Raw genomic sequence first — 57,671 nt, 5'->3', positions numbered from 1 at the left:
GCCCGCCGGGCTCGTGGGCGCCGGTGAGGACGTCGGCGAGGGCGGCGCCGCCCTCCTGGCCGGGGAACCAGCTCAGCAGCACCGCGGCGACCTCGTCGCGCCAGGGCAGTTCCACCGGGGAGCCGGAGTTGACGATCACGACGGTGTTCGGGTTGGCGGCGGCGACGGCGTGCACCAGCTCGTCCTGGTGGCCGGGCAGGCGCAGGTCGCTCCGGTCGAAGCCCTCGGACTCGACGCGGTCGGTGGTGGCGACCACGACGACGGCGGTGTCGGCGGCGCGGGCCGCCTCGACGGCCTCGGCGATCAGCTCGCCGGCGGCGCGCACCGGCTCCCGGTGGGCGAGCGAGAACCCGACGACCCGCATCGGTGCGTCCTCGGGGACCTCGACGACGTGGGTGAGCGACACCCGGACCGGCTGCCCGGCGGTGAGGTCGACCCGGGCGCGCGGGACGGGGGCGCCGAAGAAGGTGATGAACGGGTCGTCCTTGCCGGCCTCCTGGACGCCGTCGAAGCGGGTCGTGCCGTCGACGGCGAGGGTGAACGCGCCGAGTCCCTTGATCCCGAAGGTGTGCGTGCCGGTGTCGCGCGGGGTGAAGGTGCCGGTGAGTTCGACGGTGTGCAGCGCCTCGTGCGTGACGCCCTCGGGCAGGTCGTCGCCCATCCACTGGATGTGGCCGCTCGGCGCGGAGCCGCTGCCGAGGACCGCACCGGTGGCGTCGCGGCAGACCGCGCGCAGGTCGAAGCCCTGGTCGGCGACGGGGAGTTCGACGTTGGGGTCGGCGCCGACGGCATAGCTCAGGGTGCCCTCGGGCAGTGCGGCGCTCAGGCCGTCCAGGGGCGAGACCACCCGGGCGGGGAAGACGGTCGCGGAGCCGCCGCCGAGGATCCGGGCGTCGCGGGCGGCGGCGCCGATGAGGGCGACCCGGTGGCCCTCGGGAAGCGGCAGGGCGCCCTCGTTGCGGACCAGGACGAAGGAGCGGCGGGCGATCTCCCGCGCCAGTTCCCGCCCGTCCACGGGGGCGGGCAGCGAGGTGACGGCGGGCTCGGCGCCGCGGAGGGCGCCGACGCGGGCGGCGAGCCGGAGTACGTTGCGGACGGCCGCGTCGACGGTCGCCTCGTCCACCTCGCCGGCCCGGACGGCCGCCGCCAGGGGCGGGCCGTAGACGGTGCGCGGGCCGGGCATGGCGATGTCGAGGCCGCCCTGAACGGCTGCCCGGGTGGCGCGGGCGGCCATCCAGTCGGAGACGTTGACGCCGTCGAAGCCCCAGGCGCCGCGCAGGACCTCGTTCACGAGGTGGCGGTGCTCGGTCATCGTGGTGCCGTTGACCGCGTTGTAGGCGGTCATGACGCCCCAGGGCCGGGCGCCGGCGACGATGGTCTCGAAGGGGGCCAGGTACAGCTCGCGCAGGGCGCGTATCCCGACGCGGTTGTCGACGGTGAAGCGGTCGGTCTCGGCGTCGTTGGCGACGAAGTGCTTGACGGTGGTGCCGACCCCGCCGGACTGCACGCCGCGGACGTAGCCGGTGCCGATCGCGCCGGTGAGCAGGGGGTCCTCGCTGTAGGCCTCGAAGTGCCGGCCGCCGAGCGGCGAGCGGTGCAGGTTCACGGTGGGGGCGAGCAGCACGTGGACGCCCTTGCGGCGGGCCTCCTGGGCGAGCAGCACGCCGGCGCGGCGGGCGAGTTCGGGGTCCCAGGTCGCGGCGAGCGCGGTGGGCGAGGGCAGCGCGACGGAGGGGTCGTCGGCGCTCCAGTGGACGCCGCGGACACCGATCGGCCCGTCCGACATCACGAGGGCGTCCAGGCCGATCTCGGGGAGCGCGGGCAGGGTCCACATGGAACGTCCGGACAGCAGCCGGGCCTTGGCGTCCAGGTCGAGCCGGCCGAGCGCCGCCTCGACCACGGTCTCGCGGGCCGCGTCCGCGGCCCGCCGGTCCTGCGCCGTCTCCACCGGTGTCTCCGCCATGGCGGCACCTCCTCGTCGAAAGCGGTCTGCGGCCTCTCATCCTGCATCGGCCACCTGTGGACCGGTAGGTTTCGTCACCTTGCCGTGACAATCCGGGGGAGGTCATGCCGTACGGTGACGCCATGGCGGCCAGGACCAGGAGCGAGGAGCGGCGCGCGGAGATCGTGCGCGCGGCGCTGGAGGTGATCGCCGAGCGCGGCTACCGCGGGGCGAGCCTCGCCGCGGTCGCCGAGCGGGTCGGACTCACCCAGCAGGGCCTGCTGCACCACTTCCCGACCAAGGAGGCGCTGCTCGTCGCGGTCCTCGCGGAACGGGACCGGTGGGACGCCGTGCCGGACGGCGCGTGGCGGGCCGACCTGCTCCTCCAGCTCGTCGAGTACAACGCGATGCGGCCCGGCGTCATCCAGACCTTCGCCGCACTGCTCGGCGAGAGCGTCACGGAGGGGCATCCGGCGCGCGCGTTCTTCACCGGGCGCTACACGGCGGTGCGCGCGAGCATGGCCGCGGTGCTGCGCGCCGAGTACGGGGAGCGGCTGCCGGGCGGCCTCACGCCGGAGCGCGCCGCCCCGCTGCTCGTGGCGGTGATGGACGGGTTGCAGTACCAGTGGCTGCTGGATCCGGAGTCGGTGGACATGCCCGCCGCGTTCGGCGACTTCCTGCGGCTGCTGGGCGAGGACTGACGGCCGCGGCGGCGCCGTCGCCTTCAGCGACTCCCCCGGTTCCGCCGGCGGCGGACCCGGACCCCTCTGAGCCGTGCGCCCGCGGGCGGGCGGCCTCCCGGTCAGGGGGCGGCGGTCTCCGCGGTCCCGGCGGCCCCGCCCGCGGAGGCCGCGGTAGCGGCCCCGGCGTCGCCCGTGCCCTCGGCCTCGACGGCGGACTCGCCGGTCTCCTCGCCGAGCAGGTCCCGCGCCATCAGGGTGGCGCCCGCGACGGCGCCCGGCATGAGGAAGACCGCGACGAAGGGCACGACGAAGGCGAGGGCCAGCGGCGTCCCGAAGCCCCAGGCGAGCGTCTTGCGTCCGCGCAGCAGGGTGAGCCGGGCGCGCAGGTCGACCCCGCGGCGCTGGAGGGCGACGGCGGCGAGTTCCTCGGTGAGGAAGAAGCCGGTGACGAGGAACCCGAGCGCCGGGACGACGGTCTGGCCGACGAACGGGAGGAAGCCGAGCGCGAAGAGCAGCACGCCCCACAGCGCGGCCCGCACCACGATCCGCAGACTGTCCCGGGCGGAGATCCACAGCTCGCGCCACAGGGGCAGGCCCGACTCCGGGGCCGTGCCGTCCGGGGAGACGTCCCGGTCGACCCTCTCGGAGAGGCTGTCGTAGAAGGGCTGGCCTATCAGCAGGGTGACGGCGGTGAAGGTGACGACCGCCAGCAGCAGGGCGAGGGCGAACAGGACGGCCGTCAGCAAGCCGCGGAAGAGACCGGACCAGGGACTCGTCCAGTCGTCGGCGAACGGCGTCGACCAGGTGACGAGGCCCTCGCCGTACCGGGCGAGCGCGACCAGCGCCACCGCGTACAGGACGAGGGTGATGAGTCCGGGCAGCAGGCCGAAGCCGTACTGCCTGCCGTGCCGCACCACCCACCGCTGGCCCCGCACCAGATGACCGAAACCCACCCCGAGATCGCGCATGGGGGGAACTGTATCGGGGTGGCGTGCCGCGCGGCACGGGGTGGGCGACGCCTTCCGGAGCCTCCTCGCACGCCCGGACCCCGGGTGCGCGAGGAGGCCGCTCCCGGGGTCCGGGTGCGGCCTCCCGCCGTGCGCGGCGAACGCCTCAGAGAAGCGTCACGCTGATGTTGCCGCGCGTCGCCTTGGAGTACGGGCAGACCTGGTGGGCCTTCTCCAGGAGCGCGCGGGCGGTGCCGGCGTCGACGTTCGGGATCGTGGCGGAGATCTCCACGATGATCCCGAAGCCGTCGTCGTTCCTGCCTATGCCGACCTTCGCGGTGACGGTCGAGCCGGAGACGTCGGCGTTCTCCTGCCGGGCCACGACGCCGAGGGCGCCCTGGAAGCAGGCGCTGTAGCCGGCGGCGAACAGCTGCTCGGGGTTGGTGCCGTCGCCGCTGCCGCCCATCTCCTTCGGCGGGTTGACGACGACGTCGAGCCTGCCGTCGTCGGTGGCGACCCGGCCGTCGCGGCCGTTCTCGGCGGTCGCGACGGCGGTGTACAGGACCTCGGACTGCTGGATGGACATGCGGTGCGCTCCTCCTTGGCCGGTCGCGACTCGCGCCCACGATCGCGACGGTTTCGGAAAGAAGTTATCGCATACCGGAAGGCGAGCGACAGGCCCGCCCCGCGCCGCCGGGCGGATCAGAGCTTGACGATCATCTTTCCGGTGTTGTCGCCGCGCAGGACCCCGAAGAACGCCTCCAGGTTGTTCTCGATGCCCTCGAGAACCGTCTCGGTGTACTTCAGCTCACCGGACCGGATCCAGCCGCCGACCTCCCGGACGAACTCCGGCTGGAGGTCGTAGTGGTCGCCCACCAGGAAGCCCTGGATCCGGCCGCGGGTCTGGATCAGGCGGGCCAGGTTCTTCGGGCCGGGGGCGGCCTCGGTGTTGTTGTAGACCGAGATCATGCCGCAGATCGCGATGCGGCCGTCCCGGTTGAGCGAGCCGATGGCCGCCTCCAGGTGGTCACCGCCCACGTTGTCGAAGTAGACGTCGACGCCGTCCGGCGCCGCCTCGCGCAGCTGCTCGGAGACCGGGCCGTTCTTGTAGTTGAAGGCCGCGTCGAAGCCGTACTCCTCGACGAGCAGCTTGACCTTCTCGTCGGAGCCGGCCGAGCCGATGACACGCGAGGCCCCCTTCAGCTTCGCGATCTGGCCGACCTGGCTGCCGACCGCGCCCGCCGCGCCGGAGACGAAGACGGAGTCGCCCTCCTTGAAGGAGGCGACGCGCAGCAGCCCCGCGTAGGCGGTGAGGCCGGTCATGCCGAGGACACCGAGGTAGGTGGAGAGCGGAGCGGCCTCCGGGTCGACCTTGACGGCCTGCGCCGCGTCCACGACCGCGTACTCGCGCCAGCCGAGGAAGTGCAGCACGTGGTCGCCGACGGCGATACCCTCGGCGTTGGAGGCGACGACCTCGCCCACCGCGCCGCCCTGCATCGTCTCGCCCAGCTCGAAGGGCGCGGCGTAGGACTTGGCGGCGCTCATGCGGCCGCGCATGTACGGGTCGACGGAGACGTAGGCGTTGCGTACCAGGACCTGGCCCTCGCCCGGCTGCCGCACCTCGGCCTCGACCAGGGCGAAGTCCTCGGGCTTGGGCCAGCCGACCGGACGGCTGACGAGCTGCCATTCGCGGTTGACGGCGGGGAGCTGGGGGGTCTGGGACATGAGGTGCGCCTTTCACGGTGAGGGGCTCGCGGCTCTGGCGGTACTGCGGGAGCGAAGAACTACTTCACTACCTGAAACAACCATGCTCCTGAATATTTCATGATGTCAAGTAACCGGGTAGGCTCGACGGCATGGCCACCCAGAAGAGACCCCGGATCGACCCCCTGACCCTGGAGGTCGTCGAGCTGATCGGCACGGTCGTGGCCCGGTATCACGACGAGTACGAGGACGCCGCGGCCGAGCACGCCCTGACCGGCGCCCAGGCACGGCTGCTCGGCCTGCTCTCGCTGGAGCCGCTGCCGATGCGCCGGCTGGCGCAGAAGCTGCGGTGCGAGCCGTCCAACGTCACGGGGATCGTGGACCGGCTGGAGGCCCGCGGTCTGGTGGAGCGGCGCCCGGACCCGGCGGACCGCCGCGTGAAGCTGGCGGCGGCGACGGCCGAGGGGCGCACCGTGGCCGAGGGGCTGCGCGACTCCCTGCGATTCGCCCGCGAACCCCTGGCGGGGCTCTCGGACGCGGAGCGGCTGGCCCTGCGGGACCTGCTGGTGCGGATGCTGGCACCGGACGGCGCCGCGGACTGACCGGCGGGCGCGCCGGACGGGCGGGGCGGGAGCCGGTGAACCGTTCCGGTCAGGGCGTCGGCTAGCGCCCTGACCGGAAGAGTTCGCCGGACAGCTCGCGGTGTCCGGTGCGGTGCCGGGCGTCGCGAGCCGGTGAACCGTTCCGGTCAGGGCACTAGGTGCACCACCACAGGAAGCGGCTGCACGTCCGCGAGGGGGTCGGTGCGGGCGGGGGCGCCTGGGTCGCGGGAGCGGTGGTGGCGGGGGCCGTCGCCCGGGGGGCCGAGGGGGCCGGCGCGGCCGACGTGGGCCGGTCCGGGCGGGCGTCCGGGCTCGCCGACCCCGCGACGGCCGCGTCCGGCCCGTCCGTCGCCGACGCCTCGGGGGACGCGGACGCCGACGGTGTGCCGGACGGCGAGGCGGAGCCGGCGGAGACGGCGGTCCGCGAGGCTGCGCCGGACGGGTCACCCGCCGGCCGGGCGGTGGCGTTCGCCGCCCCGGACGCCGAGCCGTCCGGCGACGCGGCCGTGGCCGGTTCGGGCGCCGACCCGGGTGCGTCGACGCCCAGTTCGGCGAGGCTCAGGCCGCCGGCCGCGAGGACGAAGCACGCCGCGACGAACAGGGTGCGCCGGCGACGGCGCCGGTGCGCGGCGGCCTTGCGGTCCCGCCGGCTGTCACCGGCCCCGGCGTCCGGTCCGTCCGCGTCTCCCGCCTCCGCCGGCCGCCGCCGACCACCCCGATCCCGCGCGCCGTCCGCGACGGCCCCTTCCGGGCGGGCCGTCGAGGCCGGAGCGGCGGCGGCCGGGGCGCCGGGCTCTCCCTGCCCCGCCGAACTGCCGTACGCGTCCGGGGAGTCGGGGGCCGAAAGGGCGTCACCGGCGTATCCGGAGCCCTCGCCGTACAGGGCAGTCCGGGTTCCGGCGGGGTCCTGCCGCGGCCGGCCGCCGGTCAGCGCGGGCTCCGCGGCGCGGAGCGCGTCGACCGGGGTGCCGCAGCCGGGGCAGGCGAGGGCGCCGTTGAGGTGCCGTCGGCACGCGTGGCAGTAGTCCATGACGCGGGAAGACTAGGTTCGCGCTCGGTCACGTTCCTAGGAGCGGCTGTGAAAGTTCTGTGCGGAACCGGGAGTTCCGGCACGGCGGTACGCGACACCCCTGGTCATTTACCGCCATCCACACCCCGGCCACGCCGCCTCGCGGCCGCCGATGCGGACGCCGGCCGCCCCGCGCGCGGAGTCCCGCGGGCGTTCTGTGCGCGAACCATTGACACCCCCCGGGCCGCATCTCTACTGTCACGCCAACATTTCGAACGTGTGACGAAATCTCGAACATGGCGAGCACAGGGGGCAATTGGCGTGCGCATCACGGGCATCACCACCCACGTGGTCGGGACACCCTGGCGGAACCTGACCTACGTCCGGGTGCACACCGACGAGGGCGTCACCGGAGTCGGCGAGACCCGGATGCTGGGCCACACCGACGCGCTGATCGGCTATCTGCGCGAGGCCGAGGCCAACCACATCCTCGGCTCGGACCCCTTCGCCGTCGAGGACCTGGTCCGCCGCATGAAGTACGGCGACTACGGCCGGGCCGGGGAGATCGTGATGTCCGGCATCGCGGTCGTCGAGATGGCCTGCTGGGACATCAAGGGCAAGGCGCTCGGGGTGCCGGTCTGGCAGCTCCTCGGCGGCAGCGTCACGGACCGGGTCAAGGCGTACGCCAACGGCTGGTACACCACCGAGCGGACGCCGGACGCCTACCACAAGGCCGCGCAGGAGGTCGTCGCGCGCGGCTACCGGGCCCTGAAGATCGACCCGTTCGGCACCGGACACTTCGAACTGGACCACGCCGCCACGCTCTACTCCGTGTCGCTCATCGAGGCGGTGCGCGACGCGATCGGGCCGGAGACCGAACTCATGCTGGAGATGCACGGCCGGTTCTCGCCGTCGACCGCGGTCCGGCTGGCCCGCGAGCTGGCGCCGTACCGGCCCGCGTGGCTGGAGGAGCCGGTGCCGCCGGAGAACCTGAAGGCGCTGGAGAAGGTGGCCGCCAAGGTCGACATCCCCGTCGCCACCGGCGAACGCGTCCACGACCGGATCGAGTTCCGCGAACTCTTCGAGAGCCAGGCCGCCGACATCGTCCAGCCCGACGTCGGCCACATCGGCGGCATCTGGGAGACCCGCAAGCTCGCCGCGACCGCCGAGGCCCACTACGTCCTGGTCGCGCCGCACAACGTCGGCGGCCCGGTGCTGACCGCCGCCTCCCTCCAGGTCGGCTTCAGCACACCGAACTTCAAGGTCTTGGAGCACTTCAACGACTTCGCGGACGCGGAGATCAAGAAGGTGGTGAAGGGGGCCCCGCAGGTGGTGGACGGCTACTTCGAGCTGTCGCACGAGCCCGGTCTCGGGGTCGAGCTGGACGTCGACGCGGCGGCCGAGTTCCCCCAGCAGCAGGCACGGTTCGACCTCTGGGCGGACGGCTGGGAGCAGCGCAGGCCGAAGGGGAGCCGGTGAGCGCCGCGGTCGTCGTCGACGCGCCCGGCCGGCACCGGCTGGTCCCGCACGAGCCGCTGCCGCCGGCGGCGGGCGAGGCGCGGGTGCGGGTGCACGCGGCCGGCATCTGCGGCAGCGACCGCGAGGTCTTCCAGGGCAACCGGCCCGAGGGATACGTGCGGTACCCCCTCACCCCGGGCCACGAGTGGTCGGGGACCGTGGAGGAGGTCGGGCCGGGCGTCCCGGCGGACCTGACCGGCCGCAAGGTGGTCGGCGAGGGCTTCCGCAACTGCCAGGTCTGCGACCGCTGCCACGCCGGGGAGACGACCCTGTGCACCGCCGGGTACGAGGAGACCGGCTTCACGGTGCCCGGCGCGATGGCGGCCACGCTGACGCTGCCGGCCCGCCTGCTGCACGTCCTGCCGGACACCGCGGACCTGACCGCCGCGGCCCTGCTGGAGCCGGCCGCCTGCGTCGCGGCGGCCGCCCTGCGGGCGAGGGCGCTCCCCGGGGAGCGGGTGGCCGTGGTCGGCACCGGGACGCTCGGGATGCTCGCCGTGCAGTTCCTCGCGGCGGCCTCTCCGGCCGAGCTGCTCGTGGTGGGCACCCGCCCCGACCGGGCCGCCCTGTCGGAGAAGTTCGGCGCCACCGCCTTCCGCACGGCGGACGGGGAACTCCCCGGCGGCTTCGACGTCGTCGTGGAGTGCGCCGGGTCGGCGTCCGCCGCGCGCACCGCCGCCTCCCTGCTGCGGCGCGGCGGGCGCCTGGTCCTCACGGGCATCCCGGCGCCGGGGGCCGAAGGGCTCGACCCGACCGACCTCGTCGTCCGGCAGCTGGAGGTGCACACCGTGTTCGGGGCGCCGCCGCAGGCGTGGGCGCACGCGGTGCGGGTGTTCGGCACCGGGCTGCTGGACCCCGCGCCACTGGTGACGCACGAGCTGCCGCTGACCGCTTTCGCGACGGCCGTCGAGCTGGTGGGCTCCGGTGATCCCGGGGTCGGCAAGGTCCTGCTGAAACCGTGAGCGCCCGATCCGTACGCCGGTGCGGGGCCTCCTGACCGCCACGCGCCGGCGTACTCCCTCCGGGTCCGCGCACACCCGACGAAGCGAACCGTGTCCGAGATATCGAACATGAAGGACGGCCTGTGACCCCCGACGCCCCTCCCACGGCACCCCGGCGCCCCGGCGAACGGGCGCTCGCCGCGCTCGGCCTGGGCGCGCCCGCCCCCTCCCCCGCCGACGCCTCGCCGCACACCTTCCCCGGAGGCGGCCGATGGCGTACCGAGGTGCCCTCCGTCGAGGGCCCCGAGGCGCTCGCGGCGGTCCTGAAGGAGTCCTCCCGGCTCGACGTGCCGATCCACCGGATCAGCCAGGGCAGCGGCGTCTGGATGCTGACGGACGCCGAGATCACCGAGATGGTCGAGTCGACCGCCGAACGGGCCATCGAGCTGTGCCTGTTCACCGGGCCGCGCGGCACCTGGGACACCGGCGCCTCGGTGCGCACCGACTCGGGCGGCGGCGGACTGCGCGCCCGCGGCCACGACGCGGTCGCCGGCTGCGTCGAGGACGCGGTGCGTGCCACGGAACTCGGGGTCGGCTGCCTGCTCGTCGCGGACGAGGGCGTGCTGTGGACGCTGCACCGGGCGCGGAGCGCGGGGATCATCCCGGCGGACACCACCCTCAAGGTCTCCGCGCTGATCGGCCCGGTGAACCCGGCCGCGTACGCGGTGTACGAGCGGCTCGGCGCCGACTCGGTCAACGTGCCGAGCGATCTGACGCTCGGTCATCTGACCGAGATCCGGCGGAACTCGGCCGCCCCCATGGACCTGTACATCGAGGCCCCCGACGACCTCGGCGGGTACGTCCGGATGTACGAGGTCGCCGAGATCATCCGGCGCGGCGCGCCGCTCTACCTGAAGTTCGGCCTGTCCAGGGCCCCGGGGATCTACCCGTACGGCACCCATCTGCGGGACCTGACGCTCGCCACCGCCCGGGAGCGGGTGCGGCGCGGCCGGCTCGCCCTCGACCTGCTCGCCCGGCACGGCGCGGACGGCGGCATGGCCCCGCTCGGCTCCCGCTCGCCCGGCCCGCTGCACCGCTTCCCCACCGACGTCCGCCCGCCGCGGACCGCACCTCCCGCCACCCCGCCCGCTCTCCACGACGAGAAGAACAAGGACTGATGCACCGTGCGCAATCGCAGAGCCGCCCTCGCCACCACCGCCTCCCTCGCCCTCACCCTGTCCGCGTGCGGGCAGGACGGTGAGGGCGGCAGCGACGACAAGGGGGGCGGCCCCAAGGGAGCCACCATCGGCATCTCGATGCCGACCAAGTCCTCGGAGCGCTGGATCGGCGACGGCGACAACGTCGTCAAGGACCTCCGCGCGAAGGGATACAAGACCAAGCTGGCCTTCGGCCAGGACGACCCGGACCAGCAGGTCTCGCAGATCGAGAACATGATCACGCAGGGCGTGAAGGCCCTGATCATCGCCGCCATCGACAACAAGTCGATGAACAACGTGCTCCAGCAGGCCGCCGACGCCGAGATCCCGGTGATCTCCTACGACCGGCTGATCCTCGGCACCGGCAACGTCGACTACTACGCGTCGTTCGACAACACCAAGGTCGGCGAACTCCAGGGCGGTTACATCGTCGACAAGCTCGGGCTGAAGGACGGCGGCAAGAAGGGCCCGTTCAACATCGAGCTGTTCGCCGGCTCCAACGACGACAACAACACGAAGTACTTCTTCCAGGGCGCGATGAACGTCCTCCAGCCCTACATCGACAGCAAGCGGCTCGTCGTGCGGTCCGGCCAGACCGGGCTCACCCAGGTCACCACCCTGCGCTGGGACGGCGGCACCGCGCAGAAGCGCATGGACGACATCCTCACCTCCTCGTACAAGCGGGCGCGGGTGGACGCCGTGCTCTCGCCCTACGACGGCATCTCGATCGGCATCCTCTCCTCGCTGAAGTCGGACGACTACGGCTCCAAGGACAAGCCGCTGCCCGTCGTCACCGGGCAGGACGCCGAACTCGCCTCCGTGAAGTCGATCATCGCGGGCGAGCAGACGCAGACCGTCTACAAGGACACCCGGCAGCTCGCCGAGGTCGCCTCGAACATGGTCGACGCGGCGCTGCACGGCAAGAAGCCCGAGATCAACGACGACAAGACCTACGACAACGGCAGCAAGGTCGTCCCCGCCTACCTGCTCCAGCCGGTCAGCGTCGACAAGTCCAACTACGAGAAGGAACTCGTCGACACCGGCTACTACAAGGCCTCCGACCTCAAGTGACCGCCGCTCCCCACTGAATGGAAGGCACGACCATGGCGGGACCCGTCCTGGAGATGCGCTCGATCGTCAAGACCTTTCCCGGCGTCAAGGCGCTGTCGGACGTCAGCCTGGCCGTCAGGCGAGGCGAGGTCCACGCCATCTGCGGCGAGAACGGCGCCGGCAAGTCCACCCTGATGAAGGTGCTCTCCGGCGTCCATCCGCACGGCAGTTACGAAGGGGAGATCCTCTTCGACGCGGAGGTCTGCGCGTTCCGGGACATCAGGGCCAGCGAGCGGCACGGCATCGTGATCATCCACCAGGAGCTGGCCCTGGTGCCCTATCTGTCCATCGCGGAGAACATCTTCCTCGGCAACGAGCACGCCGCGCGCGGGCTCGTCGACTGGACCCGGACGCTGCGGCACGCCACCGAACTGATGCGGCGGGTGGGCCTCGACGAGAACCCGCGGACCCGCGTCGCCGACATCGGCGTGGGCAAGCAGCAGCTCGTCGAGATCGCCAAGGCGCTGTCGAAGTCGGTGCGCCTGCTGATCCTCGACGAGCCGACCGCGGCCCTGAACGACGAGGACAGCGGCAAACTCCTCGACCTCATCCTTGAGCTGAAGGACCAGGGCATCACCTCGATCATCATCTCCCACAAGCTGGGCGAGATCCGCCGGGTGGCGGACTCGGTGACGATCCTGCGCGACGGGCGGTCTATCGAGACCCTCGACGTCAGGGCCCCGGAGACGACCGAGGACCGGATCATCAGCGGGATGGTGGGCCGCGACCTCGAACACCGCTTCCCCGAGCGCACCCCGCACCGGCCCGAGGAGGGGGCCGCTCCGGCCCTGGAGATCCGCAACTGGACCGTGCACCATCCCATCGACCAGCAGCGCAAGGTGGTCGACGACGTGTCGCTCTCCGTGCGGCGCGGGGAGATCGTCGGCATCGCCGGCCTGATGGGCGCCGGCCGCACCGAACTGGCGATGAGCGTGTTCGGGCGGACCTACGGCCGGTACGCGGGCGGCACGGTCCTCAAGGACGGCACCGAGATCCGGACGAAGACGGTCCCGGAGGCGGTCCGGCACGGGATCGCGTACGTCACCGAGGACCGCAAGCACTACGGGCTCAACCTCATCGACACCATCAACCGGAACATCTCGCTGAGCGCGCTCGGGAAGGTGGCCCGGCACGGTGTGGTCGACGAGCACGAGGAACGCCGGGTGGCCGAGGGCTTCCGCACCTCGATGAACATCAAGGCGCCGACGGTCTTCGAGCCGGTGGGCAGGCTGTCGGGCGGCAACCAGCAGAAGGTCGTCCTCAGCAAGTGGATCTTCGCCGGCCCGGACGTGCTGCTGCTGGACGAGCCGACGCGCGGGATCGACGTCGGCGCCAAGTTCGAGATCTACACGGTCATCGACGGGCTGGCCGCCGAGGGCAGGGCCGTCGTCTTCATCTCCTCCGAGCTGCCGGAGCTGCTCGGCATGTGCGACCGCGTCTACACGATGGCCGCGGGTCGGCTGACCGGCGAGTTCTCCCGGGCCGAGGCCTCGCAGGAAGCGCTGATGCGTCAGATGACGAAGGACAAAGAGGTGACGCGATGAGCACGGACACGACCGCCACGACGCCCGCCCCGGCACCGCCCGGCAGCGGCGGGCCGGCCGACGGGGCCGGCCTGCTCCGGCTGGTGCTCGACGGCATGCGCCGCAACATGCGGCAGTACGGCATGCTCTTCGCCCTGGGCCTGATCGTGGTGCTGTTCGCCGTGTGGACCGACGGCGACCTGCTGCTGCCGCGCAACGTCTCCAACCTGGTGCTGCAGAACAGCTACATCCTGATCCTCGCGATCGGCATGATGCTGGTCATCATCGCCGGCCACATCGACCTGTCCGTCGGCTCGCTGACGGCCTTCGTGGGCGCGGTGGCCGCCGTGCTGATGGTCGACCACGACATCGCCTGGCCGGTGGCTCTGGTCCTGTGCCTGGTGCTGGGCGCGATCGCGGGCGCCGCCCAGGGCTTCTTCATCGCCCATCTCGGCATACCGTCGTTCATCGTGACCCTCGCGGGCATGCTCACCTTCCGCGGTCTCACCGAGATCTTCCTCAAGGGCCAGACGATCGGCCCCTTCCCGGAGGGCCTGCAGAAGGTCGCCAACGGCTTCCTGCCCGAGGTCGGCCCCGACACGAACTACCACAACCTGACCCTGCTGCTCGGGCTCGCCCTGATCGCGTTCGTGGTGCTCCGGGAGGTCCGGGACCGCAGGCGGCAGCGGGAGTTCGCGCTCGACGTGCTGCCCGCCAACCTCTTCCTGCTCAAACTGGTCGCGCTGATCGCCGCGGTGCTCACCGTGACGATGCTGCTCGCCAGCTACAAGGGCGCCCCGGTGGTCCTGCTGATCCTCGGCGTCCTGGTCGCCGGGTTCGGCTACCTGATGCGCAACGCGGTCGTCGGCCGGCACATCTACGCGATCGGCGGCAACCTCCCGGCGGCCAAGCTGTCCGGCGTGAAGGACAGGAAGGTGACCTTCCTGGTCTTCCTCAACATGGGGATGCTCGCCGCGCTCGCCGGCCTGGTCTTCGCGGCCCGCTTCAACGCGGCCTCGCCGAAGGCGGGCCTGAACTTCGAACTGGAGGCCATCGCCGCGTCGTTCATCGGCGGCGCGTCGATGAGCGGCGGCGTGGGCACGGTCCTCGGCGCGATCATCGGCGGTCTCGTCCTCGGCGTGCTGAACAACGGCATGAACCTCGTCGGCATCGGCACCGACTGGCAGCAGGTCATCAAGGGCCTGGTCCTGCTGGCGGCGGTCGGCTTCGACGTGTGGAACAAGCGCCGGGTCGGTTCGTAGGCCGGACGGGCCCGCTCCCGGCCGGAGCCGCCCGCACGGGAGCGGGCACGACGCACCGGACCGGCGCCGTCGCCCCCGGCAGGCGCCGGACTTCACGCCTGCTTCACCGGTTCCACACCTTCCTCCACCGATTGAACAGCGCCCCCTCCGCATCCGTATGGAAGGGCGGCCCGTGCTCCCCCGCACGGGCCACCCCATGTCCGGGGGCCCGCCCTCCCCAGCGGGCCCGCCCCCTACGGAGGTTCCATGGCAGGCAATGTCACCTCGCTCTTTCGCGGCACCGCGGCGCACAGCCCGTCGATGGCCGCACTGACGCGGGAGGGCGACGGAGCCGGCCCCCTGGACTTCTGCATCCCCTGCAACCCCTACTTCCCCACCCCGGCGATGTTCGACGACCTCGCGGGCCGGCTGCGCGAGATCATCACGTACTACCCGAGCAGCGCCGACACCATCACCGCCGAGCTGTGCTCGCTGCTCCAACTCCCGCCGCAGTGCGTGGCGATGGGCAACGGCTCCACCGAACTCATCACCTGGATCGACCACCTGCTGGTGCGCGAGTCCCTCGCGATCCCCGTCCCCACGTTCGGCCGCTGGACCGACCAGCCCATGGAGACCGGCAAGCGGGTCGACATGTTCCCGCTCCAGGAGTCCACCGGCTTCGCGCTCGACCTCGGCGCGTACGCGAAGTTCATCCGCGCCCGCGGCACCCGAGTCGCGGTGCTGTGCAACCCCAACAACCCCGACGGCGGCTTCCTGCCCCGGCAGTCCGTCGTACAGTTCCTGGACGCGATGGCCGACCTGGACCTGATCGTCGTGGACGAGTCGTTCCTGGAGTTCGCCGACGCCGAGTCGGAGCCGAGCGTGGTCGAGGACGCGGTGATGCGGCCCAACGTCATCGTGCTGCGCAGCCTCGGCAAGAACTTCGGGCTGCACGGCATCCGGTTCGGCTACCTCGTCGCGAACCCCGCGCTGGCCGCCAAGGTCCGCTCGATGCTGCCCAAATGGAACCTCAACTCCTTCGCGGAGAGCGTGGTGTTCATGCTCAGGGACCACGGCGCCGAATACCGGGAGAGCCTGCACATGGTCCGCCGGGACCGGCTCGACATGGCCCGCGAACTGGCCGCGCTGCCCGGCCTGACGGTCTACCCCTCGCAGGGGAACTTCCTCTTCGTGCGCCTGCCCGTGGGCGCCGAGGGGACCATGGTCCGGGACCGGCTGCTGACCGAGCACCGCATCCTGGTCCGCGAGTGCGGCAACAAGATCGGCTCCTCCAGCCGCTTCCTGAGACTCGTGGTGCGCCCCCAGGCCGATGTACGCCGCCTGGTGTCGGGCCTGGAGCAGGTGCTCTACGGGTCCAGGAGGGGAGCCGCCGTACCCGAGCCGGCCGCGGGGACCGGCTACAGCTCGGGTACGGCGGCCGTCGACCGGCTCGTCGGCGCCACCAACGGCGCCGGCACACCCGGCCTGGCCGCCCAGGCGGCCGACCGGCCCGGCTCCGCCCCGCAGCCCGGAGCGGTGCCGGCCCCCCCGCCCGTACCCGTCCTGCCGCCGGCGCCGCCCGTCCGGCCCGCCGCCGCCGTGGTCTTCCCCGACCAGGAGCAGCCCGGGGTGGCTCCGGGCCGCCCCTTCCAGCAGCCCTTCGCGGCCACCGCGCCGGCGGAACCCGCGGGCATGCCGCAGCCCGGCGCGTGGCCGCCCGCGGCGCCGGGGGCGATGCCCGCGCAGGCCCCGCCGGCGCCGATGCCCGCCCCGGCCGGGCCGGCCGGACTGCGGCCCGCCGCCGCGGCGGTCGGCGGCGGACCCGGCTCGGCGAACGCCGCCTCGCTCGGCGCGCAGGGCGGCCTGACGGCGGCCCAGGTCCGCGGCAGGACCGAGCCCGAGCCGCCCCCTCCACCCCGCTCGGCCGACGGCTGGGGAGCCGTCGGCGCGATGCTCTACAACCAGGCGGGCTGACCGCCGGCGCACGGCACGGCGGCCGCGCCGAGGCGCGGGAGCGGGCCCCGGCTCCGGTGCGGATCACGGGTGTCCGCGTCCCGCCGTCCCCGCGCCGCCCCCGGCTCCGGAGATCTCGGAACGGGAACACAATCCGTCCCGCCCTGGGCACGCACCGCGTCCGTGCCTACCATCGCTCTTCGTCTACGCGCGTCGAGAGTGGCTGGAACAGAGGTGGTGGCGGTGCGTCGCAGTACCCGGATCATGGTGGCGATGGCGGCCGCCCTCGGCCTGTCGGCGGGCGCCGCCGGCTGCGGCGGCGGGCAGGACGCCGCCGACGCGGGGACCACCACGCTGAAGATCGTCGCCACCAACTACGGCGACAGCGTCCACAAGAACTCGCAGGGCTACTGGGACCGGGTCGGCCTGGCCTTCCAGGCCGCCCACCCCGGGGTCCGGGTGGTGACGACGGTCTACCCGGCCGACACCGTCGACGCGAAGGTGGCCGCGCTGGTCAAGCGCGGCGAGGCGCCGGACATCGTGCAGGGCGGCAACTTCGCCCAGTACGCGGCGGCCGGCGAGCTCTACTCGGCCGACGAGGTGCTCTCGATCCCCGTCCAGGCCGGATTCGTGCGCAGCCTCGCGGACGCCGGAAAGGTGAACGGGACGCCGTACGGGATGCCGTTCACCGCGAGTACCCGGCTGCTCTACTACAACAAGGACCTGTTCCGCCGCGCGGGCCTGGACGCCCCCGCCACCTGGCAGGAACTCGCCGCGGACGCCCGCGCGTTGAAGGCACAGGGCGTGAAGTACCCGATCGCGCTGCCGTTCGGGCCGGAGGAGGCCGAGGCGGAGACGCTGGGCTGGCTGCTGGCGGGCGCGGGCGGCTACACGGACAACGGCGGGAAGTACGACCTCGTCTCCGAGGCCAACGTCTCGGCGCTCGGCTGGCTCAGGACGAACCTCGTCGAGGCGGGGCTCACCGGCCCGGTCGCGCCCGGCCGGCTGAACCGCAGCGCGGCGCTCAAGGCGTTCGTGGACGGGGAGGCGGGCATGGTCAACGCCCCGCTCTCGCTGATGCGGCAGATCGCCGACTCCTCGCAGAACGTGCCCTACGGCACCGTCGCGCTGCCCGGCAGCAGCGGCCGGACCACACCGACCATGGGCACGGCGGACTGGGTGGTCGCCTTCAAGAAGGGCGGGCACCGCACGGAGACGGGGGCCTTCCTGGACTTCCTCTACGGCGACAAGTACGTCCGCGAGCAGGCCGCCGAGTACCAGCTGCTCCCGGTCACGGTGTCGGTCAGCGCGGGCATGCGCGCCGACGACGCCTACCGCCCGCTGTGGCACGGCCTGGACGCCCTGGACGGCATGAGCCTCTACCCGCTCGCGGAGACGAACTGGTCGCGGGTGGCGGCCGAGATCCGCTCCAGGATCGGTGCGGCGGTCGCCCCCGGCGGCGATCCGGAGGCCGTCCTGACGGAGATCGCGAAGACGGCCCGCTGAGCGGGCCCGCCGGCGGGCGCGGCGGGGACGGGCGGGACCGGGGGGCGCGCGGCGGGGCCGGACGGCCGGGGTGGTGTTCCGCCCTCCCCCATACCGGGTAATCCCCCCACGCCGGGCACCTCATATGACCATGAAACGACCTGTCCGTGTGGACAATGGCCGCACCCTCCCCCGGGGCCCGGGCCCGCCCCCGGCCGGGGGATGCCCGCCGCCGTCCCCGGAGGACCCGCATGGTGTTGAGCAGACGTACCTTCAGCGCACTCGCCGGCACCGCCGCACTCGGCCTCTCCCTGAGCGGCAGCGGGCAGGACGAGGCGAGCGCGGCGGGAAGGACGGCGCTCGCCCCCACCGGTCCGGCGCCCGCCCCGCCCGCCGCCGACGGCCGCCGCCACACGGTCGGCTTCGACCGCTACTCGATGCTCGTCGACGGCCGCCGCCTGGTGATCTGGTCCGGGGAGGTCCACCCCTTCCGGCTGCCGAGCCCGTCCCTGTGGCGGGACGTCCTGCAGAAACTGCGCGCCCACGGCTACAACACCGTCAGCATCTACGTGGCGTGGAACTACCACTCCCCCGCGCCCGGCGTGCACGACTTCACCGGGGTCCGCGACCTGGACCTGTTCCTGCGCACCGCCGCCGAGACCGGCCTGTACGTCATCGTGCGCCCGGGCCCGTACATCAACGCCGAGGTCGACGCGGGCGGCTTCCCCGGCTGGCTCACCGCCACCCCGGGCACCGCCCGCACCGCCGACCCGACCTACCTGGGCCACGTGGACCGGTGGCTGACGGCCGTCGACCGCATCGTCGCCCGGCACCAGTACACCGACGGCGGCGGCACGGTCGTCCTCTACCAGCTGGAGAACGAGTACGACGACCACGTCACGGAGGCCACCGGCCGCGCCTACATGGCGCACCTCTACCGCACGGTCCGCGCCGACGGCATCGACGTGCCGCTGTTCCACAACGACAAGGGCCGCAACGGCCACTGGGCGCCGGGCACCTTCGACACGGGCGGCGAGCGGGGCCGCTACCTGTACGGCTTCGACGGCTACCCCTCCCCGTTCAAGACGCCGCCGGACTGGGGCCACTTCGGCGCCGGCGGCACCAAGGGCGGCGCGACCGCGAGCCCGGACACCCCCGGGTTCATCCCCGAGTTCGGCGGCGGCTGGTTCGACCCGTGGGGCGGGGCCGAGTTCGACGGCCTGGGCTACGCCGAGTCCCGCCGCACCCGGGACGCCGCCTACGAGCGCCGGTTCTACCTCACCAACCTCGCCAACGGCATCACCGTGCACAACGTCTACATGACCTTCGGTGGCACGTCCTGGGGCTGGCTGCCCGCGCCGATCGTCTACACCTCCTACGACTACGGCGCCGCCATCGACGAGGCGCGCCGGCCCACCGAGAAGCTCACCCCCATGCACCAGATCGGCCACCTCCTGCACTCGGTACCCGAGTTGGCCAAGCTCGACCCGGTCGGCCGGGTCCCGTCGGCCACCCTGGGCACCGGCCCCGGCGTCACGGCCTACCACCTGGCCAACCCCGACACCGGGGCGCACGTCCACGTGCTGCGCAACGACACGTCCGCCGAGGCCGTGGCCTCCGTGCCGCTCGCCGGGACGAGCGTCCCGGTGCCGGTGCCCGGACTCGACGCCCGGCTGGTCGTCTCCGGGATCTTGCTGGGGCGCCGGACGCTGCGCTGCTCCAGCGCCCAGCCGATGCTCACGATGACCGCAGGTCGCCAGGACGTCGCCGTGTTCACCGGCCGGCGAGGAGAGGCGACGCGCACCTGCCTGGAGGCGGCCCGCGAGCCGTCGGTGACCGTGCTGGAGGGCGCCGCCCGGCACACCTTCGGCGACGGGGCGCTGTGGATCGACGCCGAGCTGGACGGCGTCACCCGGGTCCTGGTCGAGGGCGGCGGCGTGGCGGCGCCGCTGCTGCTGCTGTTCGCCGACGACGCGAGCTCGCGCCGGCTGTGGCGGTACGACACCCCGTCCGGCCCGGTGCTGGTGCACGGCCCGGCGCTGCTGCGCACCGCGGCGATCAGCGGCGGCACCGTCACGCTCACCGGGGACACCGTGGACGCCGCGGACCTGGAGGTGTGGGGGCCGCGCGGTACGAACGCGCTGCGGTGGAACCGGCGGGCGGTGCCGGCGAGGGCGACTCCCTCCGGGAGCCTGCGCGCCGCGCAGCGGCTCCCCGGGGTGGCACCAGTGCGGCTGCCCGCCCTGACCGCCTGGCGCAGCGCCGCGGAGAACCCCGAGTCCGCGCCCGGTCACGACGACTCCGCCTGGCGGCGCGCCGACCGGACCGCCTCCCACGCCACCACCCCGGTGCCCGCCGGGCAGCCCGTGCTGTTCGCCGACGACTACGGATTCCACTACGGAGACGTCTGGTACCGGGGGCACTTTGCGGACGCCGGGGCCGCCGAGTCCGTCGCGCTCTCCTATGTCGCGGGCACCCAGGGCCTGTTGATGGCCTGGCTGGACGGCGAACCGCTGGGCACGCACCGGATGCCGGTGCCGGACGGCAAGACGGTGCGCAAGGGCACCTGGTCGGCCACCGCGACGTTCCCCTGCCGACCGCGGCCCGGCCGCGCCCACGTGCTGTCGGTGCTGGTCCGCCGGATGCAGCACGACGAGGACGGCAGGGCGAACGACACGCACAAGGCGGCCCGCGGGCTGACGGCGGCGCGGTTCGCCGGGGCGGCGCCCTCGATCGACTGGCGCATCCAGGGCGAGGCGGCCCCCGACCCGGTCCGCGGACCGCTCAACAACGGCGGCCTGTACGGCGAGCGGCAGGGCTGGCACCTGCCCGGGTTCGCCGACGGCGGCTGGCGGGAGACGGCCCTCCCGCACGCCGGGAAGCGGCAGGGGGTCACCTGGTACCGCACCGGGTTCAAGCTCGCCGTGGACAGCGGGGTGGACGCGTCGATCGGCCTGCGCCTCACCGACGATCCCTCCCGCGCCTACCGCGCCCAGATCTTCCTGAACGGCTGGAACATGGGCCAGTACATCAACGACGTGGGCCCGCAGCACACGTTCGTGCTGCCCAACGGAGTGCTGCGCACCCGGGGGTCCAACACGCTCGCCCTCGCGGTGCTGTCCGACGGGACCACCCCGGCGGGCCCGGGCCGGGTGGAGCTGACCCTGCTCGGCAGCGCCGCCGGCGGGGTGCCGGTGGCCCCGGTCGACTCCCCCGGCGCCGCGCGGTAGACCCCGCCGGACCGTCCGGGCTATCCGGCGAAGGGGGGCTGCGGCAGGCCCTGTCCGGCCCCCGGGACGACGAGCAGGGAACCGGCCGCCGGGTGCGGGTGCGGCAGACCGGTGCGGGCGGTGGTGACGTAGAGGTCGGTGAGGCCCGCGCCGCCGAACGCGCAGGCGGTGGGGCGGCGGACCGGCAGGGCGAGGACCCGGTCGAGTCCGCCGTCCGGCGTGTAGCGGTGGACCGCCCCGCCGTCCCAGAGGGCCACCCACACACCGCCCTCGGCGTCGACCGTCAGCCCGTCGGGGTAGCCGTCCTCGACGGTCGCGAACGTCCGGCGGTTCACCGGGAGCCCGCCGTCGTCCACGTCGAAGACGTCGACGCGGCGGGTCGGCGAGTCCACGTAGTAGACGCGGCGGCCGTCCGGGCTCCAGCCGGTGCCGTTGCTGACCGTCACGTCGTCGAGGAGCGTGCGGACCGTGCCGTCGGGCGCGATCCGGGTGAGCGTTCCGCCGCCCGGGGCCTCGTCGTAGCGCATCGTGCCGCACCAGAGCGAACCGTCGGGCGCGACGGCCGCGTCGTTGGCGCGGCGGCCCGGTACGGGGTCGTGGTGCAGCCAGCGGAACGCGGCGGCGTCCGGCCCGCCCGCGCCGGGTGCGGCGTCGGCCGCGCCCGGCGGGTAGAGGCCCACGCCGTCCCGGAGGTTGACGACCAGGCCGCCGCCGGACCGGGGTTTGGCCGCGCCCACGTGCTGCTCGGTGGCGAGCACCGTACGGCGGCCGGTGCCGGGGTGGTAGGTGTGGACCCGGGAGCCGAGGATGTCGACCCAGAGGAGGTGTCCGGCCGCCGCGTCCCAGGTCGGGCCCTCGCCGAGCGCGGCGGAGGCGCGGACCGCGATCTCCACCGACGTCATCGCGCGTCCCGGTGCCCGAGCCGCTCGGAGAGTTCCGCCGCCCCCTTCGCGGCGAGCCGCTCCAGCTCGCCGCGGCGCTCCTCGCTCCAGCGGATCATCGGCACGGAGATGGAGAGCGCGGCGACGACCTGGCCGGTGCGGTCGCGCACCGGAGCCGCGACGCAGCTGACGTCGGGGTTGGACTCCTGGTTCTCGACGGCGATCCCGTGCCGGCGGATCGAGGCGAGGGCCTCGCGCAGGGTCCCCGGGTCGGTGATGCTGTTGGGCGTCATGGCCACGAGGTCGGCGCCGTCCGGTATGCGCGCGGTCAGCTGCTGCTCGGGCAGGGAGGCGAGGAGCATCTTGCCGACGGAGGTGCAGTGCGCGGGAAGCCGCCGCCCGGCCGCGGAGACCATGCGGACGGCGTGGGTGGAGTCGACCTTCGCGATGTAGATGACGTCGGTGTCCTCCAGGATCGCCACGTGCACGGTCTCGTCGCAGGTCTCGGCGACCGAGCGAGCGACCTGCTGGCCCTCGGCGGCGAGGTCGAGCTGCTCGGCGTAGCGGCTGCCGAGCTGGTAGGGCCGCACACCGAGGCGGTAGCGTCCCGGCTGCCCGGGCACCTGGACGATGTAGGAGCGGGCGCAGAGCGTGGTGACCAGTTCGTGCACGGTGGTGCGCGGAAGCCGGAGCCGGCGCACGATGTCGGGGGCGGAGAGCGTGCCGTCCCCGTCGAGGAAGAGTTCCAGGATGTCCAGAGCCCGGGTCACGGCAGGCACGAGGCGTCCCACAACCGACCCCCTCCTTTTGTTCGAAATTTCAACAGCCGATCGGCATGGCGAACACAGGCTAGTCACACACGGCTTGGCCGGGCAATGGGTCCGTCGGGGCCCGCGGGGCGCGGGAGGCCGCGCTGTCGCCGGCGGGAGGGCGTCGGGCCGGCGAGTGCGCGACGATGGGCGGCATGCCGGCCCGACGCCCCGCCACCCCGTTCACACCCCTCGACTTCCAGTTGGTCCTGCTGCGGAGGATGGCCGACCACCAGCCCGGCCTGGTCGAGGACGCCCGCCGCACGCTGGGGGTGTCCGTCGCCGACATGCGCGAGGCCAACCGGCGCTGGCAGGCCATGCTGCACGCGCCGCGGCAGCGGTCCGCCGCCGCCCGCTACCGTTCGGTGCTCGGCGCGCCCGTGTCGGAGGAGGACCGCAGGATCGGCGACCTGGGCTGCCGGGCCCTGCGCTGGCCCGTCCCGCTCTGGCCGACGCTGCGCTTCGAGGTCGTGGCCGGCGGGAACGGCGCCGTCTGGCACGAGTGGCTGGTGCGGGCCCCGGACGCCGCCGGGGCGGCGCCGGGCACGCTGGAGGATCTGGCGCCGTGGTCGTGCACGGTCGAGGAGGTGGCCCGCGCCTTCGCCCCCGCCCGGCCCCTGGAGGGCACCGCCCCGACCCGCTGGGGGCTCGCGTTCACCGCTCCCGACGCGGCGGGGGTGCGCCGGGACTGCGCGGCGGAGTTCACCTGGGGGCTGCTGCAGCGGGTGGCGGTGCGCGGCGCCGCGCCGGCCGGATGACGGCGGCCGTGCGGGGCGGCGCCGCGGCTCACCGGGCCGGCCGCGCGGCGGCCTCCAGGATCGCGTCGACGACGGCGCCCAGCGACCCCGGGTGCAGGAAGAGGAAGAGGTTCGGCTCGACGAGTTCCAGCTCCATGACCACGGGCTGCCCGTCGTCGCCGTCCACGAGGTCCACGCGCGCGTAGAGCACCGCCTCCGCGCCGCCCGGCACGGCGGCCAGGGCCTTCTCGGCGACGGCCCGTTCGGCCGCGGTGGGCTCCCAGACCTCCAGCCCGGGGTGCGCGGTCTTCGCCGCGTCGAAGGGGGTGCCCCGCTCCAGGACGGCCCCCTTGCGGCTCGCGTGCAGCAGCCGTCCGCCGAAGAACTGCAGGGCCCGCTCGCCGTGCGCGTCGATGCGCGCCAGATACGGCTGGACCATCGCGGTCAGCCCCTCGGCGTGCATCCGGGCGAGCTGGCGCAGCGCCCTGTCGTGCTCCCGCGGCGCGTAGCGGGCGGCGTAGCGCGCGCCCGCCCCCGCCGTGGGCTTCACGACGAAGTCGTGTCCGCCGGGCAGCTCGGCGGGGTCCCCCGGGGCGAGGTAGCGGGTCGGCACGACCGGGACGCCCGCCGCGGCGAGGTCCCCGAGGTAGCGCTTGTCGGTGTTCCAGCGCACCACCGGCGCCGGGTTCAGCAGCCGTGTCAGCTTCGCGCAGCGTTCGGCCCACGCGACGAACTCGGCCGAGCGCCGGCTGTAGTCCCAGGTGGAGCGGATCAGCGCCAGGTCGAATCCGGCCCAGCCGGCGTCCGGGTCGTCCCAGTGGACGACGGCGGCGTCGGCCCCGGCGTCGCACAGGGCCCGCGCCAGTACCGCGAGGTCCTGGTCGACGGTGGGCTCCCCGCCCGGGTCGTACGTCACGAGCGCGACACGGGCCACGTCGGTTCCCTTCTCCTGCGGCGGCCGCCCACGGCCACGGACGTGCCCGGCCGGCACCTCACCTGGGGACGATCCCGCCGCAGGCTAGCAACCGCCGCCGTCCCGGGGCGAAGGGATATCGGCCGCCGGGGCCCCGCGCCGCCCGGCGGCCGAGACGGCCGCCGGGCGGCTCGAAGGACGGCGGGCGGCTCGAAGGACGGCGGGCGGGCGGGGGACGGCGGGCAGGCGCTGTGCGGGACGCCGGGCCGGGCTGCGGCCGGTGTCGCGCGGGCCGGTCAGTCGCGCGGGCCGTAGCCCATCGAGGCGCGGATGGCGCGGCCGACCGGGTCGGCGGGGGCCGGGTCCCCGGGCCCCGCGAGCCAGGAGCGGAACACGCTGGCCAGGTGCAGCCCGAACTCCTCGGCCCGCGCCTCGTCCGCCTGGCGCGATCCGTCGCGGGCCGCGACCGCCAGGGCGAACTCGCGCGAGGGCGCGGTCCGCGCGAAGGGGGCGGGCCCGCCGTGCCGGCCGGAGAGCGCGGCCCGCGCGACCGCGGAGCCGCCGTCCACGTGATGGTCCCGGTGGCCCTCCTTCATGTGCCACAACTCGTGTCCGAGGATGACCAGTTGCTGCACCGTCTCCGCTCGCTCCTCCACCACGACCAGGTCGAAGTCGCCGAACTCCATCCACAGACCGGTCACCTCGATCTCGTCGGGGAACCGTTCGAAGCGCAGCTGCACGGGGCGGCCGGCCCGGCGCCGGCTCATCTCCTCGCACAGGGCCCGCGCCAACTGCCGGACGTCGAGGGGGGCGTCGACGCGGTGCCGCAGCGCGCGGCCGAGGTCCACCGCGAGCGCCCGCGTCCGGGACCGGCGCGGACGCAGGGCCTCCAGCAGCTTCCCGAGGGAGGTGGCCGGTCCCGTCATCGCGGCGCCTCCCCGCCGCCCGCCCGGCCGTCGCGCACCGGCCCCGCCGCCGGGACGCCCGGACGGGGGGCGCCGCCCCGGTCCGGGCCCTGCCCGGCGGGCGGCGCTGCGCGGCGCCGGCGGGTGGGACGGGGGGACGGGGACTGACTCACCAAAGGGCTCCCGGCAGTTGACTCGTCAAATTGTCGCGCCCGGCCGACACTACGGGGCCCGCTCCGTCGGCGCCACGGTTGCCCGGCGATCCTCCGCCGGCAGCGGAAGATCGTCACGGCGCCCGCACCGGCCCTCCACCTCCCCCGCCGCCCTCCCGGCGGGCGGCGGCCCGCGCGGAGAGCGTCATCGTGTAGGAAGAGGCTTGTCCCTCCCGGTGACGTCTCACGGCAAGGAGTCCTCGTGTTCTCCCTCTTCCCGGCCCTGGTGAGCGGATCGGTCGCGGACCGCTCCGCGCTCCGCTTCGGCGACCGGTCCCTGACGTACGCGGAACTCGCCGCCGCGGCCGGGGCGCTGGCCCGGCGGCTGGACGGCGCCGGGCGGGTCGCGGTGTGGGCGACCCCGACCCTGGAGACGTCGGTCGCCGTCGTCGCCGCGCTGCTCGCCGGAGTGCCGGCGGTGCCCCTCAACCCGAAGTCGGGAGCGGCGGAACTCGGCCACATCCTGGCCGACAGCGCGCCGTCGCTGGTGCTCGCCGCCCCGGGGGACGTTCTGCCGGACGCGGTGGCGGCGCTGCGCCGGACCGACGTCGAGGTGACCGTCCCCGCGGCCGCCGCCCCGCCCCGCCCGCAGGCTCCGCCGGGCGGAACCACCGGGCCGGACGCCTTCGCCTCCGCCGGGCGGGTCACCGACCCCACCGCTCCCGCCCTCGTCGTCTACACCTCCGGGACCACCGGGCCGCCGAAGGGAGCCGTCGTCCCGCGCCGGGCCGTCGCCGCCACCCTGGACGCGCTCGCCGACGCCTGGCAGTGGACCGGCGACGACGTCCTCGTGCACGGGCTGCCGCTGTTCCACGTGCACGGGCTGATCCTGGGCGTCCTCGGCCCGCTGCGCCGGGGCGGGTCCCTGCGCCATCTCGGGCGGTTCACCACCGAGGGCGTCGCGCGGGAGCTGGACTCCGGCGCCACCATGCTGTTCGGGGTGCCGACGATGTACCACCGGCTCGCCGAGGCGCTGGACGCGAGCCCCGGGCTGGCGGCGGCGCTCGGCCGGGCCCGGCTTCTGGTGTCCGGTTCCGCCGCGCTGCCGCTGCACGACCACGAGCGGATCGCGGCGGCCACCGGACGCCGGGTCGTCGAGCGGTACGGGATGACGGAGACGCTGATGAACACCAGCATGCGGGCGGACGGGCCGGTCCGGCCCGGCACGGTGGGCGCGCCGCTGCCGGGTGTGGGCCTGCGGCTCGTCGAGGAGGACGGGAGGGCGATCGCCGGGTACGAGGCCGACGGCACCCCGACCGGCGCGTGCGACGGGGTGAGCGTGGGCGAGATCCAGGTGCGCGGGCCCAACCTGTTCACCGAGTACCTGCACCGGCCCGACGCGACGGCCGCCGCCTACACCGCCGACGGCTGGTTCCGGACCGGCGACATGGCCGTCCTCGATCCGGACGGCGCCGTCCGCATCGCCGGCCGCAAGGCCACCGACCTGATCAAGAGCGGCGGTTACAAGATCGGCGCGGGGGAGATCGAGAACGCGCTCCTCGGCCATCCCGGCGTGCGGGAGGCCGCCGTCGCCGCGGAGCCCGACGCCGATCTCGGCGAGCGGGTCGCCGCCTGGATCGTGCCGGCCGATCCGGACCGGCCGCCGTCCGCCGAGGAGCTGGCCGAGCACGTGGCCCGCGACCTCGCGCCGCACAAGCGGCCCCGCACCGTGCGGTTCGTCCCGGCGCTGCCGCGCAACGACATGGGCAAGATCCTGAAGCGGGAGCTGCCCCGTGACTGAGCGCTTCTCGGCCCGCGAGGCCATCGCCCAGGTGACCGACAGTTTCGCCGAACTGCCGCCGGACGAGGCCGGGTCGGGGCCGGACGGCCCGCTGGGCTGGGAGGGGTACGACGCGGCGCGGGCGCGGGCCGCCGAGCGCACCGGCGAGGAGGAGTCCGTCGTGTGCGGCACCGCGACCTTCGGGACGGCGAGCTTCGGCACGACGACCGACGGCCGGGAGCCGCTCGGCCCGGTCACCGCCGTCCTCGTCGCCTTCGAGTTCGGCTTCCTCGGCGGCTCGCTGGGCGAGCGGGCCGGCGCCCGGCTGGAGGCCGCCCATGTGCACGCCCGCGCCCACGGGCTGCCCGTCGTCACCCTCGTCGCCACCGGCGGCAGCCGGATGCAGGAGGGCATGGTCGCGCTGACCCAGCTCCAGCGCGTGGCCCGGCAGGCGGAACTGACCCGGCGGGCGGGGCTGGCGCAGCTCGCCGTGGTCCGCGATCCGACGACCGGCGGCGGCTGGGCCACCCTCGGCGCCGGCGCCGACGTCACCCTCGCGCTGCCCGGGGCCCAGGTCGCCTTCGCCGGCTCCCGGGTCCGGCCCGCCGACGCGGACCCGGCCGCGTACACCGCGGAGGCGCAGCTCGCCTCCGGGGCGGTCGACGCGCTGGTGCCGCGCGAGCTGCTGCGGGAGACGCTGGCGCGGTGGCTGGACCTGCTCGGCGGCGCGTCCGCCGGTCCGGCGCCCGTCCCGCGCGCTCTGGGCGCGGGCGGCCTGCCGGGCACCGGGTGGGAGGCGGTGGAAGCGGCCCGTGCCGCCGGCCGGCCCCGCGCGGACGCCTACCTGGACGCGTACTTCACCCTCCGGGCGACGATCGGCGGGGACCGCTGCGGCGGCACCGACGACGGCATGGTGTGCGGTTTCGGCCGGACCCGCGAGGGCCGGACCGTCGCGTTCGCCGCGCAGCGGGGCACGGCGACCCGGCCGGCCGGGTACCGCACCGCCGCCCGGCTGGTCCGGCTGGCGGGCCGGCTGGGCATCCCGGTGCTGACCCTGGTGGACACCCCGGGAGCGGCCAACGACGCCGACGCCGAGCGGCAGGGTGCCGGTACGGCGATCGCCGACCTGTTCGCGGCGATGGCGGCGGCCCGGACGCCGGTGACGACGCTGGTGATCGGCGAGGGCGGCTCGGGCGGCGCGCTGGCCCTGGCGGCACCGGACAACACGTGGGCCACGCCCGACAGTTACTTCTCCGTCATCGCTCCGGAGGCGGCGGCCGCGATCCTCAAGCGGCCCGCGGGAGAGGTCCGTGCGACGGCCGGCCAGCTGCGCGTCCGGCCGCAGGACCTGCTGGACCTGGGGGTGATCCGGGGCATCGCGGAGCCGTGGTGAGGCCGCCCGTCCCGCGCCCGCCGGTTCGCCCCGGCCGGGGAATCGGCGGGCGACCGCCGAGAGGCGGCCCCGCCTCCGTCGCGTCCCCGGTGCGCGGTGGGCGCTCCGTCCGGGGCGGCGCCCCGACGGACGCCGCGGGGCCGGACCGGCCGGGACCCGGGAGGGAGGGGCGGAGTGGCGCCGGGGAGCCGTGACGGTCCGTCACGGGCGGCGGGGCCCGGTGCCGGTCGCGCAAGACCACCCGTCCAGCGGCACCCCGCCCGGCCCCCCACGAAGGGCGGCCCGGCCGCGGTCCGCCGAGGATGCGAGGAGAGGACCGCCGCCCGGCGGAGCCCCACACGGTCTGCGCTCTCGGGAGGACCTGCCATGACCGCCAGTCTGGAGCAGTTGCGCCGCTGCCACTTCGCCGTCGACCTGGGCGCCGCGAGGACCCGGGTCTACGTGCGGGGCGCGGGTCTGGTCGTGGACCAGCCGAGCTGCGCGGCGATCAACACGAAGACCGGCGCGCTGATCGCGGTCGGCGAGTTCGCGGAGAAGATGACGGGTCGTACGCCCGACTACATCAGGGTGGTGCGGCCGGTGTCCGGCGGCACGGTCGTCGACATCGACATGGCCCAGCGGATGCTGCGCCACCTGATCGGCGACAAGGTCCGCCGCGCGCTGCGGCGCAAGCCCCGGCTGCGGGCCGCCGCCTGCACCCCGCACGACGCGGACCCGCTGGCGCAGCGCGCCGCGATCGAGACGCTGGTCGGGCTGGGCGCCCGGCGGGTGGAACTGGTGGACACGCTGATCGCCGCCGCGGTCGGCTGCGGGCTGCCCGTCGAGCGCCCCGAGGCCACCATGATCATGGTGTGCGGGGCGGCGGCCACCCAGCTCGCCGTGCTGTCGCTGGGCTCGATCGTGACGGCCGAGCGCATCCCGGTGGGCGGGGAGGCGGTGGACCACGCGATCGTCCAGCACCTGCGCCACCAGCACGAGCTGATGCTGCCGAGCCAGGCCGTGCGGCCCCTGCAGCTCGCCCTCTCCGGCAACGGGCTCACCCCGCACGGCCCGGCCCTGACCGAGATCCACGGGCGCGACGTCGCCACCGGCCTCGCCCGCTCCGTGCAGGTGGACACCGCCGCCGTGCGCAACGCGATCCAGACCCCGCTGACCGCCGTGCTCGACGGCATCGGCAAGGTGCTGCGCTCCTGCCCGCCCGACCTGGTGGCCGACCTCGGCGACCGCGGGATCATGATGGTCGGCGGCAGCGCGCTGCTCCCCGGCCTCGACCAGATGCTGCGGCAGGCGACCGGCATGCCCGTGCACATCGCGGAGCGGCCCGACATCTGCGCGGTGCAGGGGCTCGGCTCCATGCTGGAGGGCAGGATCGAGCCGCTGGTCCTGGACCCGCTGGCCGGCTGACCCCCGGTGCGGCCCGGCGGCGCCCGTCGACCCGGCCGGTGCGGCGCGGCCGGTGCGCGGTTGCGTCCGGCGGTCACCGTCGCGGCGAGCGGGCACCCGCCGAACTGACGTCTCCCCCGCGGGGCCGCTTCGGCGCGCGTCCGCGATACGTCCGGGCGGCCCCGCTCCCCTTGCACCGGGCCCCGCTCGCGACTAGATGTGAAAGCGCAGAAGCCCGGTTCCTGCAGAGATCCACTGATACTCTCCGCCCGATAGCACCCATCAAAGCGAAAGTCCTCACATGAACCTTCCGGTGACGCAGGCGACGCACCTCACCGCCTCTCCCAGGCCCACGCGCCGGCCGCACACCCCTCTCGCGGCGATCGACCCGTTCGGGACCGCCGCCGTGAGGTCCGCCGGACGAGTGACGGACATCCCGGGCCGCCGCCCGGCCAAGCCGATCACCTTCGACTCGGCTCTCTAGACCCACCCGCCGCTTCCCGTACGGGCGCACCCGGATCACGCCGCCAGGTGCGCCCGTCCGCGTGCCCCCGGACCTTCAACAGGCCCTGCGGGTCAAGGAGTTCACGGCACGCCGACCGCACCCTCGGCACTACCCTTCACCGGGTGAAGCTCCAGCAACTCGTCCTCAAGATCCACAGCCGGTGCGACCTGGCCTGCGATCACTGCTATGTGTACGAGCATGCCGACCAGAGCTGGAAAAAACGCCCCGTCTTCCTTTCCGAGGAAACGCTGCGGAAAGTCTCCCGCCGTTTCGCGGAATATGCCAGAGAACAGAAACTCCCCTCCGTTTCGGTGATCCTCCACGGCGGCGAACCCCTTCTCGTGGGACCCGTCCGCATGCGGGACATCTGCGCGGAACTCGTCGAGACCATCACCCCGGTCACCGCGCTCGATCTGAGAATTCACACGAACGGCGTGCGGCTGAACACGCGCTTTCTCGACGTGTTCCGGGAATTCGACGTCAAGGTGAGCGTCTCCCTCGACGGCGACCGCGCCGCGAACGACCGGCACCGGCGGGACCGGCGGGGCCGCAGCAGCCACGACCGGGTGCTGCGCGCGATCGAACTGCTGCGCTCCCCCGCCTACCGGCACCTCTACAGCGGCCTGCTGTGCACGGTCGACGTCGCCAACGACCCCGTGGCGGTGCACGACGCGCTGGCCGCGCTGCACCCGCCGCGCGTCGACTACCTGCTGCCGCACTCCACCTGGGACAACCCGCCGCCCCGGCCGGACGGCTCCCCCACCGCCTACGCGGACTGGCTGCTGAGGATCTTCGACCGCTGGGATGCGCAGGGCAGGACCCTCGGTGTGCGGACCTTCGAGTCGGTCCTCAGCACCCTGCGGGGCGGCCCCGCCCTGACCGAGGCGATGGGACTCGCGCCGAGCGATCTCGCGGTGGTGGAGACCGACGGCAGCTTCGAGCAGGCCGACTCCCTGAAGACGGCGTACCCCGGGGCCCCCGCCACCGGCTACGACGTCGACCGGCACACCTTCGCCGAGTTCGCCCGGCACCCCGGGGTGCGCGCCCGCCAGCTCGGGCTCGCGGGGGTCGGCCCGAGCTGCCGGCGCTGTCCGGTGGTCGAGTCGTGCGGCGGGGGCCTCTACGCGCACCGCTACAGCACCGGCCACGGCTTCGCGAACCCGAGCGTGTTCTGCTCCGACCTGAAGGCGTTCGTCGACGGGGTCGCCGAGCGGATCACCGACCACGGTCTGAGCCCCGCCGTCCACGACCGGCACGAACTCGGCTACGCGCAGGGCGAGCTGGTCCGCACCCTGCTCGGCGTCGTGGCCGCCCGGCACGCCGGCGAGCCCGGCTGGGACGCGGTGTGGCACGCCTTCCTGGCGCTCGACGGCGACCCGTCGACCGCGCCGCACGTCGACGCGATCCTCGCCCACCCCTACGTCCACACCGCCCTCAACCACTGCCTGCACGGCCGGTCCCGCGAACCGGCGCCGCTCGCCCGCGCGATCACCGCGGCGGCCGTCCGCGCCGGCGCCGATCTCGCGCTCCGCTGGCACGAGGGCGCCGGCGGCCTGCACCTGCCCACCCTCGGCACGCTCGACCTGCCGGCACCGGGCCCGGTCGACGTCACGGTCACCGCCGGCGAGCTGCACGTGCGCACCGGGCCGGGCGCCGGGCGCCGCCCCGGCGACGCGGACGGCGGCTGGCGTCCCCTGACCACCGTCCCGGTCGCCGGCGGCACCCGGCTGCTGCTGGACGACGCCGACCCGCTGCGCGACTGCTACCCCGTACCCGTCGCGCCGCCCCTGGGCCCCAGCGACCTCGCCGTGTTCGCCAAACGGCTGCACAGGGCGCACGAGCTGCTGGAGGAGCGTCCCGCCGCGGAGCGCGGCGGCGCCAACGAGCCGGCGCTCACCACCCTCACCCCGCTCGCCGCCGGCACCGGCGTCCGGCTCGGCGCGCACGGGCTCGGCGCGCTCGGCCTCGCCGTGGACTTCGAGCCCGAGGACCTGGTGCGGGAGCTGCCGCGCGTCGGCCGGCGGGCGCGGCTGCGGGCGCTGCGCGAGACGGCCGACCTGAACGTGCCGGGCAACCGGGCCGGGCGGCTCCTCGACGAGGCCAGCGACGAACTGGGCAACGCCGCCCGCTGGCCGCGGGGCGCGGACGAGCGGAACGCCGCCCTGGCCCGGGCGGCGCGCGCCCTGGACGAACTCGGGTCCAGGCCGCCCCGCGAACTCACCGCGACCGGCGAGGCGCTGGCCGCCGAGCTGCGGGCCGAGCTGGCGCCGGCGGCCGCCGCGCCCCGGGGGACGGACCGCCCGCGATGACCGGGCCCGGCGGGCTGGCGGGCCTGCTGGCGGAGCTGGGCGTCCCGCGCGGCGGCGTCCTCGTCGCGCACGCGTCCCTCTCGGGCAGCGGCCTGCGCGCCGCCCGGGTCCGGGACGCGCTGCTCGCCGCCCTCGGCCCCGACGGCACCCTCGTCGTGCCCGCCTTCTCGCCCGAGAACTCGCCGACCTCCCGAGCCTACAAGGACCTCACCGCGGGCATGTCCGCCGACCGGGAGGCGGCCTTCCGGGCGTCCATGGCGCCGTTCGACCCCGCGACGACGCCGTGCCCGACGATGGGCGCGCTCGCCGAGTGCGTGCGGACCACGCCCGGTGCCGTCCGCAGCACGCACCCGCACACCTCCTTCGCCGCGCTCGGGCCGCGCGCCGCCGCGCTGCTCGCCGACCACGACCCGCACTGCCACCTCGGCGAACGCTCCCCGCTCGGCGCGCTGTACGCGGCGGGCGCCCATGTGCTGCTGTTCCGGGTGGGGTTCGAGGCGTGCAGCGCCTTCCACCTCGCCGAGTACCGGCTCCGGCCGGCGCCGCCGCCACGCGGGTACTCCTGCGTGTCGGGCCGGCCGGGCCGCTGGGTGTCCTACGAGGACATCACCCTGTACGACGGCGACTTCAGGCTGATCGGGTCGCGGCTGCCGCGTGATCTCGCGGCGCGGCGGGAAATGGCGGGAAGAGCCGTGCGGCTCTTCGGAATGCGGGAGGCCGTCGACCGGGCCGGTGTCCTGATGTCCGGATATCGCCAGGGATTGACGTGAAAGAGGAGACCTCCCCGGGGTCCGGATCGGGAAGATGGTGGGTTCCGGCCCGGTGAACCTCCCGTAGGGGTCTCATCCACAGGCAGGGGGGGCGCGTGGACATACCGGAGCGGGCATCGGACAACCGGCCGTACTTCTTCCTGAGTTACGCCCACACACCGGCCTGGGGGCCCGGCGGCGGCGACCCGGACCACTGGGTGCAGGTCCTCTTCACCGACCTGTGCGACCACATCATGGCGCTGACCGACCTGCCCGCCGGCGTGCCGGCGGGATTCATGGACCGGGAGATGCGCTCGGGCGACGGCTGGCCGGAGAAGCTCAGCGAGAACCTCGCCACCTGCCGGGTCTTCGTCCCGCTGTTCTCACCGCGCTACTTCACCAGCGAGAGCTGCGGCCGGGAGTGGTTCGCCTTCAACGAACGCATCCTGCGGGCCCGCGCCACCGGCAGCGGCGCGGTCCAGGCGATCGTGCCGGCCCTGTGGACGCACATCGACTACGCCCAGCTCCCCGACTCCGTCCGGCACATCCACGTCGACCACGCCCAGTTCGGCGACCGCTACGCGGCGAACGGCATCTACGGCCTGATCAAGCTGAACCGGCTGCGCGACGAGTACGAGGAGACGGTCCTCGGGCTCGCCCAGCGGATCGTGCAGATCGCGCAGGACTCCCCGCTGCCGTCCAGCAGACCGCGGCCCTACGAGAGCACGCCGAGCGCGTTCAAGCCGCGCGGCGAGGGCCCCCGGCGCATCCATCTGACCGTCGCGGCCCCCACCCGGCACAGCATCCCCGAACACCGCGACACCCGCCCCTACGGCGAGGACGCCCAGGACTGGAACCCCTACCACTCGGAGTCGACCCGGCCGCTGCCCTCGCTGGCCGAGGAGCTGATCCGCTCGCTCGACTACCGGATCACCGTGTCGTCCTTCGACGACGACACCACCGACGAGGACCTCGGCCCCGACGACACGGAGAAGGCCGGGCCGGGCCATCCCGGCATCCTGCTCATCGACCGGTGGGCGCTCACCGACGAGGAACGGGTGCGCAGGCTCAAGGCGTTCGACACCCGCGCCCGGCCCTGGATCAGCGCGGTCGTCCCGTGGAACCGGACCGACATCCAGTGCCACGGCGAGGAGGGCCGCCGGCTCGCGGCCGAACTCGAACGGACCCTGCCGCTGATCCTCGACCGGGGCCGGCGCGCCGACTGCCGCTCGGCCGTCAACGGCGTTCCGACGCTGAAGGCGTTCACCGACGTCCTGCCCGTCGTGGTCGCGCACGCGACCCGGCAGTACCTCAAGCACGCCGAGGCGCATCCGCCCGCCGGTCCGGCCGTCCGCCGGCCCCGCCTGATGGGCCCCACCCATCCGCCGCGTCCCGACGGCGGACCCGACCACGGAGGAGAAGAAGCATGACGGCCGCGCAGGACGGACGGATCATCACCTTCTACTCGTACAAGGGAGGCACGGGCCGCACCATGGCCCTCGCCAACACGGCGTGGATCCTCGCCGCCAACGGCAGGCGCGTCCTCGCCGTCGACTGGGACCTGGAGGCCCCCGGCCTGCACCGCTTCTTCCACCCCTTCCTCGACCCCAACGCGCTCGCGGCCACCACCGGGGTCATCGACATCATCAACGAGTACGCGTGGGCCGCGACCACCGGAACCCAACGCTCGGGGGCCTGGCACCGCGACTACGCGCGCGTCGAGCAGCACGCCATCTCCCTGACGCCCGAACGCCTCGGCCTGCGCTTCCAGGAGGGCGGCTCGCTCGACTTCCTGTCCGCCGGACGCCAGGACCGCTCGTACTCCGCGAGCGTGTCCTCCTTCGAGTGGGACAACTTCTACGAGCGGCTCGGCGGCGGCCTCTTCCTCGACGCCCTGCGCGACGACATGCGCGCCTCCTACGACTACGTCCTCATCGACAGCCGCACCGGGCTGTCCGACAACGCCGACATCTGCACCATCCAGATGCCCGACGTGCTGGTCGACTGCTTCACGCTCAGCGACCAGTCCCTCGACGGAGCGGCGGCCGTCGCCCGCAGCGTCGAGGACGGCTACCGCAAGCGGCCCATCCGGGTGCTGCCGGTGCCGATGCGCATCGACGAGGGCGAGAAGGAGAAGGTGGACGCCGGCCGCGCGCTGGCCCGCCTGAAGTTCGAGGGGCTCCCCAAGGGGCTCGGCGGGGAGGAACTGGCCGGCGAGGAACTGACCGCCTACTGGGGCGCCGTCGAGATCCCCTACCGCCCCTACTACGCCTACGAGGAGACCCTCGCCACCGTCGGCGACGAGAGCGGCATCGCCAACTCGCTGCTGTCCGCGTTCGAACGGCTCACCGCGGTCATCACGGACGGCACGGTGACCGCCCTGCCGCCGGTGCCGGAGGCGGTACGGCTGCGCTGCCGGGACGCGTTCCTGCGCAGGCGGCCCCTGTCGACCGCGGCGGACGTGGTGATCGCGTACACGGCGGAGAACCGCGTTTGGGCGGACTGGATCGAGTCGCTCCTGAAGCGGTCGGGCTGCCGGGTCACCCCGCACGACATCGCCACCGGGCCGGTCGACCGGCCGGACCCGGCGACCCGCACCCTCGTGCTGCTGTCCAAGGCGTTCCGCAAGTCCCGGCACTCCGACCCCGTCTGGCGCGGCCTCACCGACGCCGAGGACGGGGCCCCGCACGACGCCGCGCACGGCGGCGTCCTGCCGGTCCGGGTGGACGAGGTGCACCTGCCGCAGTCCTACCTCGACCGCAATCCGGTCGACCTGCACCGCCTCGACGAGGCCCAGTGCACCGGCGCCCTGCTCGGCGCCCTGGAACTGCCGGGCCGGCCCGTCGAGGCGGGCGCGGCGGGCCCGCGCTTCCCGGGCAGCACCCCGGCGATCTGGAGCGCCCCGCAGCGCAACAACACCTTCACCGGACGGGACGTCATCCTCGACCGGGTCCGCGAGCAGCTCGGCGGCGGCATGTCGGTGGTGCTGCCGCAGCCGCAGGCCCTGTACGGGCTCGGCGGCGTCGGCAAGACCCAGGTCGCGCTGGAGTACGTGCACCGGTTCATGGCCGACTACGACCTGGTGTGGTGGATATCCGCCGAGGACCCCGGCAACGTCGTCTCCTCGCTCGCCGAACTGGCCGCCCGGATCGGCGCGCCCAGCGGCGAGGACATCAACCTGGCCAGCCAGGAAGCGGTGCAGATGCTGGCCCGCGGCGCGCCGACGAAGCGGTGGATCCTCGTCTTCGACAACGCCGACGACCCCGCCCGGCTCACCCGCTTCTTCCCGGCGGGCGGCGGCGGCCACATCCTCGTCACCTCCCGCAACCAGGCGTGGGCGCAGCAGGGCGCCTCGCTGCCCATCGACGTGTTCCTGCGCGAGGAGAGCGTCGAGCACCTGACCCGGCGCGCCTCCGGGCTGAGCGCGCAGGAGGCCGACCGGGTGGCGACCGCGGTGGGCGACCTGCCGCTGGCCGTGGAGCAGGCGGCGGCCTGGCTCGCCGAGACGGCCACCCCGATCGAGGAGTACCTGCGCCGGCTCGCCGAGCAGACCACCGAGGTACTGGACCTCAACCAGCCCGTCGACTACCCGCAGACGGTCGCCGCGACCTGGAACATCTCCATCGCCCGGCTGCGGGAGCGCTCGCCCGCCTCCGTGCGCCTGCTGCAACTGTGCGCGTTCCTCGCCGCCGAGCCGATCTCCTCGCACCTGCTGTACAGCAAGGAGATGATCGACGCCCTGCGGCCCTACGACCCGGCGCTCCAGGAGAGCCTGCTGCTCGGCCGGGTGATCCGCGAGATCGGCCGGTTCGCGCTCGCCAAGGTCGACCAGGTGAGCAACAGCATCCAGGTCCACCGGCTGGTGCAGGCGGTGATCCGCTCGCAGCTCACCGAGGAGGAGCAGCGCCAGGCCCGGCACGTGGTGCACACGGTCCTCGCGGGCTGCCGGCCGGACGGCGACGAGCCGATCGACGACCCGGAGACCTGGCCCCGCTTCACGGTCATCTGGCCCCACCTGGCGGCCTCCGACGCCCGCAACTGCACGGACGCCGCGACCCGCAGGCTGCTCATCGACCGCGTCCGCTACCTGTGGAAACGCGGTGAGTTCGCCGGTGCGCAGGCGCTCGCCGAGGACCTGCTCGCCCACTGGAAGCCCGTCCTCGGCGAGGACGACGTCCAGTTCCTGTACCTGCGCTGCCAGCTCGGCAACGTGCTGCGCTCCCAGGGCCGCTACGTGGAGGCCCGCGACATCAACACGGCGCTGCTGGAACGCCAGCAGCGGGTGCTGGGCCCCACCCACCCGCACACGTACGTCACCATGTCCGGCCTGGCCAGCGATCTCGCGGCGCTCGGCGTGTACGAGTCGGCGGTGGACTACGCGCGCGAGGCGCACGAGGGGTTCCGGCAGATATTCCACGAGTCGCACCGGCGGACCCTCTCCGCCGCCAACAACCTCGCGCTGGCGCTGCGCATGGTCGGCCGGTACGGCGAGGCCCGCGTCCTCGACCAGGAGACCTTCGACCGGCGCACCGAGGTCCTCGGCCCGGACCACCCGTACACGCTCGCCTCGGCCGCCCGGCTCGGCCGCGACCTGAGGGAGGTGGGCCGCTACGGCGAGTCGGTGTCCCTGCTCTCGCGCGCGTACGACGCCCACAAGCGGATTCTCGGCAAGGACTTCCCCGGCACCCTGAGCTGCGCCAAGTCCCTCGCGGTGTCGCTGCGGCGGGCGGGCGAGTTCGACGACGCCCGGCGCCTGACGACGGCGACGCGCGCGCTCTACCGCCAGCAGTACGAGGCGCCGACGCCGGACTCGCTGGCCTGCGACCTGAACATGGCCGCCGACCTGTTCGCCGCGGACGAGCGGGAGGCCGCCCGCGAGGTGGCCCGGGAGGCCCTGACGGAGTACATGAAGGTGCCGGGCGAGGCCCATCCGTACACCCAGGCCGCGCTGAACAACCTGGGGATATTCCACTGGGGCTGCGGTGACGCCGAGGAGGCGGAGCGGGTGTTCCGCAAGGTGCTGCGGCGGATGGGCGAGGTGCTCGGCGAGAAGCATCCGCACACGCTGTTCACCGGCGTCAACTACGCCAACGTCCTCGCCGACCAGGGCCGGTTCGCGGAGGCGCGGGAGCTGGAGGAGAAGGCCGTGGTGACGCTCCGCACGGTGCTGGGCCCGCACCACCCGGAGACCCTCGCGATCGTCGCGAACGCCGGTCTCACCCTGGCCGCGCTGGGCCGCCGGGACGAGGCCCGCCGGATGCGCGAGGAGGCCCTGGCGGAACTGCGGGCGCTCCTCGGCGAGGAGAACGGCATGACCCGCGTCGCCGCGGACGACCGCCGCATCTACCGCGACCTGGAGCCGCTGGCCGTATGAGGGCCGACCGGTGCGGGGGCGCCCGCACCGGCCGGGCCCGCCGCCGGTCCCCGCACCGCTCAGCGCGGGGCGGGGCTCTGGGCGCGCGGTCGGGCCGGCCCGCCGCGGGCGCCGTCCGCCGCGCCGGGGGCGGACGCGGTCCGGCCCCGCCGGCTCCCGGGCCACGCCGGAACGTCCGCCAGCAGCCAGGCCAGCACCTTCGGCAGGGCCCGCAGCGCGGCGAAGTGCGCCGCGGTGGGTTCCAGGACGGCGGTGGCCCGGGGAATCCGGGCGGCCATCCACGAGGAGTGCGAGGCCGGCGAGAACACGTCCTCGATTCCGTGCCACAGCAGCACCGGCACCCGGATCTCGGCCGGCTCGAAGCCCCAGTCGCCGGTGAGGGCCAGCGCGTCGTCGATCCAGCCGTACGGGGAGGTCCGCAGCGCCTCGCGGTAGTTGCGCAGCAGCATGGAGCGGATGGTGTTGTCGGAGACGATCTGCCGGTCGTCGGCGGTGAGTTCGGGGCGCAGGTCCTCCAGCAGGCGGACCGGGTCGCGGCGGATGGCCGCGGACCGCGGGATCAGCCGCGCCGTGAAGCGGTCGGGGTCGGTGAAGGCGGTCCGGAACTCGTCGACGTTCGAGGAGGCCATCCCGGCGAACCAGTCGAGCCCCTCGGCGCCGCGCGGCGCGAGCCCCACCAGCGCGGCGGCCCGGGTCACCCGCTGCGGCATCAGCGCGGCGCAGGCGAGGGCGTGCGGGGCGCCCCCGGAGCGGCCGGCGACGGCGAACCGCTCGACGCCGAGCGCGTCGGCGATCGAGGCGACGTCCTGCACGACGTCCGCCACGCGCCGCCCCGGGTACCGCTCGGACCCCCCGTAGCCGGGGCGGTCGTAGCTGATCAGCCGGGTGCCGCGCTGGTAGAGGACCATGGAGCGGGGCCGTGGTCCGACCCGGCTGCCGGGCATGCCGTGCAGCAGGAACACGGGCCGCCCCCGCGGGTCCCCCGAGATCTCGACGCGCAGCAGGCGCCCGTCCGCCGAACGCACGTGGTCGCGCACAGCGCTCCCCCTCCCTCGGTCCGCACGGACCGGGACAGACGCTGCCGGGTGACTGCCCGCCCGGATGTACGACGAAACGGGTCGGCGCACCGACCGGCGGTCGGTTCAGGCCATGTGCGCCGCGGCCGGCACGGCGGCGGCGCGGAGAGCGGCCGGCGGAGCCGGGCGGCGGTGCGAGGAGAGGACGGAGGAGGCTCGGGAGGACGGCGGGAAGGCGGCGCGCGATGCGGGAGACGCGCGGGGCGGGCCGGGCGGAGGGGGCGGACGGCCTGTCAGTAGGGCAGGACGCGCCCCGACGGGGTCCTGCGGTCGATCGGCATCTCCCGCGGCGCGGCGGGCCGGCGGCTGACGCGAATCCGGATCCGACGGTTCATGACCCCTCCTCATGACGACGATCCCCCGCGTCGTCGTCGACGCGCTTAGACGCATGGTGCCCACGCAGCACCGCTCCTACCCTCCGAGCAGCATGTTCCGTGCGGGACCCGCGCCCCGGGGCGGGGAGACGGCGGACCGGCCCGGGGCGCGGGGAGCTCCCGGGGCGGGGAGACGACGGACCGGACCTGAGGCGCGGGGCGTGCCCGGGTGCTCCGCACCCGCGGTGCCGCCGCGAGCGCGGGCGGGAAGCGCCCGGGCACGGGCCGACCGGCAGGCGGACACCGGCGCGGGGCGGACGGGGGCGGCGCGGGGTGGACAGGTGCGGACGGGGGCGCGGGAACTCGTCCCGGAACACGGCTCCCCGAGGGAGCCGGAAGCCGGTCGCGCCGGCGCCCGGAGCGAACCGGACCGCCGGCGCCCTGCCGGGCACGGACGGGAGGGCCGGTGCGGGACGGGGGCCCAAGTCGGTGCGGGACAGGGCCGGCGCCGGGCACGCACCGGACACCGGTTCGGGACCTCTCCGGGCGCGGGGACCGCGGGGGAGGCCCGGCGCGGCGGCCCGCCGTGCGCGTCCCGGTGCGGCTCCGGTGTACTCCGCCCGAGGGACGGTCAGGCCGTTCGGGTGAGGGAGGAGTTGGGCGGGAGGGCGGCCCGGGCGGGGGTCCGGCGACCACCGGCACCCGGCCCGAGGGAGCACTCCGGCGCTCTCTCAACTCGCCTGATCCGCCAGCGAAGTTGCTGGTCGCATCGATTCTTCACGCGTAGCGTGTGGTGGGGCGGGTGGGACTCGAACCCACGGCCGACGGATTATGAGTCCGCTGCTCTAACCGGCTGAGCTACCGCCCCGTTACGGCGCGCCGCGCACAGGTGTGCGCGCCGTCTGCCGCAGCATAGCCGCTCATACGATCTCCTGCTTCGGATGGTCGGCATCGCACGACCCCGAGGACTTCGGCGTGCCCCGGGCGGTTCCCCCGGACATGAAAAAGGACCCCTGAGGGGTCCCCTTCCGTTGCTCTCCCGACTGGACTCGAACCAGTAACCTGCCGGTTAACAGCCGGCTGCTCTGCCAATTGAGCTACAGGAGACCGCGCTCCCCCGACTGGACTCGAACCAGTAACCTGCCGGTTAACAGCCGGCTGCTCTGCCAATTGAGCTACGGAGGATTGTCCCGTTGCATCGATCGCACCTACCTGGGTATTCGCCAGGGGGCGTGCGCTCGCTGCGACACATACATTAGCGCAAGCAGGGGGGTGCTCCGCCAATCGGTTCCCTCCGTACCGATGCCGACGCAAGGGAAGGGTGGCTGTCATGCGCTACAAGCTCACATTCGTCGCCGGGCTGGCCCTGGGGTACGTGCTCGGCACGCGCGCCGGGCGGGAACGCTACGAGCAGCTGAGGAAGTCCGCTCGGCAGGTCTCGCAGAACCCGGCGGTGCGCAACACCGCGGAGACCGCGGCCCAGCAGGGCCGCGTGATCGCGGGCAAGGCGTTCCACACGGTGAGCGAGAAGGTCGGGGACCGGGTCCCCGACTCGGTCGGCGACCGGGTCCGCTCGCTGCGCCGGCGCAACGCGGGCGGCGCCGGACAGGACGACTGGGGCACCAGCAACACCTGACGGCCGCACCCGTCGCACCAGGGGAATCAGGGGTGGCGCCGGATCTCGTGCACCCGCCCGGCGCCGCCACCCTCACCCGTACGGCAGAATTTCCGCCATGGGGATAGTCGCCGGGCTGGACAGTTCGCCCGATTTCACACGCATCGTCGTCTGCGACACGGACACGGGCTCCGTGCTGCGCCAGGGCTATGCCCCGCATCCGCTCGACGGCGCCGAGGGCGGCGGGCGCCCGGCCGACGTCGACCCGCAGGCCTGGCTGCTGTCCCTGGGCGAGGCGGCCGGCGGGGGGCTGCTCGAAGGGGTGCAGGCCATCGGCGTGTCCGCGCAGGCGAACGCGCTCGTCCCGCTGGACGCGCAGGGCGGCACCGTGCGGCCGGCGCTGGTCGGCGGCGACAAGCGGGCCCAGGTCGCGGCGGCCGACCTGATCGACGCGCTCGGCGGGCGGGAGGCGTGGGCGCAGGCCGTGGGCAGCGTTCCGCAGGCCTCGCACCCGGTGACCAAGCTCCGCTGGCTGAGCCGGACCGAGCCGGACGCGGCGCGGCGGACCGCCCTGCTGCTCCAGGCCCACGACTGGCTGGTCTGGCAGCTGCTCGGGCGCCCGGTGCGCCGGACCACGGACCGGGGCGGCGCCTCCGGGACCGGCTTCTGGTCGGCGGCGACCGGCGCCTACCGGTCCGACCTGGTCGAGCTGGCGCTCGGGCATCAGGCCGCGCTGCCCGAGGTGCTCGGACCGGCCGACGCGGCCGGGACCACCCCCGAGGGCCTGCTGATATCCGCCGGCACCGGCGAGACCATGGCGGCGGCGTTCGGGCTCGGCATCGGGCTCGGCGACGCGGTGGTGTCCCTCGGCGCCTCCGGCTCGGTGATGGCCGTGCACCCCGAGGCGCTGGCCGACTCCACCGGCATGATCACCTCCCTCGCCGACGCGACCGGCATGCACCTCCCGGTCGTCACCACGCTCAACGCCGTACGCGCCCTGCGCGGCACCGCCGAACTGCTCGGCGTGCCCGACCTCGACGGGCTGTCCGACCTGGCCATGAAGTCGACGCCCGGCGCGCACGGCCTGGTGCTGCTGCCGTACCTGGAGGGCGAGCGCACGCCCAGCCTGCCGCACACCGCGGGAACCCTGGCGGGCCTGCGGCGCGAGTCGATGAAGCCCGAGCACCTGGCGCGGGCGGCCTTCGAGGGCATGCTGTGCGGTCTGGCGGACGCGCTCGACGTGCTGCGCGGGCGCGGGGTCGACGTCCGCCGGGTCTTCCTGCTCGGCCGGACCGCCGAGCTGCCCGCCGTGCAGGCCGTGGCGCCCGCGCTGTTCGGCGCGCCGGTGGTGGTGCCGCAGCCGGCCGACTACGCGGCACTCGGCGCGGCCCGCCAGGCCGCCTGGGCGCTCGGCGTCTCGCAGGGGACCCACGACCCGCGGAACCCTCCGCGGTGGCAGGGCCCGGTCGCCCAGGTGCTGGAGCCGGGCGAGGAGCTCGCCGTGGGCCAGGCCGTACGCCAGCAGTACGTGTCCGTACGGGAACAGACGCATCCCGGGGCGTTCCGGGCCTGACCGCCCCCGGCCGCCCCGTAAGGCATCACGGCGCGCCCGCGGGGTCCGGGGCGGACCATGGCCCGTTCTTGGTTCGCGCTTGGGTTAATCGGTTGAGGTAACACCGGTCCGGTGCCCGACGATAGGGGGTGGTGCACCATCCAGCGCCCGCCGATCACCCAGCCGTCGACGATCCCGAGAGACCCCGCGTGCTCATACGACTCCTGCGGACCCACCTCAGTCCGTACAAGAAACCCATCGCCCTGCTGGTGCTGCTGCAGTTTCTGCAGACCTGCGCCACGCTCTACCTGCCCACCCTGAACGCGCACATCATCGACAACGGTGTCGTGAAGGGGGACACGGACTACATCCTCTCCTTCGGCGCCCTGATGATCGGCATCTCGCTGGCACAGGTCGTCTGCAACGTCGGCGCCGTCTACTACGGGGCCCGGACGGCCTCCGCGGTCGGCCGGGACGTCCGGGCCGCCGTCTTCGACCGCGTCCAGTCCTTCTCCGCGCGTGAGATGGGCCACTTCGGCGCGCCCTCGCTGATCACCCGCACCACCAACGACGTCCAGCAGGTGCAGATGCTCACGCTGATGACGTTCACCCTGCTGGTGTCCGCGCCGATCATGTGCGTGGGCGGCATCGTCCTGGCGCTCGGCCTCGACGTGCCGCTCTCGGGGGTGCTCGTCGCCGTGGTCCCCACCCTCGGCATCTGCGTCACGCTCATCGTGCGCCGGCTGCGCCCGCTGTTCCGCACCATGCAGGTGCGCCTGGACACCGTGAACCGGGTGCTGCGCGAGCAGATCACCGGCAACCGCGTGATCCGCGCCTTCGTCCGCGACGGCTACGAGAAGGAGCGGTTCAAGGGCGCCAACACCGACCTGACCGAGACCTCGCTGGCCACCGGCCGGATGCTCGCCCTGATGTTCCCGATCGTGATGACGGTGGTGAACCTGTCGTCCATCGCCGTCGTCTGGTTCGGCGCCCACCGCATCGACAGCGGCGGCATGCAGATCGGCGACCTCACCGCGTTCCTCGCCTACCTCATGCAGATCGTCATGTCCGTCATGATGGCCACCTTCATGTTCATGATGGTGCCGCGCGCCGAGGTCTGCGCCGAGCGCATCCAGGAGGTGCTGGGCACCGAGAGCAGCGTCGTCCCGCCGCTCGCGCCCGTCCTGGAGCTGCGCCGCCACGGCCACCTGGAGCTGCGCGGCGCGGGCTTCCGCTACCCGGGCGCCGAGGAACCGGTCCTGAGGTCCGTCGACCTGGTGGCCCGCCCCGGCGAGGTCACCGCCGTCATCGGCTCCACGGGCAGCGGCAAGTCCACGCTGCTCGGCCTGATCCCCCGGCTGTTCGACGCCACCGACGGCGAGGTCCTCGTCGACGGCGTGGACGTGGCGACCATCGGGCCGAAGCTGCTGGCCAGGACGGTCGGGCTGGTCCCGCAGAAGCCGTACCTGTTCGCCGGGACCGTCGCCACGAACCTGCGCTACGGCAACCCCGACGCCACCGACGAGGACCTGTGGCACGCGCTGGAGGTGGCGCAGGCCAGGGACTTCGTCGAACGCCTCGACGGCGGCCTGGACGCCCCCGTCGCCCAGGGCGGCACCAACGTCTCGGGCGGCCAGCGCCAGCGCCTGGCCATCGCCCGCACCCTGGTGCAGCGCCCCGAGATCTACCTGTTCGACGACTCCTTCTCCGCCCTCGACTACGCGACCGACGCGGCCCTGCGCGCGGCACTCGCCGAGGAGACCGCCGAGGCCACCGTGGTCATCGTCGCCCAGCGGGTGTCCACCATCCGCGACGCCGACCGGATCGTGGTCCTCGACGAGGGCCGGGTCGTCGGCACCGGGCGCCATCACGACCTGATGGCCGACAACGAGACCTACCGGGAGATCGTCCTGTCCCAGCTGACGGAAGCGGAGGCCGCCTGATGGCCGGGCCGATGGGGCGCATGATGGCGGGGACCGGCCCCGACCAGCGCTCGATGGAATTCAAGGTGTCGGGGCGCCGGCTGCTCGCCCGGTTCAGGCCCGAGCGCGCCACGCTCTGCGTGATGCTGGTCGCCGTCGTCCTCAGCGTCGGCCTGTCGGTGGTCGGCCCGAAGATCCTCGGCCGGGCCACCGACCTGGTCTTCGCGGGCATCGTCGGCCGCGCGATGCCGGACGGCACCACCAAGGCCGAGTCCCTGGACGCGCTGCGCGCCCGCGGCCAGGGCTCCGTCGCCGACATGCTCCAGGGAACGGACTTCACCCCCGGCCAGGGCATCGACTTCCACGCCGTCGGCAACGTCCTGCTGCTCGCCCTGGTCACGTTCCTGCTGGCGGGCCTGCTGATGGCGGTCGCGACGCGGCTGGTCAACCGGGCCGTCAACAAGACCGTGTACCGGATGCGCGAGGACCTCCAGGCGAAGCTGTCGCGGCTGCCGCTGTCGTACTTCGACAAGCGCCAGCGCGGTGAGGTGCTCAGCCGGGCCACCAACGACATGGACAACATCCAGCAGACCCTCCAGCAGTCGATGGGCCAGCTCGTCAACTCGCTGCTGACCATCGTGGGCGTGCTCGCCATGATGTTCTGGGTGTCGCCGCTGCTGGCGCTCGTCGCGCTGGTCACCGTGCCGCTGTCGTTCCTCGTCGCGACCCGGGTCGGCAAGCGCTCGCAGCCGCACTTCGTGCAGCAGTGGCGCAGCACCGGCAAGCTCAACGCCCACGTCGAGGAGATGTACACCGGGCACAACCTGGTGAAGGTGTTCGGCCGGGCCGACGAGTCGGCGGCGCAGTTCGCCGAGCAGAACGAGCAGCTCTACCAGGCGGGGTTCCGGGCCCAGTTCAACAGCGGCATCATGCAGCCGCTGATGATGTTCGTCTCGAACCTGAACTACGTGCTGGTGGCGGTGGTCGGCGGGCTGCGGGTGGCCTCGGGCAGCCTGTCGATCGGCGACGTGCAGGCGTTCATCCAGTACTCGCGCCAGTTCTCGATGCCCCTGACGCAGGTCGCCTCGATGGCGAACCTGGTGCAGTCGGGCGTCGCCTCCGCGGAACGGGTCTTCGAGGTCCTCGACGCCGACGAGCAGGAGGCGGACCCGGCGGTGTCGGCCCGCCCCGCCGAACTGCGCGGGCACGTGGCGCTGGAGCACGTGTCGTTCCGCTACGAGCCGGAGAAGCCGCTCATCGAGGACCTCTCCCTCACGGTGGAGCCGGGCCACACGGTGGCCATCGTCGGCCCGACCGGCGCGGGCAAGACCACGCTGGTGAACCTGCTCATGCGGTTCTACGACGTCACGGGCGGCCGGATCACCCTCGACGGCGTCGACGTGGCGGCCATGTCCCGGGACGAACTGCGGGCGGGCATCGGCATGGTGCTCCAGGACACCTGGCTGTTCGGGGGCACGATCGCCGACAACATCGCCTACGGCGCGGCGCGGGAGGTCACCCGCGGGGAGATCGAGGAGGCGGCGCGCGCCGCGCACGTCGACCGGTTCGTGCGCACCCTGCCCGACGGCTACGACACCGTGATCGACGACGAGGGCACGGGGGTCAGCGCGGGCGAGAAGCAGCTGATCACCATCGCGCGGGCGTTCCTGTCGGACCCGGTGATCCTGGTGCTCGACGAGGCGACCAGTTCCGTGGACACCCGGACCGAGGTGCTGATCCAGAAGGCGATGGCGAAGCTCGCGCACGGCAGGACGTCGTTCGTCATCGCGCACCGGCTGTCGACGATCCGGGACGCCGACACGATCCTCGTGATGGAGGACGGCGCGATCGTCGAACAGGGCGCGCACGCGGAACTGCTGGAGTCCGGCGGCGCCTACGCCCGCCTGTACCAGGCCCAGTTCGCGCAGGCGGTCGCCGAGGTCGACTAGTGCCGTGACCGGAGGGGTTAGCGGGACGGCTCGCGGCGTCCGGTGCGGTGCATCGGACGGCGGAGCGTCTCCCGCGTACGGGATGTGCCCGGGTGATGCGACGACGCGGCGAGGCGCCGTGCCGGGCGTCGCGAGCCGGCGAACCCTTCCGGCCGGGCCACCAGGCCGGCGCCCGGCACCCCGCCGGGCCGTCCCGCCCCCGCGGCCGACGGAAGGCGGCGGCTCCGCGGAGCGGGGTCGGCGAGGGGCGGGCCCGCGGAGGCCGGGTGTCGTGCGCCCCCGGGCCCCGGCTCATGGCCGGATGCGGAACCGCCGCGTCGGAGCCGGCCCGGCCTGCGTCCGGTCCGCCCGGCGCGGTCAGTCCAGATAGCCCCGGAGCTGGTCCGCGAAGGCGTGGTCGCGGAGCTTGTTGAGGGTCTTGGACTCGATCTGCCGGATGCGCTCGCGGGTGACGCCGAAGATGCGGCCGATCTCCTCCAGCGTCCGCGGACGCCCGTCCACCAGCCCGTACCGCAGCTGCACCACCTTCCGTTCCCGCTCCCCGAGCGTCGACAGCACCGCCTCCAGGTGCTGGCGGAGCAGCAGGAACGCGGCGGACTCCACCGGCGAGGCCGCGTCGCCGTCCTCGATGAGGTCCCCGAGGGCCACGTCGTCCTCCTCCCCCACCGGCGCGTGCAGCGACACCGGCTCCTGGGCCAGCCGCAGCACCTCGCTGACCCGCTCGCCGGTCAGGTCGAGATGGGCGGCCACCTCCTCGGGGCTCGGCTCGTAGCCGCGTTCCTGGAGCATCCGCCGCTGCACCCGCACCACCCGGTTGATCAGCTCCACCACGTGCACGGGAACGCGGATGGTGCGCGCCTGGTCGGCGAGCGCGCGGGACATGGCCTGCCGGATCCACCAGGTGGCGTACGTGGAGAACTTGTAGCCACGGGCGTAGTCGAACTTCTCGACCGCCCTGATCAGGCCGAGGTTGCCCTCCTGGACCAGGTCGAGCATGGTCAGCCCGCGCCCCACGTACCGCTTGGCCACCGAGACCACGAGCCGCAGGTTCGCCTCGATGAGGCGGCGCTTGGCCATCCGGCCCATGACGACGATCCTGTCCAGGTCGAGGGCCAGCCGGCTGTCCAGGTCGGGGGCGAGGCGCAGCTTCTCCTCCGCGAAGAGGCCGGCCTCGACGCGGCGGGCTAGTTCGACCTCCTCGGCCGCCGTGAGCAGCGGGATCCGCCCGATCTCGCGCAGGTACTGGCGGAACAGGTCCGAGGAGGGGCCGCCGGTGTCGGCGACGCGGCTCCGCGGCGCCTCGACCGGCTCGGGCACCTCGGGCGTCTCCGGCGTCTCGGGGTCGGTGTCCTCCCCCGCTGCGGGGGGCGGGCCGTCCGGGTCGGCCTCGGGGCGGTGCGCGGCACGGCTCTGCGCGGGCACCGCCGCGACGACGCCGGCGTCCGCGTCCGGTGCGGTGGTGTGGTCGGTCTCGACGAGGGTCCGGGTCTGCACGGGGCGACCTCCAGGGATGTCGCTGCTGAGTCGTGCGGCAGCGGTACGTCCGGGACGGGGTCGACGGTCTCGCCGCCGGCCGTCCCGTGGTCGTGTGGCGGAACCGCGGGAAAAGGGAACCCGTCGCGTGCGGGTCGGCCGCGCTCCGAGGACTCAGGCACCGGGACCCAGTGTGGAGTACGACACATCGCCGCCACGAGGGGCGTGCGGTGACTTTTTGCGTCCGGTCCGTGACCGCGTGCTGACCGCCCGGGAGGAGAGCCGGGACCGGCCGGTCCCGGACCCGGGGGTGCCGCTCACCGGCCGTCCGGCGCGCCCAGCGGGGGCCGCGGCGGCCCCGGCGCACGCCCCGAGCTTCCCCCGCCGCGCCGCCGCGGGCACCGCGGCTGCGGCGCCCGGCGGCGCGGGCGGCGCGCGTCAGAGAGCCTCCGCGCCCTTCTCGCGCAGGGCCTGACCGTACTGCTGGAGCACCCACAACTCGTTCTGCACGGCGGCCAGCCGGGCCGGGTCGCCGCCGGCGCTGAGCCGGGCCAGCGAGCCCTGGACGTCCCGGATGCGGCGGTCCACGGCGCGCCGCCGGACCATGACGAGCTGGTCGCCCGCGTAGGTCTCGTCGACGGTCTTGCGCAGGATCGCCTCGACGGCCAGCTCGGTGACCATCGACCGCACCGCGTCGTCGGGGGCGGCGTCGCGGACCCGGATCAGGTACTCCTGGGGGTCCTGCACGCCGTACTCGGCGCCGCCCGCCTCCTGGACGGCCTGGCGCACGGCGGCGTACGGCGGCGCGGTGAACTCGTCGACGCCGTACGCGTCGAACGCGGGGGCGACCAGCTCCGGGCGCTGGAGGGCCAGCTTGAGCAGCTCGCGCTCGGTGGCGAAGACCGGGTTGCGCAGGGTGAGGGCGGGGCCGGCCGTGCCGGGGGTCTGCCGGGCGGCGGGGTACGCCTGCGGGGGACGGTTCCCGGCGGGCGCCGGGCCCCGGCCGCCGCGGTCCCTGGCCCAACGGGCCAGCTGGGCCACCCGCTTGACGACGAACTGGGTGTCGAGGATGCCGAGCATGCCCGCGAGCTGCACGGCCACCTCGTGCTGCGCTCCGCTGTTCTTGATGCGGGCGACGACCGGGGCGGCCTCGTCGAGGGCGGCGGCGCGGCCCGCCGGGGTCTCCAGGTCGTAGCGCAGCACGATCTGGCGCAGCGCGAACTCGAAGAGCGGGGTGCGCGGCTGGACGAGGTCGGCGACCGCCTCGTCGCCCTTGGCCAGGCGCAGCTCGCAGGGGTCCATGCCGTCGGGGGCGATGGCGATGTAGGTCTCGGCCGCGAACTTCTGGTCGTCCTCGAAGGCGCGCAGGGCGGCTTTCTGGCCGGCCGCGTCACCGTCGAAGGTGAAGATCACCCGAGCCGAGCCGTTGTCCATCAGCAGGCGGCGGAGGATCTTGATGTGGTCGCCGCCGAACGCGGTGCCGCAGGTCGCGATCGCGGTGGTGATGCCGGCCAGGTGGCAGGCCATGACGTCGGTGTAGCCCTCGACGACGACGGCCCGGCTGCTCTTGGCGATGTCCTTCTTCGCCAGGTCGATGCCGTACAGCACCTGGGACTTCTTGTAGATCGCCGTCTCCGGCGTGTTCAGGTACTTCGGGCCGTTGTCGGAGTCGTAGAGCTTGCGGGCGCCGAAGCCGACGACGTCGCCGCCGATGTCGCGGATGGGCCACATCAGGCGGCCGCGGAAGCGGTCGATGGGACCCCGACGGCCCTCCTGGGAGAGCCCGGACAGCACGAGCTCCTTGTCGCTGAAGCCCTTGCCGCGCAGATGGCGGGTGAGGTGGTCCCAGCCCTGGGGGCTGTAGCCCACGCCGAAGTGGGCTGCGGCGGCCTGGTCGAACCCGCGCTCGGCGAGGAAGGTGCGGCCGGTGTCGGCCTCGGGGCTGGTGCCGAGCTGCTCGATGTAGAACTGGGCGGCGGCCTTGTGCGCCTCGACCAGGCGGATGCGCTCGCCGCGCTGGTGGGAGGGGTTGTACCCGCCCTCCTCGTAGCGCAGGGTGATGCCGGCCTGGGCGGCGAGGCGCTCCACGGACTCGGAGAAGGTGAGGTGGTCGACCTTCATCACGAACGTGATGGTGTCGCCGCCCTCCTGGCAGCCGAAGCAGTGGAAGAGGCCCTTGCTGGGGCTGACCTGGAAGGACGGCGACTTCTCGTCGTGGAAGGGGCACAGGCCCTTCAGGTTCCCGCCGCCGGCGTTGCGCAGCTGGAGGTACTCGGAGACCACGGCGTCGATCGGGACCGCGTCCCGAACCGCCTTCACGTCCTCGTCGTTGATCCTGCCGGCCACGTGGTGATTCTACGGGGCCGGACCGACACCTCCGGGGCGAGGTGGGCGAGCCGCGGCGGGGCCCGGGGGACGCCCCGGACCCCGCCGCGCCGATCCGCCGGCCGACGGTGCCGCCGCGGGTCAGGGGACGAGGCTCTCCAGCGGGACGTGCGGGTCGGCGAGCGCGTCGGCGTCGACCGGGGTCCGCGAGCGGACGAGCTGCTGGACGGGGTCGGTGACGTCCCACACGTTCACGTTCATCCCGGCGAGCACGCGGCCGTCCTTCAGCCAGAAGGCGATGAACTCGCGCTTGCCCGCGTCGCCGCGGATCACCACCTGGTCGTAGCTGCCCGGGGGCGCCCAGCCCGAGTACTCCAGGCCGACGTCGTACTGGTCGGAGAAGAAGTAGGGCACCCGGTCGTAGGGCGTGCCGCGGCCGAGCATGGAGCGGGCGGCGGCCGGTCCGCCGTTCAGGGCGTTGGCCCAGTGCTCGACGCGCAGCCGGGTGCCGAGCAGGGGGTGGTGGAAGGAGGCGACGTCCCCGGCGGCGAAGACGTCCGGGTCGCCGGTGCGCAGCAGCTCGTCGACGGCGATGCCCCCGCCGTGCTCCGGGTCGGCGAGCTCCAGGCCCGCGGCCTCGGCGAGGCCGGTGCGCGGGGCGGCGCCGATGGCCGCGAGGACGTCGTGCGCGGGGTGCTCCTCCCCGTCGTCGGTGCGGGCGGCGAGGACCATGCCGTCCTGGCCGACGATCTCGGTGAGGCGGGCCCCGAAGTGGAACCGCACGCCGTGCTCGCGGTGCAGGTCGGCGAAGACCTGGCCGAGCTCGGGGCCGAGGACGCCGTGCAGCGGGGTGGGCTCCGGTTCGACGACGGTGACCTCGGCGCCGTACTCGCGGGCCGCCGCGGCGATCTCCAGGCCGATCCAGCCGGCGCCGGCGATCACGATGTGGCCGTTGTCGCGGCCGAGGGCGGCGAGGACGCCCTTGAGCCGCTCGGCGTGGGCGAGGCGGCGCAGGTGGTGGACGCCGGCGAGGTCGGTGCCCGGGATGTCGAGGCGGCGCGGCTCGGAGCCGGTCACCAGGAGGAGCTTGTCGTAGTGGACCTGGGTGCCGTCGTCCCCGAAGCGGACGGTGCGGGCGGCGCGGTCGATCGCGTCGACGCTCTGTCCGAGGTGCAGTTCGATGTCGTTGCGGGCGTACCAGGCCGGCTCGTGGACGAAGACGCTGTCGCGCTCCTCCTTGCCGAGCAGGTGGCCCTTGGACAGCGGGGGGCGTTCGTAGGGGTGCTCACGCTCGTCGCAGATCAGTATCACGCGTCCGGTGAAGCCCTCCGCTCGGAGCGTCTCGGCCGCCTTGGCGCCTGCCAGGCCCCCTCCGACGATGACGAATGTCTGATCCGCGTCGACCACTTGATGCCTCCTCGTAAGGATGTCGCCATGTGCGAGCGTCCCGCACGGAGCGTGATGCGGGAAGGGGGAGTGGCCCGATCAGGCCACGCAGGGTCACACTCCACCGCCTCCATGGGAACGCGTGGTGAGCCTGAGGTGCAGGGAACGCGCCGAGGCATCCGTGAGGGAAGCGATCTGGTCGACGATCACCCGCTTGCGGGCACGGTCGTCGGACGCGTGCTCGAACAGGGCACGGAACTGCGGATCGAGCGCCTCGGGTGCGCGGGCGGTGAGCGCGTCGGCGAGTTCGGCGACGACGATCCGCTGGTCGGCGCGGAGCCGGGCCTGCTCGGCGCGCTGCATCACGAACCGGTCGGCGACCGCCTTGAGGACGGCGCACTCGTGGCGTGCGGTGTCGGGGACGACGAGCTCGGCCGCGTACCGGGTCAGGCGCCCGCTGCCGTACCGGGCGCGGGTGGCACCCTCGGCGGCCAGGCAGAACCGGCCGATGAGCTGGCTGGTGGCGTCCTTCAGCCGGGCCTGGGCGACGGCCGACCCGTCGTAGCGGTGCGGCCACCACTGCTGCGCCAGGAGCCGGTCGAGGGCCTCGGCCAGCTCGGCCGGATCGGTGTCCCTTGGCACGTACCGCCCGACGGCGACGGCGAAGATCTCCTCGCGCTCGGGGCCGGAGGTCAGGCTCGCGGGGTCGATGTGCCCGGCGTGCAGTCCGTCCTCCACGTCGTGCACCGAGTACGCCACGTCGTCGGACCAGTCCATCACCTGGGCCTCGAAGCACGTGCGGCCGGCCGGGGCGCCCCGGCGGATCCAGTCGAACACCGGCCGGTCGTCCTCGTAGACCCCGAACTTCGGCGATGCCGGGTCGGTGGGACAGGCGCCTCTCGGCCACGGGTACTTGGTGGCGGCGTCGAGGGCGGCGCGGGTGAGGTTGAGCCCCACGCTGACGAGGTCCCCGCCGGCGTCGGCGGACGCCGCCGCGACCGTGTCGCTGCGCACGAAGCGCTTGGGTTCGATCCGGGTGAGCAGCCGCAGCGACTGCGCGTTGCCCTCGAACCCGCCGCAGTCCTCGGCGAATTCGTTCAGCGCCTGTTCGCCGTTGTGCCCGAAGGGCGGGTGGCCGAGGTCGTGCGAGAGGCAGGCCGCCTCGACGAGGTCGGGGTCGCAGCCGAGAGCGGCGCCGAGGTCGCGGCCGACCTGGGCGCACTCCAGGGAGTGGGTCAGCCGGGTGCGGGGGCTGGCGTCCCACACCTGGCTGGGGATCTCCCCGGTGCGGGCCGCGCCGAGCACCTGGGGAAGCGTGCCGGGGGTCACGACCTGGGTCTTTCCGGCCAGACGGCGCAGGGCCGCGGAGTGCAGCACGCGGGCGCGGTCGCGCTGGAAGGCGGTGCGCCCGGGGTGTTTGTCGGGCTCGGCGGCCCGGCGCTCGACGGCGGACACGTCGTAGGGGTCGTGTGCGGCGGGGTTCTCGGGCGCCTTCGGTGCCGGTGCCGCCGCGGGCGGGTCCATGCCTTGCATGCACCGACAGTAGACGCAGCCGGTGACAATCGGGGTGCGGGCGGGCCGCGGTGGCGGGACGGACGGGCCCGGGCAGCCGGTCCCGTCCGGGCCGGGGCGGGTCGGGGCGGGCCGGGGCGCGGTGACGGTGTGCCGGCGGGCCGCACGGGCGGCGGAGGGAGCGAGGCGACGCCGCCTGGGGGGGGCGGGGCCCGGTCAGGCGGGGTTCAGGGCGCGCTCCGGGGCCGGGCCGAGCGACGCGAGGGCCTGGTCGTAGCGGTGCAGGACCAGGCGGACCATCGCCGGGTGGTCGCCGAGGGGTTCGGCGCCGATCCACGGCGCGGCCCCCGCGCAGCGCGCGGCGAGCCGGCCGGGGGCGGTGAAGTGCGAGGCGACGGCGATCCGGTGCCGGCCGCGGGCGGCCAGGGCGCGCAGCGCGGCGGGGACGCCGGGGGCGGCGCCGCCGGCGTACGCGGCGACGACGGGCACGCCGAGCCGTTCGGCGAGCAGGTGGGCGGTGCGGCGGGTGCCGGCGGCGGACTCGCCGAGCCGGGTGCCGGCGCAGGCGAGGACCACGGCGCCCGCGCGGCGCACCGGGTCGCTCGACGCGGCCGGCCAGCCCGCCTCCAGCAGCCGGTCGTGCAGGGCCTCCACGAGCAGCGGGTGCGGGCCGAGCGCCGCGGCGACGACGGGAGCGCCGGGGGCCGGGTCGGCCCTCGACGGGTCCGGCCCGCCGGGGCGCCGGCCGAGCAGCAGCGGGACGACGACGGAGCCCGGCCCGCTGCCGGGGGTGGCGGCGGGCGCGGCCTCGCCGGTGCCCGCCGGGCCGACGCGGACCGTCAGGTGCGGGCGCAGCTCCCGGACCCGTTCGGCCAGCGCGCGGGCGGTGCCGAGGGCGTGGGCGTCACCGCCGTCGTGGGCGGCCAGGACCAGGGCGGGAGGCGCGGGGCGGCGGGTCCCGTCGGGCGCGACCAGGCTGAGCCTGCTGCCGAGCTGACGGGTGATCCGGTGCATGAGCTCGGCCGTGGTGCCGAGCCGCCCGTCGAACCCTTCGGAGCCCGGCGGAGGTCCCGCGGGGCGGGCGGAGGTCTCGTCTCGGACCGGGTGCGACGCCGTCATGGGGTGATCCTCGCGCGCGGAGGTTGCCGGACCGTTGCGCGGGCATGTCGGGTGTTTTCCGGCAGTCCGCCGCCCGGAGCGCGAGCGCGGGCGGGTTCCCTCCCGCGCTCGCCCCGGCGGCGGGTGACGGCGCTCACGCGGCCCGGGCGAACCACCGGGGGCGGTGGGACGTCCTCCTGGGTCGAACACGTACGTGAGGGGCCGCATCCGCCGCCCCAGGGACCGCGGGACCGGCCCGCGGCCTCGCGCGACGCCGTCTGGGGGACATCGACCATGCCGCGCCCGCCCCGCCCGTTCCCGCACCGGCCGCGTCCCTTCCGGTCGCCGCGGTCCCCGCTGCGACGGGTGCGCCCGCCGCGCACCCGCAGGGGCCGACGCCGGGCCGTGCAGGCGCTGATGCTCGTGTGCGTGCTGGCGCTGCTGCCGATGACGTGGCTGTGGGTGACGACGGACGGCCGGGTGCGGACGGCGGCCGACGCCCCGCGCACCGAGGTGGCCGTCGTGTTCGGTGCGGGCCTGTGGGACGGCGAGCCGTCGCCGTACCTGGCCCACCGGCTGGACGCGGCGGCGACGCTGTACCGGGCGGGGCGGATCGAGGTGGTCCTCGTCACCGGCGACAACAGCCGCGAGGACTACGACGAGCCCGACGCGATGCGCGCCTATCTGGTCGCGCACGGGGTGCCGGACCGGCGGATCGTCAGCGACTACGCGGGCTTCGACACCTGGGACTCCTGCGTCCGCGCGCGCAGGATCTTCGGCGTCCGCGAGGCGGTGCTGATCAGCCAGGGCTTCCACATCCGCCGGGCGCTGGCGCTGTGCCGGGCGGCGGGCGTCGCGTCCTACGGCATCGGCGTCGACGCCAAGCACGACGTGACCTGGTACTACGGCGGCACCCGGGAGATCCTCGCGGCGGGCAAGGCGGCCCTGGACGCGCTGTTCCGCCCGGACCCGCGCTTCCTCGGCCCGCGGGAGCACGGGGTGGACCGGGCTCGGGCCGCGCGGCGCTGACGCCCTGACCGGAAGGGTCCACCGCTCGCGACGCCCGGCACCGCGTCCCCTCGCCGCGGCACCCGGGAGCGACCGGTACGCGGGCGGCGCACCGCCGTGCCGAGCACCGACCCGGACGCGACGCGCCGCCCGGCGAACCTCTCGGGTCGCCGCACCGGCCGGCGCGAGCACGGGCGCGGGTGGGCGACCGGCCGCCCCGCGTCCGCCCGCCCGCGGACTGCACCGGGCCACCGCCGCGTGGGCGCCGCGCGGGCGCCCGCCGTCGTGCGGCGCCGGTCACCCGCCGCCCGCGGCGCCCGCTCCGGGCCGCTCGACGGGGCGTTCCGGCGCCGGGCGCTCGCCGGGGTCCGGGGAGGCGTCCGGGGCGGGCTCGGCGGTGCAGGCGTCGAGCCCGATCCCGAGGGCCGCGCCGACGGCCGCGCCGCCGAGCGCGAGGACGCGTCGTCTGGTGAGGCTGCGGTCGGTCATGGCCGGACCCTAGGCCCGGTCGCCGCCGGCGCCCCGGGGGCGCACGGACCGGACACCCGCACGGGTGCACGGGCGCGGGCCGGGGGGCTCAGCCGAGGTCGGCGCAGGCGTCCGCGGCGCCGCCGCGCCACTCGCCGCCCTCGATCGGCTGCCCGGCCGCCCGCAGCCGCGCGGCCGGGGCGGGCGCCGCGACGTACACCCAGGCGCGCACGGCGACGCCGTCGGCGAGGACCGCGTCGCGCGCGACCCGCTCGTACAGGTTGCGCGGATCACCGGGGGTGTACTCCTCCAACACGTCGAGCAGCGCGAGGAGTTCGCCGTAGGCCGCGGGCAGCGCGGTCACGAGGTCGCCGGCCACCGCGGACCCGGGTTCCTCGACCGCGAAGGGGTGGCCGGGGCCCGGGTGGAGGGCGAGGCCCGGCATGCGCGCGGGGCGCTCGGAGACGGTCCGGCCGCGCAGGAACAGGGCGTGGTTGCGCTCGCCGGGCAGCAGGGTGCCGTAGACGAAGAACGGGAGCACCCGTGCGGTCACGGGGCCGTCTCCTCGGCCACCCAGCGCAGGTAGTCCGCACCGCCCGCGACGACCGGGACGGCGACGATCTCGGGCGTCTCGTAGCCGTGGGCGGCGCGGAGGTGGGCCTCCAGGTCGGGGTAGCGCGCGGCGCTCGTCTTGAACTGGATCTGCCACTCGACGGCCGTCTCGACGGCGCCGCGCCAGCGGTAGACGGACGTGACGGGTCCCGAGATCTGCGCGCAGGCCGCGAACCGTCCCGCCACCGCGCCGCGGGCCAACTCCGCCGCGCCGTCGGCGGAGTCGGTGGTGGTCAGGACGGCCAGGCAGGCGGGCGTCTCCATGATCGTCTCCATTCGTGGGGGTACCGCGACGATTCTCGCCGCATCCCGGGTCCGCCGCGTAGGCGGTATGGACATGACATGTCATGAACCCTTAAACCTGAG

At 74.4% G+C, this 57,671-nt stretch carries 43 protein-coding genes and 3 tRNA genes (1 of these 46 running past the window's edge); 25 read left to right on the top strand and 21 right to left on the bottom strand.

Annotated features, from left to right (window positions below; all coding sequences use genetic code 11):
* Window positions 1–1,963 carry the 5' portion of a glycoside hydrolase family 3 C-terminal domain-containing protein gene (locus ACGFS9_RS21835; RefSeq protein ID WP_393255358.1) on the bottom strand. It extends 494 nt beyond the left edge of the window, so only the first 1,963 of its 2,457 coding nucleotides appear in the window; its start codon is at window positions 1,961–1,963; its stop codon lies off the left edge, out of view.
* 104 nt (window positions 1,964–2,067) lie between these two features.
* Between ACGFS9_RS21835 and ACGFS9_RS21830 the strand changes: the two genes are divergently transcribed.
* Window positions 2,068–2,643 carry a TetR/AcrR family transcriptional regulator gene (locus tag ACGFS9_RS21830; RefSeq protein WP_393255357.1) on the top strand — a complete coding sequence of 192 codons (576 nt, stop codon included), beginning with the start codon at window positions 2,068–2,070 and terminating at the stop codon, window positions 2,641–2,643.
* Window positions 2,644–2,744: 101 nt separating this feature from the next.
* Here the strand turns inward: ACGFS9_RS21830 and ACGFS9_RS21825 are convergent, their stop codons facing one another.
* From ACGFS9_RS21825 to ACGFS9_RS21815, 3 genes are all read right to left on the bottom strand, one after another.
* Window positions 2,745–3,593 (bottom strand): EI24 domain-containing protein, encoded by an 849-nt coding sequence (locus ACGFS9_RS21825; RefSeq protein ID WP_393255356.1) that lies wholly within the window; start codon window positions 3,591–3,593, stop codon window positions 2,745–2,747.
* A gap of 145 nt (window positions 3,594–3,738) precedes the next feature.
* Window positions 3,739–4,158 carry an organic hydroperoxide resistance protein gene (locus tag ACGFS9_RS21820; protein WP_393255355.1) on the bottom strand — a complete coding sequence of 140 codons (420 nt, stop codon included), beginning with the start codon at window positions 4,156–4,158 and terminating at the stop codon, window positions 3,739–3,741.
* Window positions 4,159–4,274: 116 nt separating this feature from the next.
* Entirely contained in the window at window positions 4,275–5,297 is a 1,023-nt protein-coding gene (locus ACGFS9_RS21815; protein ID WP_393255353.1) for an NADP-dependent oxidoreductase, read from the bottom strand.
* A gap of 131 nt (window positions 5,298–5,428) precedes the next feature.
* Here ACGFS9_RS21815 and ACGFS9_RS21810 point away from each other — a divergent pair, with 131 nt between their 5' ends.
* Window positions 5,429–5,878 (top strand): MarR family winged helix-turn-helix transcriptional regulator, encoded by a 450-nt coding sequence (locus ACGFS9_RS21810; RefSeq protein WP_393255352.1) that lies wholly within the window; start codon window positions 5,429–5,431, stop codon window positions 5,876–5,878.
* A 154-nt stretch (window positions 5,879–6,032) separates the two neighbouring features.
* Here ACGFS9_RS21810 and ACGFS9_RS21805 read toward each other — a convergent pair whose 3' ends face one another.
* Window positions 6,033–6,908: a hypothetical protein gene (locus tag ACGFS9_RS21805; protein ID WP_393255351.1), complete on the bottom strand. Its 876-nt coding sequence runs from the start codon at window positions 6,906–6,908 to the stop codon at window positions 6,033–6,035.
* Window positions 6,909–7,208: 300 nt separating this feature from the next.
* Here ACGFS9_RS21805 and ACGFS9_RS21800 point away from each other — a divergent pair, with 300 nt between their 5' ends.
* The 9 genes from ACGFS9_RS21800 to ACGFS9_RS21760 all read left to right on the top strand — a co-directional run bounded on the left by ACGFS9_RS21800 (window position 7,209) and on the right by ACGFS9_RS21760 (window position 21,105).
* Window positions 7,209–8,366 carry a mandelate racemase/muconate lactonizing enzyme family protein gene (locus ACGFS9_RS21800; RefSeq protein ID WP_393255349.1) on the top strand — a complete coding sequence of 386 codons (1,158 nt, stop codon included), beginning with the start codon at window positions 7,209–7,211 and terminating at the stop codon, window positions 8,364–8,366.
* The gene (locus ACGFS9_RS21795; RefSeq protein WP_393255347.1) at window positions 8,363–9,367 is read left to right on the top strand and encodes a zinc-binding dehydrogenase; all 1,005 of its coding nucleotides are present in this window, start codon (window positions 8,363–8,365) and stop codon (window positions 9,365–9,367) included. The genes ACGFS9_RS21800 and ACGFS9_RS21795 overlap by 4 nt, the downstream gene beginning before the upstream one ends.
* A gap of 122 nt (window positions 9,368–9,489) precedes the next feature.
* Window positions 9,490–10,524, top strand: a complete 1,035-nt coding sequence (locus tag ACGFS9_RS21790) for a hypothetical protein (protein ID WP_393255346.1) — start codon at window positions 9,490–9,492, stop codon at window positions 10,522–10,524.
* 6 nt (window positions 10,525–10,530) lie between these two features.
* Window positions 10,531–11,634: a multiple monosaccharide ABC transporter substrate-binding protein gene (chvE, locus tag ACGFS9_RS21785; RefSeq protein WP_393255344.1), complete on the top strand. Its 1,104-nt coding sequence runs from the start codon at window positions 10,531–10,533 to the stop codon at window positions 11,632–11,634.
* Between the two features lie 32 nt (window positions 11,635–11,666).
* Window positions 11,667–13,217 carry a multiple monosaccharide ABC transporter ATP-binding protein gene (gene mmsA / locus ACGFS9_RS21780; RefSeq protein ID WP_393255343.1) on the top strand — a complete coding sequence of 517 codons (1,551 nt, stop codon included), beginning with the start codon at window positions 11,667–11,669 and terminating at the stop codon, window positions 13,215–13,217.
* A complete protein-coding gene (mmsB, locus tag ACGFS9_RS21775) occupies window positions 13,214–14,458 on the top strand; it encodes a multiple monosaccharide ABC transporter permease (protein WP_393255341.1) in 1,245 nt (414 codons plus the stop codon). The genes mmsA and mmsB overlap by 4 nt, the downstream gene beginning before the upstream one ends.
* A gap of 246 nt (window positions 14,459–14,704) precedes the next feature.
* Window positions 14,705–16,411 carry a pyridoxal phosphate-dependent aminotransferase gene (locus ACGFS9_RS21770; protein WP_393255339.1) on the top strand — a complete coding sequence of 569 codons (1,707 nt, stop codon included), beginning with the start codon at window positions 14,705–14,707 and terminating at the stop codon, window positions 16,409–16,411.
* Between the two features lie 222 nt (window positions 16,412–16,633).
* Entirely contained in the window at window positions 16,634–17,896 is a 1,263-nt protein-coding gene (locus ACGFS9_RS21765; RefSeq protein WP_393255338.1) for an extracellular solute-binding protein, read from the top strand.
* Window positions 17,897–18,126: 230 nt separating this feature from the next.
* The gene (locus ACGFS9_RS21760) at window positions 18,127–21,105 is read left to right on the top strand and encodes a beta-galactosidase (protein WP_393255336.1); all 2,979 of its coding nucleotides are present in this window, start codon (window positions 18,127–18,129) and stop codon (window positions 21,103–21,105) included.
* A 20-nt stretch (window positions 21,106–21,125) separates the two neighbouring features.
* Here ACGFS9_RS21760 and ACGFS9_RS21755 read toward each other — a convergent pair whose 3' ends face one another.
* Window positions 21,126–22,007 (bottom strand): SMP-30/gluconolactonase/LRE family protein, encoded by an 882-nt coding sequence (locus ACGFS9_RS21755; RefSeq protein ID WP_393255335.1) that lies wholly within the window; start codon window positions 22,005–22,007, stop codon window positions 21,126–21,128.
* Window positions 22,004–22,777, bottom strand: a complete 774-nt coding sequence (locus ACGFS9_RS21750) for an IclR family transcriptional regulator (protein ID WP_393255333.1) — start codon at window positions 22,775–22,777, stop codon at window positions 22,004–22,006. Before ACGFS9_RS21750 ends, ACGFS9_RS21755 begins: the two co-directional genes overlap by 4 nt.
* A 164-nt stretch (window positions 22,778–22,941) precedes the next feature.
* Between ACGFS9_RS21750 and ACGFS9_RS21745 the strand changes: the two genes are divergently transcribed.
* Complete coding sequence (locus tag ACGFS9_RS21745; RefSeq protein WP_393255331.1) at window positions 22,942–23,553, top strand: hypothetical protein; 612 nt, start codon at window positions 22,942–22,944, stop codon at window positions 23,551–23,553.
* A gap of 28 nt (window positions 23,554–23,581) precedes the next feature.
* Here ACGFS9_RS21745 and ACGFS9_RS21740 read toward each other — a convergent pair whose 3' ends face one another.
* The gene (locus tag ACGFS9_RS21740) at window positions 23,582–24,466 is read right to left on the bottom strand and encodes a RimK family alpha-L-glutamate ligase (protein WP_393255330.1); all 885 of its coding nucleotides are present in this window, start codon (window positions 24,464–24,466) and stop codon (window positions 23,582–23,584) included.
* A gap of 275 nt (window positions 24,467–24,741) precedes the next feature.
* Complete coding sequence (locus ACGFS9_RS21735) at window positions 24,742–25,371, bottom strand: toxin-antitoxin system, toxin component family protein (RefSeq protein WP_393255329.1); 630 nt, start codon at window positions 25,369–25,371, stop codon at window positions 24,742–24,744.
* Between the two features lie 393 nt (window positions 25,372–25,764).
* On the opposite strand from ACGFS9_RS21735, the gene ACGFS9_RS21730 reads away from it, so the two are divergent.
* The 8 genes from ACGFS9_RS21730 (at window position 25,765) to fxsT (ending at window position 38,995) form a co-directional block, all read left to right on the top strand.
* Window positions 25,765–27,303, top strand: a complete 1,539-nt coding sequence (locus ACGFS9_RS21730) for an acyl-CoA synthetase (protein ID WP_393255328.1) — start codon at window positions 25,765–25,767, stop codon at window positions 27,301–27,303.
* Window positions 27,296–28,675: a carboxyl transferase domain-containing protein gene (locus tag ACGFS9_RS21725; protein WP_393255326.1), complete on the top strand. Its 1,380-nt coding sequence runs from the start codon at window positions 27,296–27,298 to the stop codon at window positions 28,673–28,675. Before ACGFS9_RS21730 ends, ACGFS9_RS21725 begins: the two co-directional genes overlap by 8 nt.
* Window positions 28,676–29,041: 366 nt before the next feature.
* Window positions 29,042–30,079: a rod shape-determining protein gene (locus tag ACGFS9_RS21720; RefSeq protein ID WP_393255324.1), complete on the top strand. Its 1,038-nt coding sequence runs from the start codon at window positions 29,042–29,044 to the stop codon at window positions 30,077–30,079.
* A 280-nt stretch (window positions 30,080–30,359) separates the two neighbouring features.
* Entirely contained in the window at window positions 30,360–30,542 is a 183-nt protein-coding gene (locus ACGFS9_RS21715) for a hypothetical protein (RefSeq protein ID WP_393255323.1), read from the top strand.
* A 143-nt stretch (window positions 30,543–30,685) separates the two neighbouring features.
* Complete coding sequence (gene fxsBH / locus ACGFS9_RS21710) at window positions 30,686–32,872, top strand: radical SAM/SPASM protein FxsBH, inactivated beta-hydroxylase extension form (protein WP_393255322.1); 2,187 nt, start codon at window positions 30,686–30,688, stop codon at window positions 32,870–32,872.
* Complete coding sequence (locus ACGFS9_RS21705) at window positions 32,869–33,642, top strand: AAC(3) family N-acetyltransferase (protein WP_393255321.1); 774 nt, start codon at window positions 32,869–32,871, stop codon at window positions 33,640–33,642. Before fxsBH ends, ACGFS9_RS21705 begins: the two co-directional genes overlap by 4 nt.
* A gap of 95 nt (window positions 33,643–33,737) precedes the next feature.
* Entirely contained in the window at window positions 33,738–35,051 is a 1,314-nt protein-coding gene (locus ACGFS9_RS21700; RefSeq protein ID WP_393255319.1) for a TIR-like protein FxsC, read from the top strand.
* Entirely contained in the window at window positions 35,048–38,995 is a 3,948-nt protein-coding gene (fxsT, locus tag ACGFS9_RS21695; RefSeq protein ID WP_393255317.1) for an FxSxx-COOH system tetratricopeptide repeat protein, read from the top strand. Before ACGFS9_RS21700 ends, fxsT begins: the two co-directional genes overlap by 4 nt.
* 59 nt (window positions 38,996–39,054) lie before the next feature.
* Here fxsT and ACGFS9_RS21690 read toward each other — a convergent pair whose 3' ends face one another.
* The 4 genes from ACGFS9_RS21690 to ACGFS9_RS21675 all read right to left on the bottom strand — a co-directional run bounded on the left by ACGFS9_RS21690 (window position 39,055) and on the right by ACGFS9_RS21675 (window position 41,570).
* Window positions 39,055–40,032: an alpha/beta fold hydrolase gene (locus ACGFS9_RS21690; protein WP_393255316.1), complete on the bottom strand. Its 978-nt coding sequence runs from the start codon at window positions 40,030–40,032 to the stop codon at window positions 39,055–39,057.
* Between the two features lie 1,144 nt (window positions 40,033–41,176).
* Window positions 41,177–41,253 (bottom strand) — tRNA-Ile (locus ACGFS9_RS21685).
* 166 nt (window positions 41,254–41,419) lie between these two features.
* Window positions 41,420–41,492, bottom strand: a tRNA-Asn gene (locus ACGFS9_RS21680).
* 5 nt (window positions 41,493–41,497) lie between these two features.
* Window positions 41,498–41,570 (bottom strand) — tRNA-Asn (locus ACGFS9_RS21675).
* A 145-nt stretch (window positions 41,571–41,715) separates the two neighbouring features.
* Between ACGFS9_RS21675 and ACGFS9_RS21670 the strand changes: the two genes are divergently transcribed.
* From ACGFS9_RS21670 to ACGFS9_RS21655, 4 genes are all read left to right on the top strand, one after another.
* Window positions 41,716–42,021: a YtxH domain-containing protein gene (locus tag ACGFS9_RS21670; protein WP_393255314.1), complete on the top strand. Its 306-nt coding sequence runs from the start codon at window positions 41,716–41,718 to the stop codon at window positions 42,019–42,021.
* 97 nt (window positions 42,022–42,118) lie between these two features.
* The gene (locus ACGFS9_RS21665; protein ID WP_393255313.1) at window positions 42,119–43,573 is read left to right on the top strand and encodes an FGGY family carbohydrate kinase; all 1,455 of its coding nucleotides are present in this window, start codon (window positions 42,119–42,121) and stop codon (window positions 43,571–43,573) included.
* A gap of 188 nt (window positions 43,574–43,761) precedes the next feature.
* On the top strand, window positions 43,762–45,495 hold the full coding sequence (locus ACGFS9_RS21660) for an ABC transporter ATP-binding protein (RefSeq protein ID WP_393255312.1): 1,734 nt from the start codon (window positions 43,762–43,764) through the stop codon (window positions 45,493–45,495).
* Entirely contained in the window at window positions 45,495–47,423 is a 1,929-nt protein-coding gene (locus ACGFS9_RS21655; protein WP_393255310.1) for an ABC transporter ATP-binding protein, read from the top strand. The genes ACGFS9_RS21660 and ACGFS9_RS21655 overlap by 1 nt, the downstream gene beginning before the upstream one ends.
* Before the next feature lie 357 nt (window positions 47,424–47,780).
* On the opposite strand, the gene ACGFS9_RS21650 is transcribed toward ACGFS9_RS21655, so the two are convergent.
* From ACGFS9_RS21650 to ACGFS9_RS21630, 5 genes are all read right to left on the bottom strand, one after another.
* Complete coding sequence (locus tag ACGFS9_RS21650; protein WP_393255309.1) at window positions 47,781–48,917, bottom strand: RNA polymerase sigma factor; 1,137 nt, start codon at window positions 48,915–48,917, stop codon at window positions 47,781–47,783.
* A gap of 417 nt (window positions 48,918–49,334) precedes the next feature.
* The gene (dnaG, locus tag ACGFS9_RS21645; RefSeq protein WP_393255308.1) at window positions 49,335–51,242 is read right to left on the bottom strand and encodes a DNA primase; all 1,908 of its coding nucleotides are present in this window, start codon (window positions 51,240–51,242) and stop codon (window positions 49,335–49,337) included.
* Between the two features lie 120 nt (window positions 51,243–51,362).
* Complete coding sequence (locus tag ACGFS9_RS21640) at window positions 51,363–52,628, bottom strand: NAD(P)/FAD-dependent oxidoreductase (protein ID WP_393255306.1); 1,266 nt, start codon at window positions 52,626–52,628, stop codon at window positions 51,363–51,365.
* Between the two features lie 93 nt (window positions 52,629–52,721).
* A complete protein-coding gene (locus tag ACGFS9_RS21635) occupies window positions 52,722–54,140 on the bottom strand; it encodes a deoxyguanosinetriphosphate triphosphohydrolase (RefSeq protein WP_393255305.1) in 1,419 nt (472 codons plus the stop codon).
* A gap of 195 nt (window positions 54,141–54,335) precedes the next feature.
* Window positions 54,336–55,238 carry a sirohydrochlorin chelatase gene (locus ACGFS9_RS21630; RefSeq protein ID WP_393255304.1) on the bottom strand — a complete coding sequence of 301 codons (903 nt, stop codon included), beginning with the start codon at window positions 55,236–55,238 and terminating at the stop codon, window positions 54,336–54,338.
* 273 nt (window positions 55,239–55,511) lie between these two features.
* On the opposite strand from ACGFS9_RS21630, the gene ACGFS9_RS21625 reads away from it, so the two are divergent.
* On the top strand, window positions 55,512–56,246 hold the full coding sequence (locus ACGFS9_RS21625; RefSeq protein ID WP_393255302.1) for a vancomycin high temperature exclusion protein: 735 nt from the start codon (window positions 55,512–55,514) through the stop codon (window positions 56,244–56,246).
* A gap of 276 nt (window positions 56,247–56,522) precedes the next feature.
* Here ACGFS9_RS21625 and ACGFS9_RS21620 read toward each other — a convergent pair whose 3' ends face one another.
* The 3 genes from ACGFS9_RS21620 to cutA all read right to left on the bottom strand — a co-directional run bounded on the left by ACGFS9_RS21620 (window position 56,523) and on the right by cutA (window position 57,569).
* On the bottom strand, window positions 56,523–56,714 hold the full coding sequence (locus tag ACGFS9_RS21620; RefSeq protein WP_393255300.1) for a twin-arginine translocation signal domain-containing protein: 192 nt from the start codon (window positions 56,712–56,714) through the stop codon (window positions 56,523–56,525).
* Between the two features lie 88 nt (window positions 56,715–56,802).
* Window positions 56,803–57,246 carry a gamma-glutamylcyclotransferase family protein gene (locus ACGFS9_RS21615; RefSeq protein ID WP_393255298.1) on the bottom strand — a complete coding sequence of 148 codons (444 nt, stop codon included), beginning with the start codon at window positions 57,244–57,246 and terminating at the stop codon, window positions 56,803–56,805.
* Window positions 57,243–57,569 (bottom strand): divalent-cation tolerance protein CutA, encoded by a 327-nt coding sequence (cutA, locus tag ACGFS9_RS21610; RefSeq protein ID WP_393255297.1) that lies wholly within the window; start codon window positions 57,567–57,569, stop codon window positions 57,243–57,245. Before cutA ends, ACGFS9_RS21615 begins: the two co-directional genes overlap by 4 nt.
* Between the last annotated feature and the right edge of the window lie 102 nt (window positions 57,570–57,671).

Origin of the sequence: Streptomyces sp. NPDC048566, assembly GCF_043199735.1 — a bacterium.
In the GTDB taxonomy this organism is placed as follows: domain Bacteria; phylum Actinomycetota; class Actinomycetes; order Streptomycetales; family Streptomycetaceae; genus Streptomyces.
The sequence above is the reverse complement of the archived record's forward strand: the minus strand, read 5'-3'. Positions and strand labels throughout refer to the sequence as shown.

What these genes read in the sequence shown, in the direction of transcription:
- ACGFS9_RS21625 (WP_393255302.1), top strand. Translation starts at nt 55,512, where the DNA reads ATGCCGCGCCCGCCCCGCCCGTTCCCGCACCGGCCGCGTCCCTTCCGG.
- ACGFS9_RS21655 (WP_393255310.1), top strand. Translation starts at nt 45,495, where the DNA reads ATGGCCGGGCCGATGGGGCGCATGATGGCGGGGACCGGCCCCGACCAG.
- cutA (WP_393255297.1), bottom strand. Translation starts at nt 57,569, where the DNA reads ATGGAGACGCCCGCCTGCCTGGCCGTCCTGACCACCACCGACTCCGCC.
- ACGFS9_RS21755 (WP_393255335.1), bottom strand. Translation starts at nt 22,007, where the DNA reads ATGACGTCGGTGGAGATCGCGGTCCGCGCCTCCGCCGCGCTCGGCGAG.
- ACGFS9_RS21735 (WP_393255329.1), bottom strand. Translation starts at nt 25,371, where the DNA reads ATGACGGGACCGGCCACCTCCCTCGGGAAGCTGCTGGAGGCCCTGCGT.
- ACGFS9_RS21825 (WP_393255356.1), bottom strand. Translation starts at nt 3,593, where the DNA reads ATGCGCGATCTCGGGGTGGGTTTCGGTCATCTGGTGCGGGGCCAGCGG.
- ACGFS9_RS21815 (WP_393255353.1), bottom strand. Translation starts at nt 5,297, where the DNA reads ATGTCCCAGACCCCCCAGCTCCCCGCCGTCAACCGCGAATGGCAGCTC.
- ACGFS9_RS21760 (WP_393255336.1), top strand. Translation starts at nt 18,127, where the DNA reads ATGGTGTTGAGCAGACGTACCTTCAGCGCACTCGCCGGCACCGCCGCA.
- fxsT (WP_393255317.1), top strand. Translation starts at nt 35,048, where the DNA reads ATGACGGCCGCGCAGGACGGACGGATCATCACCTTCTACTCGTACAAG.
- ACGFS9_RS21810 (WP_393255352.1), top strand. Translation starts at nt 5,429, where the DNA reads ATGGCCACCCAGAAGAGACCCCGGATCGACCCCCTGACCCTGGAGGTC.
- ACGFS9_RS21820 (WP_393255355.1), bottom strand. Translation starts at nt 4,158, where the DNA reads ATGTCCATCCAGCAGTCCGAGGTCCTGTACACCGCCGTCGCGACCGCC.
- ACGFS9_RS21705 (WP_393255321.1), top strand. Translation starts at nt 32,869, where the DNA reads ATGACCGGGCCCGGCGGGCTGGCGGGCCTGCTGGCGGAGCTGGGCGTC.
- ACGFS9_RS21630 (WP_393255304.1), bottom strand. Translation starts at nt 55,238, where the DNA reads ATGACGGCGTCGCACCCGGTCCGAGACGAGACCTCCGCCCGCCCCGCG.
- ACGFS9_RS21830 (WP_393255357.1), top strand. Translation starts at nt 2,068, where the DNA reads ATGCCGTACGGTGACGCCATGGCGGCCAGGACCAGGAGCGAGGAGCGG.
- ACGFS9_RS21665 (WP_393255313.1), top strand. Translation starts at nt 42,119, where the DNA reads ATGGGGATAGTCGCCGGGCTGGACAGTTCGCCCGATTTCACACGCATC.
- ACGFS9_RS21715 (WP_393255323.1), top strand. Translation starts at nt 30,360, where the DNA reads ATGAACCTTCCGGTGACGCAGGCGACGCACCTCACCGCCTCTCCCAGG.
- ACGFS9_RS21745 (WP_393255331.1), top strand. Translation starts at nt 22,942, where the DNA reads ATGGGCGGCATGCCGGCCCGACGCCCCGCCACCCCGTTCACACCCCTC.
- mmsB (WP_393255341.1), top strand. Translation starts at nt 13,214, where the DNA reads ATGAGCACGGACACGACCGCCACGACGCCCGCCCCGGCACCGCCCGGC.
- mmsA (WP_393255343.1), top strand. Translation starts at nt 11,667, where the DNA reads ATGGCGGGACCCGTCCTGGAGATGCGCTCGATCGTCAAGACCTTTCCC.
- ACGFS9_RS21805 (WP_393255351.1), bottom strand. Translation starts at nt 6,908, where the DNA reads ATGGACTACTGCCACGCGTGCCGACGGCACCTCAACGGCGCCCTCGCC.
- ACGFS9_RS21635 (WP_393255305.1), bottom strand. Translation starts at nt 54,140, where the DNA reads ATGCAAGGCATGGACCCGCCCGCGGCGGCACCGGCACCGAAGGCGCCC.
- ACGFS9_RS21720 (WP_393255324.1), top strand. Translation starts at nt 29,042, where the DNA reads ATGACCGCCAGTCTGGAGCAGTTGCGCCGCTGCCACTTCGCCGTCGAC.
- ACGFS9_RS21770 (WP_393255339.1), top strand. Translation starts at nt 14,705, where the DNA reads ATGGCAGGCAATGTCACCTCGCTCTTTCGCGGCACCGCGGCGCACAGC.
- ACGFS9_RS21620 (WP_393255300.1), bottom strand. Translation starts at nt 56,714, where the DNA reads ATGACCGACCGCAGCCTCACCAGACGACGCGTCCTCGCGCTCGGCGGC.
- ACGFS9_RS21670 (WP_393255314.1), top strand. Translation starts at nt 41,716, where the DNA reads ATGCGCTACAAGCTCACATTCGTCGCCGGGCTGGCCCTGGGGTACGTG.